This window comes from Streptomyces sp. NPDC006372, assembly GCF_040612515.1.
GTDB lineage: Bacteria > Actinomycetota > Actinomycetes > Streptomycetales > Streptomycetaceae > Streptomyces.
In genome coordinates this window covers 113,052-161,318 of record NZ_JBEXQJ010000019.1, presented here as the reverse complement: position 1 = coordinate 161,318, position 48,267 = coordinate 113,052, and the positions used below count along the sequence as shown (strand labels likewise).

Genomic DNA, 48,267 nt, shown 5'->3' with positions numbered 1-48,267 from the left:
AGGACGGACACCCCCCGGCGCGGCCCCGACCCACCGCACCCCGGAAGGCGCTACGCGCACCCCCACCGAAGCAGCCACAGGCCGCCGCAGGCATCCCGCCCGATCAGCCGACCGCCCCCGTGAAATGCTCCCCCACCAGCGCCCGCACCACATCCAGGTCCCGGGCGATCAACGCGTCCAGCAACGCCGTGTGTTCGTGCGCGTCCGCCACCAGGTCCGCCCGCCCCCGCGCGCCCGGACCGGCCCCGACCAGCGGCCACTGCGCCCGCCGGTGCAGGTCCTCCGCGATCTGCACCAGCTGCCCATTGCCCGCCAGGGACAGCACGGCCCGGTGGAACACCCGGTCGGAGTCCGCGTACGTCGCACGGCACCCGGAGGACGCCGCGCGGACCGTCGCCTCGGCGAGGGGACGCAGCTCGGCCCACCGCTCGGCCGGCACCGTACGGGCCAGTCTCAGCATCACCGGCACCTCGATCAGCGCCCGTACCTCGGCCAGCTCCGCCAGTTCCCGCGCCCCGCGCTCCACCACCCGGAACCCCCGGTTCGGCACGACCTCGACCGCACCCTCGAGAGCCAGCTGCTGCATGGCCTCCCGCACCGGCGTCGCCGAGACCCCGAACCGCTCGCCCAGCACCGGCGCGGAGTACACCTCCCCGGGCTTGAGGTCCCCCGCCACCAGTGCGGCCCGCAACGCGTCGACGATCTGCCCGCGGACCGAGGCCCGCTGCACGACGGGCCGGTGCACCGGAGGAGCGGGCTCACTGTGCGTGTGCTCCCCGCGCACGGCCCCGGCCTGCTGCGGCACCCGGGCCTGCCCGACCCGCCCGGCCTCCCCGGACCCGGAAGGCACCCCCGTACCCGCCCGTACCCGTGGTGCCCCCTCCCCGGTGGAGCCCTGCGCACCCTGCTTCACGGGTCCTCCTCCGGACGTATCGGTACTTGGGGTCATTACGGCGGGTTGTTACTCGTCCGTCAAGCACCATAAGCGCACCGGCCGCCAGTTCAAATCCCAGCGATCTCAGATAAGGTTAGGCTTACCTCTCAACCACCAGTTCGACGACGTGGATCGGTGATCGCATGCCCGTGCCCGGCTCGGCCGTCTCCGGCGCCTACGCCCGCCTGGCCGAGGTCCTCCCGGGACTCTCCGTCACCGAGCTGCGTCCCGAGGACGACACCCCGCACGGCGACGGCTGGATCACCGCCACCTCCCTCGCCGCCGCCGGCCCCGACCTCGACGCGTTCCTGGCCTGGGACGACACCCAGATCCGCCGGGACTACGGCCGGCAGGCCCGCCCGGACGTCATCGCCAGCTTCGGCCTGCACCGGTACGCCTGGCCCGCCTGTCTCCTGATCACCGTCCCCTGGTTCCTGAACCGCCGCGTCCCCCACTACCCCGTGACGCACGTCTCCTACGACCGCACCTCCCCCGACCACGTCATCGGCCGGATGGCCGTCCGCCCGGCCGGCTTCGCCTGTCTGCCCGGCGACGAGGCCGCCGCGCTGCCCGGTGCCCGGGTCGTCCCGGACGAGGAAGCGCTGCGGGCCGAGGTGCGGGCGGCGGTCGCCGAGCACATGGAACCGGTGCTGACCGGCTTCGGCCCCCGGATGCGGCGCCGCGGACGGGCCCTGTGGGGCATGGCGACGGACGAGATCGTCGAGGGCCTCTGGTATGTCGCCCAGCTGTTCGGCGAGATCGAGGAACGGCGCGCGATGCGCGAACTGGAACTGCTCCTGCCGGGCGCGACGAAGCCGTACGTGGGCACCGCGGCCTTCCGCGAGCTGTCCGGCCCCGGCGGCGAGCCCCTGCGCACCCGGGACCGGGCGAGCTGCTGCATGTTCTACACCCTGCGCCCCGACGACACCTGCGCCACCTGCCCGCGCACCTGCGACACGGACCGGGTCACCAAGCTGCTGGCGACGGCCGGTTGAGCCACGGACGGACCGAGCGGCACCTCTTCACCCCATAAGATCATCACCGCACCGGGCACCCACACGCCCGCAGCCGATTCACACCATCCTCACGGGTCACGGAAACTCCGGGGAACCACCCGTACGGGTACTCTTTCTCGAACTCAACTCCCGCCCTTCAAGCGGTAGTTCGAGCAGAACGCCGCCCTGGGCATTCCCTTGCACTTCCTTGGCGGCCTCTTGCCCCGAAACCCCCTGAGGGCCGATGGGATTGGGCCACTATGGCGGGCGTTACGCCCTATCCCACTGCAAGGGACCACCCAGATGAAACTGACCGACATATCGCTGAACTGGCTGCTTCCGGGCGCCGTGCTTTTCCTGGGCATGCTGGCGGCGGTGGCGGTGCTCGCGCGCGGCAAGCGCTCCTCGGTCAAGGACACGAGCGCGGACGATTCCTGGGAGCGCAGCGAGGAACGCCGCAGACGCAAGGAAGCCCTCTACGGCACCGTCTCCTATGTCCTGCTGTTCTGCTGCGCGGCCGTCGCCGCCGCGCTCTCCTTCCACGGCCTGGTCGGCTTCGGCGAACAGAACCTCGGCCTGTCCGGCGGCTGGCAGTACCTCGTGCCGTTCGGCCTGGACGGCGCGGCGATGTTCTGCTCCGTGCTCGCGGTGCGCGAGGCCAGCCACGGTGACGCGGCGCTCGGCTCCCGGATACTGGTCTGGACGTTCGCGCTCGCCGCGGCCTGGTTCAACTGGGTGCACGCGCCCCGGGGGCTCGGCCACGCGGGTGCGCCCCACTTCTTCGCGGGCATGTCGCTGTCGGCGGCGGTCCTCTTCGACCGCGCGCTGAAGCAGACCCGCCGCGCCGCCCTGCGGGAGCAGGGCCTGGTGCCGCGCCCGCTGCCGCAGATCCGTATCGTGCGCTGGCTGCGGGCCCCCCGGGAGACGTACAGGGCCTGGTCGCTGATGCTCCTGGAGGGTGTGCGCAGCCTCGACGAGGCGGTCGACGAGGTGCGCGACGACAAGCGCAAGAAGGACGAGGCCCGGCAGCGACGCCGGGACCAGCAGCGCGTGGAACGGGCCCAGCTGAAGGCGATCAGCCGGGGTCACCGCGGCTACCTCGGCCGCGGCGGCGGCAATGGCGGCAGCCGGCAGCTGGAGGTGCAGGTGGAGCGCGGCTCCTCGCAGGTCTCAGCGGAGCCTGCCATATCCGCACCGGAGCCCCTGCCCGTCCGCTCGCGTCCCTCCCTTCAGCCGGTCCGCAAAGGGACTGATCCCGTGACCGTCGACCTCACCGCGGAGGACGACACCATGGCGCTGCCCCGCCTGGATTCCCTGGAGCGCAAGCTCAAGGACCTGGAGCAGCAGTTCGGCTGACCGAGCGGCACACCGGACGGAAGGGGACGCGGCCCGCGGGCCGCGTCCCCTTCGCCGTTCACGCCGCCTCGGCCCCGAGTTCGAACCAGACGGCCTTTCCCACGCCATGTGCCCTGACCCCCCAGGCGTCCGCGAGGGACTGCACCAGGAACAGGCCCCGGCCGTTCGTACCGTCGTCGGCGACCGGTATGCGCAGCCGGGGTCTGCGGGCCACGAAGTCCCGTACCTCCACCCGCAGTCCACGGGGTCCGACGGTGGCCGTCAGGACCGCGTCATGGTCGGTGTGGACGATCGCGTTGGTGACGAGTTCGCTGGTGAGCAGTTCCGCCACGTCGGACTGTCCGTGCTTCCCCCACTGTCCCAGCAGGTCCCGCAGCGCCTTGCGGGCCTCCGGCACGGCCCGCAGGTCCGCCCGCCCGAGTCTCCGCTTCAACTGGGGCGCCTGCGGCTGCTCCGTGACGTCTTCGGTCTCGTCCTCCGCCGTCTTCGTCGAGAGGGTCCCGATGGTCGTGGGACCGCCTCCTCGTGCCTGCCTCTCCATGACCCCCGCCTGCGCGCCGATGTCGGTTCCCCCTGCTCGAACACGTTCACGGGGATCCATGCCCCATCGGGAACGCAGCAGTCATGTCGAATCGTCAACGACCGGGTGTTCGGCCACACGGACACGGCGGGCGGGCCGGGCGGAGCGGCTCCGAGCGGCACGGCGGAGGAGGGCAGGGGGACAAGAGGGTAGCCGGTGCGGGTACCGCGGTGGAGGCTGACCGCCGGAGATCGGACGAACGGCCGATGGCCGGCTGCCGATCCCTCCGTACGCGACCGGCGGTCGAGGCGGCCGGTCCCCGTGCGCGATGGTCCGGGGAAGTTGGCCGAAGTACGTCGGTCTCCCCTCCGGCGCCGGCCGGTGGGGGCCGTCCTCCCGACCCCCGTGGCGGGAGGACGGCCCCGGTCCTTCGCGGTCCGCCGCGTCGTCAGTAGAGCTTGTTGACGGCTGTGGTGGTCGTCTTCTTGAAGGCGGCCACCGGGGCGTCGTCGAAGTCGCCCATCTGGCCCCACGACACGACGGTGACGGTCCGGCCGTCCCGTCCGACGGACAGCAGCGAGATGTCCGTGGCTCCCCAGGAGGTCTCGGTGTGCAGGCCGCGGACGCGGGCGCCCTCCTCGACCGGCAGAGTGCCGTAGTCCCGGCCCTCGGCCTCGACGTCGGGGTCGTTCTGCTCGATGCGGTCGGCGCAGGTGCGGATCAGGTCGTCGTAGTGCTTCGCCAGGGCCTTGGCCAGGGTGGCTGTGTCCGCCACGACGGTCAGCTGCACGGCGCTGGTGTCCAGATCGGTCCGGAACTCCCGGTGCCGGTAGTCGTAGGAAGGCACGCCCTCCGTGCTCACGCAGGAGCCGAGTCCCTCCGGGAACCCCTCGGTGACCGGGCCGGCGGTCCAGGACGACGACGGGTGCGGGGGCAGCTCGGACGCCGACAGGAACTTGGGCGAGGCGGCTCGCGGCGCGGCGCCGGCCGGTGCGGTGAGAATCGTGCCGGCCGCGAGGGCGGCGACGGTGAGTGCGGTGAGCGCTCCGGCTCGAGTGCGCATGGACATGGGTGTCCCCCGTGGGTACGTACGTGGATGTCAGAGGTCGCCGCGGCGCGGGCTGGTCGGCCCGGGCCTGGTCGGTGCGACACCAAGAGCATCAGCGGTCACGGCGGGCGGACGCAACAGCTCTCGCCCGATCCGGCACGGTGGAACCATCCCAGGCCTTCTGACGTGCAGGTACATGGGTGCCTGGGATGCCGTCCCGGGCCCGCGTGGGACCAGACGAGGACGGGGGAACGGTGTCGGCACCAGAGGACGTCGACGACGTCGCGGAGTTCGCGGCGCTCTTGAGAGCACTGAAGGACCGCACGGACCGCAGTTACGGTTCGCTGGCCCGCCGGCTGGCGATGAACACCTCGACGCTGCACCGCTACTGCGCGGGGGAGGCGGTCCCCCTCGACTTCGCCCCGGTGGAACGCTTCGCGGCGCTGTGCGGAGCCTCCCCGGAGGAACGCCTGGACCTCCACCGCCGCTGGCTCCTGGCCGTGGCGGCACGTCAGCGGCCGCGAACGGGGAGGGCGGTGGCCGGCGCCGCCCCCGGCGACGGCGCGACGGACGGGGCAGCGCCCGGCGCGGAAAGCAGCCCTGGGGACGAACCGGACGTCATCGCCCCCTCGGCGGCCGTGTCGGAAACCGCGCACCACCCGGCGTCGGCACCACTCCCGGCCGCCGAAGACTCCCCGCTCCCCCACCGCCCCTGGTTCCGCCGCAGGCGACCCGTCGTCGGTCTGGCCGCCGCCTGTGCGGTGCTCGCGACGCTCGGGACCCTGTCCGCGCTGCCGGAAGGGCGGCGCACGTCCGGCGACCGTGCCCGTACGGCCGGACCCGCCGCCTCCGGCACGACGGAAGTCAGGGCGCCCGAACGGGACGGCCCCTCGCCCACCGCCCCGAGCGACTCCCCCACCGCGAAGAGGCCCAGCCCCTCCACCACCCCCCAGAAGAAGCGGAAGCCCTCCCCGGCACCCAGCACCCCGGAAACCACCCCGCCCACCGCCGGAAAGGCCCCCGCCACACCCCTCACCTGGTCCGTCAACTCCCAGGCCTGGAAGCTCGGCTGCGGTCACGACTACGTCATCGCGAAGCCGCCGGGCCAGGTCCCCCCTCCCCCGGCACCGCAGGACGCGGCGCCCTGGGCGGCGACGCAGGGCGCGGTGCACGGCGGCGAGACGCTCCTGCAGCTCTCCGTGCAGGGGCGCAGCGACACGGCCGTCGTGCTGGAGGCGCTGCGCGTGCGCGTGGTGGGCCGTACGGCACCGGCCGAGGGCAACGCCTACGCCATGGACCAGGGCTGCGGCGGCTCGATCACTCCCCGGTACTTCGACGTGGACCTGGACAAGGAGCGCCCCATCGCCCGCGCGGTCGCCGGGAGCGACACCGGCACGCCGATCCCGGCCGTGCGCATGCCCTACCGCGTCTCGGCGACGGACCCCGAGGTGCTGCTGGTCACGGCCGGGACCAGCACGTGCGACTGCCGTTGGTATCTGGAGCTGGACTGGTCCTCCCAGGGCCGCACGGGCACCGTGCGCATCGACGACGACGGCCGCCCGTTCCGCACCAGCGGCATCGCGGACCTGCCCCGCTACGTGTACGACACCCTCGGACGCAAGTGGAGGCCGTACAGCTAGAGCCGGGGCACGTTGCGGAGGTTGGAGCGGGCCATCTGGAGCATCCGGCCGACTCCGCCGTCCAGCACCATCTTGGAGGCGGACAGGGCGAAGCCGGTCACCATCTCGGCCTTGATCTTCGGTGGGATGGACAGCGCGTTGGGGTCGGTGACGACGTCGACGAGGGCCGGGCCCTTGTGCTTGAAGGCGTCCTTCAGGGCCCCGGCGAGGTCCTTGGGCTTCTCCACCCGCACGCCGTAGGCGCCGCAGGCGCGGGCCACGGCCGCGAAGTCGGGGTTCTTGTTGGCCGTGCCGTGCGACGGAAGCCCGGCGACCAGCATCTCCAACTCGACCATGCCGAGGGAGGAGTTGTTGAAGAGGACGACCTTGACGGGCAGGTCGTACTGCACCAGCGTCAGGAAGTCGCCCATCAGCATGGAGAACCCGCCGTCGCCGGACATCGACACGACCTGCCGCCCCCGGTCGGTGAACTGGGCGCCGATGGCCATGGGCAGCGCGTTCGCCATCGAGCCGTGGGAGAAGGAACCGATGGCGCGGCGGCGGCCGTTGGGTGAGATGTAGCGGGCGGCCCAGACGTTGCACATGCCGGTGTCGACGGTGAACACGGCGTCGTCGGCGGCGATGTCGTCGAGCACGGACGCCACGTACTCGGGATGGATCGGCACGTGTTTGTCGACCTTGCGGGTGTACGCCTTCACCACCCCCTCCAGCGCGTCCGCGTGATTCTTCAGCATGCGGTCGAGGAAGCGGTGGTTCTTCTTCTCCTTCACCCGTGGGATCAGACAGCGCAGCGTCTCCCGTACGTCGCCCCAGACCGCGAGGTCCAGCTTCGAGCGGCGGCCGAGGTGTTCGGGCCGGACGTCGACCTGGATGATCTTCACGTCGTCGGGGAGAAAGGCGTTGTACGGGAAGTCGGTGCCGAGCAGGATCAGCAGGTCGCACTCGTGGGTGGCCTCGTACGCGGCGCCGTAGCCGAGCAGCCCGCTCATCCCGACGTCGAACGGATTGTCGTACTGGATCCACTCCTTGCCACGCAGGGCGTGGCCCACCGGGGACTTGACCTTCCCGGCGAGTTCCATGACCTCGGCGTGGGCGCCGGCCGTGCCGCTGCCGCAGAAGAGGGTGATCTTGTCGGCCTCGTCGATCATCTCGACGAGCCGGTCGATCTCGGCGTCGCCGGGGCGGACGGTCGGCCGGGAGGTGACGAGGGCGGTCTCGGCGGCCTTCTCCGGGGCGGGCTGGTCGGCGATGTCGCCGGGCAGGGAGACGACGCTGACGCCACCGCGGCCGACGGCGTTCTGGATGGCTGTCTGGAGCAGCCGGGGCATCTGCTGCGGACTGGAGATCAGCTCGCTGTAGTGGCTGCACTCGGCGAACAGCCGGTCGGGGTGGGTCTCCTGGAAGTAGCCGAGGCCGATCTCGCTGGACGGGATGTGCGAGGCGAGGGCGAGGACGGGCGCCATGGAGCGGTGGGCGTCGTACAGGCCGTTGATGAGGTGGAGGTTGCCGGGCCCGCAGGAGCCGGCGCAGGCGGCGAGTTGTCCGGTGATCTGCGCCTCCGCGCCGGCGGCGAAGGCGGCGGTCTCCTCGTGCCGGACGTGGATCCAGTCGATGGCGGAGTTGCGGCGGACCGCGTCGACGACGGGGTTGAGGCTGTCGCCGACGACTCCGTAGAGGCGCTTGACTCCGGCGCGGGTCAGGATGTCGACGAACTGTTCCGCGACGTTCTGTTTGGCCATGACTCTCGTCTGCCCCTTCGGTCTCCTCGGATCCCTCCGGGTTCCATCAAGTCACACGCCTCGCTGTCACGCCTCCCAGACGGCGGCGGCCGTACGGTCGTCCGCGTAACCTTTGACCCGCACTTGGGAGTCGGCGAGGAACGCGGCCAGTCCGGGCGGCTCGGGGCGGGACCAACGGTCGGCCAGGTACTCGCCCAGTTCGGGTTCGCCGCGCAGGGGGTCGGCGAAGCCGCCGCTGCACATGAGCAGGGTGTCACCCGGGCGGGCGACGGAGGTGCGGAAGCGGAAGGGTTCGCGGGGCGGTTCCGGGGCGGGCTCGTACGGGCTGGGCGGGGTCGGGATGCCCAGGTCCATGGTGAGCCGGTCGCCCTCGGGCGTCTCGGGGGGCGGCGATCCGAACCCCAGGACGGGTTCGCCCTTGACCTCGGTGACCTGCGGTTCGATGTCCTGCCACTCGCCCTCCCGCAGCCGGAACAGGCCACCCGGCCCGACGCCGAAGAAGACACGCGTTCGGCACTCCGGGTCGGCGGACAGCAGGAGGCAGCGCAGGCTCGCCGCGTACTCGTCCGGGTCGACGCCCTGTTCGGCGGCGCTGGCGCGGAGCTTGCCGAGGCTGCGGTCGGTGAGGCGGTGCAGGCCGGACTTCAGGTCACCGCGTCGGCCGGCCCTTATGTCCGCGACGAGCCGCGCGTGGCTGCGCCCGACGGCCCGACCGATCCAGTGACAGGCCTCGGCGGCGGCCCGATGCGCCCCCGGCGTGGCCCGGGCCCCGGTCGCCATCGCCACCAGCAACAACGCCTGCTCCCCCGTCCCGAACCGCGCGGTGAGCAACGAGTCCCGCCGCGGCTCCCCCCGGTACCGCGCGGAGTCCCCCCGCACGGACACGGCCCGCAGGGTGCAGACCCCGTACCGTGCCCCGTCGAGGACGGTGTCCGCGACGAGGTCGTCGAGGTCGTCCGGGTCGGCGGGCGGGAGCGCGGTGGGTTCGGCGTCATAGGTCGGCGGCCGGGACCCCACGTGCCCCCGTACCCGCCCGGCGGGCGGCACGGGCGGCTCGATCCGGGGTTCGGGCCGGTCGAGCAGCGGAGCGTCGACGGGCCGCGGTGGTGCCGGTGGTGGATCGGTAGGTCGTGGGGGTGTGGGCGGTGGATCGGCCGGGGTGGTGGACGCGGACGTGCCGGATTCACCGTCGGGAAACGCGGAGCCCCTGGAGGAACCCTCCGTCTGGGCCGGTCGGTCTTCCGTGGTGGGCCAGGAGGGAGGGATCTCCGGCGGTGGCGGGACCTGCGGTGGTGCTGGGGCCTGTCCGGACTGCCCTGGGGGTGGCGTAGCGGGCGGGAAGGTCACCGGCCCGGGGGACCGGGCGGGCGGGGGTTCCCAGGGTGCGCGCTGTGCGGAGCCGTCGGCCGGGCGGTGGGCGTCCGGCGCACCGGCGGACCCCGTCCGGGGCGCAGGCACCACCGGCTCCGCTCCGGCGGAGCCGGACCGCCCGCCCCGCTTCCACGGGCGGAAGGCCCGGCGCTCATCCCCCCTCTCCCCGTCCGCCTCCTGATCCGCCCCGTCCCCCACCGCCCCCGCCGCCGAGGCGAAGCGGTCGTCCAGGGAGTCGGGTGCCGGTGCGGGCCCCGTGTCGTCGGTGGAGTCGTCGTACAACTGCCTCCACCAGTCGTCCTCGTGACCGCTGGGCCTTCCCCCCTGCTGACTCATGCCCTGATTGTCCACCGCACGAGCCGGATGGAAACGGGGCTTGTGGAAAAACCGGCCCGTCACGGCGACGGGAACGGCGCCGACGAGTGATCCGTAGAACGGTCATGCGATATGCGGGTGCCCTGGACACCGCGACCGGCTGACCTGCGGTCCTGACCGCTGTAACACTCCTGACCTGCGTATTCTCCCCGAATCCGGCAGTCTGGTCAGATGGGAGTGTGGGAACTCCTGATGGTCGGGCTGGTCATCCTGCTCGGTCTGTGCGGAGTGCTGCTGCCCGCGGTGCCCGGGTCGCTGCTGGTGTGGGCCGCGGTCATGTGGTGGGCGCTGAAGGACCCGCAGCCGGTCTCCTGGTGGGTCCTGGTGGGGGCCACGGTCCTGATGTTCGTCTCCCAGGGCGTCCGCTGGGCCCTGCCGCCCCGGAGGTTGCGGGCGAGCGGCACCAACCGCCGCATGCTGGCCTACGCCGGAGCCGGATCAACCCTGGGTTTCGTGGTGCTCCCCGTCCTCGGCGCGATCCCCGGCTTCCTGGCCGGCATCTACCTCTTCGAACGCCTCCGCCTGGGCCGCCACGCCGAGGCGGTCACCGCCCTGCGCACGGTCATGCGCTCGGGCGGCTCCAGCATCCTCACCGAACTGTTCACCTGCCAGCTGATCGCGGCGGCCTGGCTGGGCGCGGTCTTCTGGGGATGACCCCCGCTCCCCGCCCCTACGGCACACGCTCGCCCAGGACACCCTCGTGCGTCAGCAGCCGCACCTTCCGGTCCAGTCCGCCCGCGTACCCCGTCAGCGTGCCGTCCGCCCCGATCACCCGGTGGCACGGCCGGACTACCAGCAGCGGATTGGCCCCGATCGCCCCGCCGACGGCCCGTACGGCCGCCCTGGGCGCTCCGATCAGCGCCGCGATCTCCCCGTACGTGACGGTCGAGCCGTAGGGGATGCCGTCCAGCGCGGCCCAGACACGCTCCCGGAACGCGGTGCCCTCGGTGCGCCACGCCAGCCGGAACTCCTTCAGTTCCCCGGCGAAGTAGGCGGCGAGCTGCTCCCCGGCCTCGCGGAACGGCCCCTCGTCGCGCCGCCAGTCGTCCCGGACCACGCGTCCGCCCTTCTGCCCGGGCACGGACAGCGAGGTCAGCTCGCCGTCCGGGCCGGCGGTGAGGAGGAGCGGCCCGAGGGGTGAGGCCACGTTCGTCCAGTACGTCGGGGTCATCAGAACTCCCACTCCCCTGCTGCGCGCAGGTGGTTCAGGGCGTACGAGCGCCAGGGGCGCCAGCTGTCGGGGACGTCGGCCCCGGGCGGGGCCACGTCGGGGTCGCCTAGGGCGCGGGTGCGGATCTCGGCGATGGTGCGGGCGTCCAGGCCGGGCACGGCACGCAGGGCGTCCTGTGCGTCGTCCCGGTCGGCGCCCGGGTCGAGGCGTACGGCGTGGTCGGCGAGGGCGGCGGCGAGCGCCCCGAGGGTGCCGCCGGGCTCGGCCCCGGCGAGGACGGCCGGCTCGGGGAAGAGGTGGGTGAGGCTGCCGCAGGGCGCGTCGAGGGCCTTGCCGTACCGCCGCACGAGCCGTTCCGCCTCCGTCCGGCCGGCCAGTGCGCGGACCGCGAGTTCCTCCGGGTCGCTGGTGCCGGGCGAGCGCAGTCCGGGCCGGGCGGCGACCAGGGGCGCGAGCCGGGGGTCGGCGGCGAGGCGCTCGTCGACGGCGTAGGGGTCGGCGTCGAGGTCGAACAGCCGCCGCAGCCGTTGTACGGCGGTGGTGAGGTCGCGCGGGTCGGTGAGGTGCAGCCGGGCGTCGAGCCAGCCGCCCGGGTGGGCGCCGAGCCCGGTCCGCGCGGTGCCGGGCCGCTCGTCGACGGCGACGATGCCGGTCCCGTACGGGAGGCGGAGCGTACGCCGGTAGGTGCGGGCGCCGGGCGGGCCGCTCATGTCCTCGATGCCAGGTACGGCCTCCCGTTGCAGCAGGTCGAAGACGGGTCCGGCCTGGTACGGGCCGCGGTGGGCCAGCCGGAGCGGGATGCCGGCGGTCGGGGTGGCCGTACGGCGGCCCCGGCCGCTCCTCGGGGCGGCCAGGGCGCGCAGCTCGCTCGGTGTCGACGCGTACACGGCGCGGACCGTGTCGTTGAACTGCCGCACGCTGGCGAAGCCCGAGGCGAACGCGATCTCGGTGATCGGCAGCTCGGTCGTCTGCACCAGGACACGCGCGGTGTGGGCCCGCTGGGCCCGGGCGAGGGCGACCGGCCCGGCACCGAGCTCGGCGGTGAGCTGCCGCTGCACCTGCCGGGCGCTGTAGCCGAGCCGTCCGGCGAGGCCGGCGACGCCCTCCCGGTCGACCACGCCGTCGGCGATCAGCCGCATGGCCCGGCCCACCACGTCCGCGCGGACGTTCCACTCGGCGGAGCCGGGCACGGCGTCCGGGCGGCACCGCCGGCAGGCCCGGAAGCCCGAGCCCTGCGCGGCGGCGGCCGTGGTGAAGAACCGTACGTTGGCCCGCTTCGGGGTGACCGCTGGGCAGCTCGGACGGCAGTAGATGCCGGTCGTCTCGACGGCAAAGAAGAAGGCGCCGTCGAAACGCCCGTCCCGGCTGCGCACGGCCTCGTACCTGGGGTCTTCCCCCGTCTCCTCGTCCATCACGGTGTCCAGTCTCCGCCCCCGGCGGGGATGCCGCTGGCGGAAATCGGACACCGCGTTCCACGTCGTCCCCGGCTACGAACGCCAGTGGGGTCCGCGCTTGGCTTCCATCGCGGCTCGGCCGATCGCTCCCTTCCGCTTCCAGTCCTTGCGGATCTCCGCCCTGAGACGGGCGTCGGTCTTGGCGACGATGCGCTGGTTCTCCCGCAGGAGCTTGCGGTAGCTGTCCAGCCGGCGTTCCGGCAGTTCCCCGGTCTCGACGGCGGCCAGCACGGCGCATCCCGGTTCGGCCTCGTGGGCGCAGTCGTGGAAGCGGCACCGCTCGGCCAGGTCCTCGATCTCGGAGAAGACCTGCCCGACGCCGGTCTCGGCGTCCCAGAGGCCGACGCCCCGCAGTCCGGGGGTGTCGATCAGGACGCCCCCGCCGGGCAGGGCGAGGAGATTGCGGGTGGTCGTGGTGTGACGTCCCTTGCCGTCGACGTCCCGGGTGGCCTGGACGGCCATGACGTCCGCGCCGAGCAGCGCGTTGGCGAGGGTCGACTTGCCCGCGCCGGACTGCCCGAGCAGCACGGACGTCCCCCCGCCGGCGATCGCCGCCAGCACGTCGAGCCCGACCCCCTCCACGGAGCTGACGAGCACGACCGGCACGCCGGGCGCGCTCGTCTCCACGTCCTGGACGAGGTGGGCGCGGGTGACGGCGTCCGGGACGAGGTCGGCCTTGGTGAGGACGACGACGGGCTGCGCCCCGGACTCCCAGGCGAGCGCGAGGAACCGCTCGACGCGGCCGAGGTCGAGTTCGAGGGCGAGGGACACGGCGACGATGGCGTGGTCGACGTTGGCCGCGAGGATCTGCCCCTCGGACCGCTTGGAGGAGGTGGAGCGGACGAACGCGGTGCGGCGCGGCAGATACGCGCGGACGTAGCGCGGGTTCCCGCCGGGTTCGACGGCGACCCAGTCGCCGGTGCAGACGACCCGCATCGGGTCGTGCGGGGTGACGAAGGCGGTGTCGGCCCGGAGCACGCCGTCGGCGGTGACCACGTCGCACTGCCCGCGGTCGACCCGGACGACACGCCCGGGCAGCAGCCCGTCGGCCTCGTACGGGGTGAAGGCCTCGGCCCAGGAGTCGTCCCAGCCGTAGGGAGCGAGCGCGGTGGAAACGGATGCGGCGGAGCTGGAAGTCAAGGGTGACCCTTCCCAAGGTCGGCCCCGGCCCGACGTCGGTCGGGTCAGCCGGCGGCCAAGGAGGTGGAATTGATGAACTGGATGCGGGCAGCGCCCATCGCAATGACAGCCATCGGTCAACACCTCCTCGTTTCTCGACTCGCCTCGGAACCCTTCGTGGAACCGCCGTAACGCTATCCCGTCACGGCGGCGTCGCGTCAACCGCTTTTCGCGCAGTCGTGGCCGTTGAGGGTGAAGTCGTACGGCGGGGAGTTCTTGCCGCGCCAGGAGGCGATGAAGCCGAAGGCGAGGTCGGAGCCCGCGGGGACGGACTTGTTGTAGTCGGCAGCGGTGGCGGTGACGCGGGAGCCGTCCTGGGAGACGGAGGCGTCCCACATCTGGCCGACCCGCTGGCCGTCCCGGAAGGCCCAGGAGACGCGCCAGGAGTCGAGGGCCGCGCTGCTGGTGACGGTGACGGTGGCCTGGAAGCCGTCGGGCCACTGGTTGACGAGGTCGTACTCGACCCGGCAGGCGGGTTCCTCGCTCTCGTCGGGTTCGGTCCGGCCGGTGGGAGAGGAGGTGGTGGGAGAGGAGGTGCCCTGCGGTTCGGTCCGGCGTTCGTCGTTGCCGTCCTCCGGCTCGCCGGGCTTCCCGGTGCGCTTCTCGTCCTCGGAGGCGGTGGCGGCGGGCTTCGAGGTCGCGGGGGGCAGCGAGGGGACGGACGGCAGGGCCGGGTTGGGGTTGGGGTCGGCCACTGGCTGGCGGTCGGCGTCGCCGCGCGCACCGAGGTCGTCCCCGCCGCCGAACGGCATCATCGAGACGCCGAGTGCGAGCGCGGAGACCAGGACGGCGGCGACGAGGAGGCCGTTCCGGGCGACGCGCGCCTTCTGCGTCCCGTCCTCCGGTTCACCGGCCGCCTTGCCCGCCGGGCCGGGACGGCCGGCGCCGAGCCGCACCTCGGCGGCGCGACGGCGGCGCTCCAGGTAGGCGAGCCCGCCCCAGCCGATCACCCCGCCGGCCAGTGCCCCGGGGAGTCCGCCGCCGTGCAGGCGCAGACAGGCGGCGGCTTCGGCGCACTGCACGCAGGTGGCGAGGTGCCGGGAGAGGTCGCCCGGGGCGTCGGCGGCGGAGGAGCGGGTGACGGCGTCCAGCAGCCGGGCGTAGCTGCGGCACTGCGCGTCCATCGGCGTGTCGAGGTGGTTGCGGTGGCAGCGGTCCCGGAACAGGGTGCGCACCTGCTGGAGTTCCTCGGCGGCGGCGTCCGGGTCGAGTCCCAGCCTGCGGGCGACCACGGACAGCGGCAGGGCCTCGACCTCGACCAGCCACAGCAGTTCCGCGTCGGCCTGCTGGAGGTCGCGCAGGCCGCGCAGCGCCAGCGGGCGCCGCAACGGCGGTCCGGTGTAGCGGGCGGCCTTGTCGGAGTTGAGCCACAGGCGCAGGTCGGGGTCGAGCTTGTGGCCCTGGCCCTCCTCCTCCCAGGCCGCGGCCGTGGTGCGTACGGCGGTCAGCAGCAGGGGTATGCGGGGCAGCCGGGCGGGACGGCGGCCGGCGTTCCGGGCCGGGCCGGCTTCGGCCGCGCGGGCCTCACGTGTGCCGTGTGCGAACGCCTCGCGGCCGAGCTGTGCGGCGGCGGTGGAGCCGGACGTGCACAGATCGGCGTAGGCGAGGACCGCGTCCCAGCACTCGGAGAACAGCGCGGCCTCGGCGGCGTCCTGAGGGGTCGGCAGGTCGGGCATGAGTCTCCTGCATCCAAAGCGAGATCAACTCACCACAGCGGCAATGGAGTTGGGGGGAACCTCGCGGCAGGGCAAGAGCTTTTCACGCCTCCCACACAACTGACAAGCGCCCTGTTCAGATGTCAGGACAGGGCGGATGTGCCCCCACGACTCCGGCCTCGGTGTGTCGTACGGACCCGGCCGCCCTGTGACTCAACGCCGTGACGCAATGATGGACGATGTCATCAAAGCGTTATCAGACGGGGGTGTTCGCGTCCGCCGGCAGACTGTCCATGAAGGAGCTGACCGAGAAGACCGCGTTGCCGGCGCCGGGCGGACCGTAGCCGGGAGGCGAGGAGAGACCGAAGTCCTCCATCGTCTGCCGGTAGGCCTGGAGCAGACGGATGTGGTACTCCAGGGGCGCGCCCTGCGGGTTGGCCTTGCCGAGCGGGGTCGTGGGCTCCGGGCACCAGGTGGTGAAGCGGGGCGTGATGCCGTGCGACATGAAGAAGCGCAGGCCCTCGGTGGTGGAGTCGATGGCCTCGTCGACCGAGGTGAAGCCGAACGGCTCGGCCATCTCCACGCCCGCCACGAAGTTGGGGATGACGTTGCGCGCGCCGAAGACCTCGGTCGAGTCGAGGATGCGCTTGTGCCACTCGTCGCGGCCGACGTAGCGCTCCTTGCCGGGGCAGTACATCTTGAACAGGTACTCGTCCCACACCTCGTAGTTGGGGTGGTAGATCTGCACGCCGTAGTCCTTGAAGCGCTGCACGTCGTCCTTGGGCAGCGCCTGGGCGACGACCTTGCCGATCCAGCGGCCCGGGAAGTGCTCCTCGATGGCCTTGGCGTACCGCCCGTAGAAGTCCGCCTCGTCCAGGCCCTGGACCTTCGTGGTGATCGCGCCACCGGTGAGCGTGTACGCGGTGGACGCCTTCGCGGTGTCGTACCTGTCGATGATCTCGAGCGCCTCGAGGACTTCGTCGACGTCCTTCACGCCCGTGTACGGACGGCCCGCCGCCTTGTGCTGGCGCCAGTTGTGGTTGATGTCGCAGTACTGGCACTCCTCCTTGGCGCCGAAGTACTGGCAGACGCGGAACGCGGTCAGGTAGATCAGGTAGCCCCACTGGATGGTCGGGGCCACTTCCATGACCGACTTGCCGTTGGAGAGCTTGTGGCGGTAGTACTCCGGCATGGGGGGCACGCCCACGTCGGCGATGCGCCTGCCGTCGAGGTAGAGGCCGAGCATCCCGTCCTCGCCCGCCGCCACGCGGTACGGCGACGAGGGGTTCACGCGGACCGAGACGACGGTGCGGCGCAGGTCGTAGGGGCCGCCGGTGAGGACGATCTCCTCGGGCGGCCGGCGCAGCGCGGCCTCGCCGAGCTCGGGCAGGGTGCCGTGGTCGAAGGAGAAGATGAAGTACGACTTCGGCTTGACCTCACCGCCCTCGTTGTCGCTGAGGGCCGACGGGTCGAAGGCCACGCCGCCCCGGAGCAGGTCCTCCTTGAAGACGGCCTCCCGCGGAACGTGCGGGAATCGCTCCATCAGATCCTCGACCAGCGCGGTACGGCTGCCGCTGCCCATCCCGTCTCTCCTCCCGGTTCGGACGTACGACTCCTCACGGTATGCCTCCACGAGCACGGGAGCCGCACCGGGGTCCCCGATGCCCTGTTTGTCACCGGCCTGCGCGACCAGCAGCAGGCGAACCGGGCCAGCGCCTGGCCGGTGCCCACCAGTGGCTGCCCGGCCCCCCGGTGCCGTGCCGCGACCGCCCCTGCCGTGGCGGCCGCGAGCACGCCGTCGGTCGCCGCGTAGAAGGTGCCGTGGAGGACCCGGACGGTGGCCGCGGCGGGGAGACCGTGCCAGGGGCCGAGCACCAGGCCGTAACCGAGCAGCAGGAAGACGACGGCCGTGCCCAGCGGCAGCAGCGGGAACAGGTGGGCGGGCAGGCCCTCTTCGCTCTAGAGGAGCAGGTAGAGGCGTCGGGCCCGGTCCAGTGGTGGGCGGGGGTGCGGCACCTGCGGCAGTGATGTCGCCGGGCACGAAGAGCACCAGCACCAGCACGCCTCCGAGCCGCCCCGTCGGCCCGTCAGGCCACGCGTTCCAGGGAGGCCAGGTCGATCGCATGGGCCGGTGGTGCCCCCGCGCACAGGCGCGCGGCCTCCTCGGCGACCGTCAGCCCGAGCCGGGCCAGTTCGTTGCCCTGGGAGCCCGCGAGGTGCGGGGTGAGGAAGGCTCCGGGCAGGTCGTGGAGGGGCGAGTCGGCGGGGAGCGGCTCGGGGTCGGTGACGTCGAGGATCGCGGTCAGGCGCCCGGTGCGCAGTTCCGCCACGAGGGCGTCGTGGTCGACGAGCGCGCCGCGCGCGGTGTTGATCAGCACCGCCCCGTCGGGCATCAGGGTGAGCTCGCGACGGCCGATCAGGTGGTGGGTCTCGGGTGTCTCGGGGGCGTGGACGGTGACGATGTCGCTCGTGCGCAGCAGGTCGTCCAGCGGCAGCAGGGGGACGCCGAGCGCGGCGGCCTCCTGCTCGTCGACGTACGGGTCGGTGAGGGCGGGCCTCAGGTCGAAGGGGCGCAGCAGGTCGAGGACGCGGCGGCCGATGCGGGAGGCGCCGATGACGCCGACCCGGCGGCCGTAGTTGCCGATGCCCGGGAGGACACCCCAGCCGGAGGAGGCGCGGTCTGCGCGCATCCGCTCGCGGGCGGCGAGGATGTCCTTCCCGGCGAGCAGGATCATGGCGAGGGTGTACTCGGCGACCGGCAGCGCGTTGGCCGCGGCGGCCGTGGAGACGGCGATGCCGCGCCGCCAGATGCCGGGGGTGGCGAAGGACTTCACCGACCCGGCCGAGTGCAGCACGGCGCGCAGCCGGGGAGCCGCGTCGAGGACCGCCTCGTCGATCCGGGGGCAGCCCCAGCCGGTGATCAGGATCTCGGTCCGGGCCAGCGCGTCGCGCACGCCCGGGTCGGTGAAGTCCCGCACGACGAGGGCCGGGTCGATGTCCACGGACGCGCGCAGCCGGGCCAGCACCTCGGGCGGGAAGACCTGCGGCACGTTCTCGGGGTCCATGGCGAACAGTGCCTGGGGGCGCTGGCTCAAGGGGGGTGACCTTCCGGCTCGGCGGCACTTGGGGAGGCAGAGCGGGCAGAAACCGCTCTCTACAACATCTCCACGGTAGGCCGAGCCGGGCGGCGGGAGCAATGGACGACCGGCCGAGGTAGGTTCCGGCGGGGGCTCTCCCGGTCCCCGTTGCCTCGGGGAAGGACGACGCGATGAACGGGACCGTGACCAACTGGGCGGGCAACATCACCTACGCGGCCAAGGAGCTGCACCGGCCGGACTCGCTCGTCGCGTTGCGCACGCTCGTCTCGGACAGTGACCGGGTGCGGGTCCTGGGCAGCGGACACTCGTTCAACGAGATCGCCGAGCCGGGCGCCGAGGGGGTTCTGCTGTCGCTGGCAGGCCTGCCGCCCGAGGTGGACGTCGACACGGTGGCCCGGACGGTCCGGGTCGGTGGTGGCGTGCGCTACGCGGAGCTGGCCCGCCGGGTGCACGGCCAGGGTCTGGCATTGCACAACATGGCGTCCCTGCCGCACATCTCGGTGGCCGGGTCGGTCGCGACCGGCACCCATGGCTCGGGGGTGCTCAACGGGCCGCTCTCGGCGGCGGTGCGCGAGGTGGAACTGGTCACCGCCGACGGCTCGACGGTGACCATAGGCCGGGACGAGGAGCGGTTCGGCGGGGCCGTGGTCGCGCTGGGCGCGCTGGGCGTCGTCACCGCGCTCACCCTCGACCTGGAGCCGGCCTTCGAGGCCGAGCAGCACGTGTTCACCGAACTGCCGCTTCAGGGGCTGGACTCCGGGACGTTCGAGACGGTGGTGGCGACGGGCTACAGCGTCAGCCTTTTCACCGACTGGCGTGCGCCGGGCTTCCGGCAGGTGTGGCTCAAGCGCCGCACCGACCAGCCGCTGCCCGCCTTCCCCTGGGCCGCTCCCGCCACGGAGAAGATGCACCCCGTACCGGGCATGCCCGCGCTCAACTGCACCGAGCAGTTCGGCGTGCCGGGTCCCTGGCATGAGCGGCTGCCGCACTTCCGGGCGGAGTTCGTCCCGAGCAGCGGGGCGGAGTTGCAGTCGGAGTACCTGCTTCCGCGCGGGCACGCGATCGAGATGCTGCACGCGCTGGACGCGCTCCGCGGGACGGTCGCCCCCGTCCTCCAGACCTGCGAGATACGCACGGTCGCCGGCGACGACCAGTGGCTGAGCCCCTCCTACGGCCGGGACACCGTGGCGGCACACTTCACCTGGGTCGAGGACACCGAGGCGGTGCTGCCGGTGGTGCGCCGGGTCGAGGAGGCGCTGGCCCCCTACGGGGCGCGGCCGCACTGGGGGAAGGTGTTCACCGTGCCCGCGTCCGTCCTGCGCGGACTGTATCCGCGGCTGGGCGACTTCCGGTCCCTCAAGCGGGAGTTGGACCCCCGCGGGAAGTTCACGAACGCCTTCGTGCGGCAGGTGCTCGCGGAGGCGTAGCCGGACGGCCCGCGGGTCAGGAGACGCACAGCCAGGTCGTGGCGTGCGGTCCCGGGGGCGGGCCTCGACGTCTGGCCGGAGGGTCAGGCCGTGGCGTGCGGCAGGCCGCGGGGGCCGGGGGTCGTGACGCGGTCGACCTCGTCCTTGACGAGCAGCGACAGCAGCGACGCCACGGTCAGCCCGGCCTCGGCGGGGTGACGCAGCACCTTGCCGGGGTCGATCCGGTACGTGTTGGTGCGGCCCTCCCGGGTGTGGGAGAGATAGCCGTCCTGCTCCAGGTCGGCGATGATCTTCTGCACGGCGCGCTCGGTGAGCCGGCAGTGGGCCGCGATGTCCCTGATACGGGCGCTGTGGTTGTCGGCGATGGCCGCCAGCACCCGGGCATGGTTGGTGACGAACGTCCATCCGGTGTGTGGCTCGGGCACTCCATCCATACCCCAAACTCTACCGACCTCAGGTACACGCTTTCAAAAACACGTACTTCGTTTCATGTATCAGTTGACGGGTGTGGGGTACAGAAGCGAGGGTGGAAAGCGGAGGCAGGGCGAGCGGACGAGGGAGAACAGGGCCATGCCGGAGCCTGCGTACTCTGCGCGGTCTCACGCGCAGGAGGATGCCGCCCCCACGGCGGGCGACGACGCACCAGAGGCGCTTCCGCCGTGCATGGCGACCATGGACGTCGTACCGGACGGCGACCGGATGTCCGTGACCCTGTGGGGGGAACTGGACCTGGGAAGCCGACGCCTCCTGCCGGATCTGCACGACATCCTCACGCTGTCGGACAGCGGCGTCGACCTGCACCTCAACGCGGTCGGGTTCTGCGACTGCTCCGGGGTCAACATGCTGCTCGACCTGCGCATGCGCGCCCTGGACCAGGGCAAGTCGGTCACCGTCCGCTCCGCCGGCCGCGCGGTCGGGCGCGTCCTCGAACTGACCGGCATGACGGAGCTGTTCACGGCGCCCGTCCCGCAGACGCTCCCGGCGGTCCCCGCGCAGGCCGACGGCGACCGGGAGCTGCGTACCGAGGTGGCCCAGTTGCGACGGGCGATGGAGACGCGGCCGACCATCGACCTGGCCCGCGGCATCCTGATGGCGTCCTTCGGCCTGAGCCCCGAGGCGGCCTGGAGCGTGCTGGTCAGGACGTCCCAGAACACCAACACCAAGCTGCACCACCTGGCCCGCGACCTGGTCGGCACCGTGCGCGGCAGCACACTGCCGGAGCGGGTGCAGCAGCAGCTCGCGGCGGCCGTCGCCGGAGCGGGCACGCCCGACGACGACCCCGCGGGTCGCCCGTCCGGCTGAGCCTCCCTCCAGGGGGACTGACGCACCGGCCGTCACCCGACCCGGGCATCATGGTCAGGCCATGCCCGGCCACTCTCGCCCCTCACCAGGAGCGCACTTTATAAAGCCCCTTTCCAAACCCCTTGTCGAAAGTCCCCGGCAGCCCATAGCCTTGCGCCGCGCCGGTGCCGACCTCGACCCGGCCAGGGCCGGTCTGGGAAGGAATGGGGCACCCGGTGAAGCGCACATCACGTGACATCCGCACCGCCAACCGCTACGAGGTGCTGCGCCAGATCATCGCCGAGTCACCCACCTCCCGGCAGGAGCTGGCGGCCGCCACCGGCCTCAGTCTCGCCACGGTGGCCACACTCGTCGGCGAGCTGCTGGACCTGGGCATGATCACGGAGGTCGGCTTCGAGGACTCGGCCGGCGGACGCCCCCGGGGCCTGGTCGCGGTCAACACCTCGGGCGGTGCGCTGATCGGCGTCGACATCGCCGAGACCTACGTCCACGTCGAGCTCTTCGACCTGGGGCTGAACGTGCTGGCCCGCGCCGAGGAGGACGTCCGCGCGAGTGAGAGCCTGCCCGAGCAGGTGGTCGGCCATGTGGCCACCGCCGTCGGCTCGGTGGTCACCCAGGCCGGCATCGAGGGCGCCCGGGTGCTCGGGGTCGGCGTGAGCGTGCCGGGACAGGTGGACCGCGCCACCGGCGTCTCGGAGTACGCGCCCAACTGGGACTGGCACGCCGTACCGCTGCTGGACCTGCTCACCGAGCACATCGCCTACCCCCTGTACCTGGACAACCCGCTGCGTGCCGCCGCGGTCGCCGAGCTGTGGTTCGGGGCCGCACGCGGACGGAGCAACGCCGTGGTGGTCAACCTCGGGACCGGGGTGGGCGCCGGGCTCGTCCTGGGCGGCGGGCTGCACCGCGGCGTGAGCAACAGCGCGGGTGAGTGGGGCCACACCACGATGGTGCTGGACGGGCGGCTGTGCCGGTGCGGCAACCACGGCTGCGTGGAGGCCTACGTCGGCGCCCGCGGCATCATGATGAACCTGCGCGAACTCAGCCCCGACAGCGCGCTGCTGCACCCCGAGGACCAGACGGCGACCATCGACGCGCTGGCCCGCGGAGTCGCGGCGGGCGACCCGGTGGCGCGCCAGGTCGTCCACGAGACCGCCCGGTACCTGGGCGCCGGCGTCGCCGACCTGGTCAACCTGTTCAACCCCGAGATCGTCGTGCTGAGCAGCTGGGTCGGCATCGCCCTGGGTCAACCGCTGCTGCACGAGGTGCGCGAGGCCGTGACCCGGCACGCGCTGCCACGGCCGTTGGCCGCCACCGAGATCGTCCTCTCCCCGATCCCCACCGACCCCGTGTGCCTGGGCGCGGCGACGCTCGCGCTCGAAGGCGCACTGCAGGCCGTCGGGCAGAAGAACGGCAAACGCACCGCCCCCGTGAGGAGCCGAACCCGAACCACCGCCACGCCACCCTCGTAGCGGCGGAAGCACCTCCTCCACCACCCCCACTTGTTCGAAATCACGAACCGGACACAACGCTTCGAACAGACTTCGTCCAACCCCTTGCCGAAGCCTTAGCCGAAGCTCTAGCGTCCCGCACCGCACCCTCTCTTTGAGCCATCTGGCGCGAGCCCCCGGGCCGTGAGCCATCAGGCAGTGAGCCGCAGAGCCGCAGCCGCACTCGAGACAAGGACGTCAGCATGTCGGCATCGAGCAACATGAACTGGGACCGCCGAAACGTACTGCGGGCCGCGATGGGCCTGGCCGCCGCCGGCGGGCTGACCGCGTGCGGCAGCAACACCGGACGCAGCGGCGGAGGTTCGGGCGACGCCCTCGTCCAGTACTTCCACGCGTACGGCGAGGCCGGCGTCGAGCAGGCCGTGAAGCGGTACGCGAAGGCCTACAAGGACGCCAACGTGGCCACCCAGTGGATCACCGGCAACAACTACGAGCAGAAGCTCTTCGCCGCGCTGCTCACCAAGAACGCGCCGGACGTCTTCGAGTTCCACCCGCAGATCCAGATGGTCAAGAGCGGTCAGGTGGCCGACCTGAGCGACATCATCGATCCGGTCAAGGACGACTTCAACCCGGCCGACATCAAGTCGCACACGGTCGACGGCAAGATATACGGCGTCCGGATGATCGACGACCCGCAGTTCCTCTTCTACCGGCCCTCGCTGTTCAAGAAGGCCGGAGTCCAGGTTCCGACCACGCTGGAAGAGCTGATCGAGGCTGCCGACAAGCTGACCACGAGCAAGGTCAAGGGCCTCTTCCTCGGCAACGACCTGACGTCGATCGACCGCCCGCTGATCTGGTCGGCCGGTGCCGACACGCTCACCGCCGACAACAAGCCCGCCTTCAACACCGACGCCGTCGCCGACGGCCTCAAGCAGCTGCGCGGTCTCTTCACCAGCGGCAACCTGCTCCTCGACGCCCCCGCCGACTCGTGGGACCCGTCGGCCCTCATCCAGGGCCTCACCGCGATCCAGTGGTGCGGCATGTGGGCCATGCCGGCCATGCAGAAGGCGCTCGGCGACGACATCGGCATCTTCCCGTTCCCGAAGGTCGGCTCGGCCGGCAAGCAGTCGGTCTACAACGGCGGCTGGTCGATGTTCGTCAACGCCAAGGGCAAGAACGTCGAAGCGGCCAAGGAATACGTCAAGTGGCTGTGGATCGACCAGAAGAAGTACCAGGAGGACTTCGCCACCTCCTACGGCTTCCACATCCCGCCGCGCACCTCGCTCGCCGCGTCCGCGACCAAGCTGAAGTCCGGTCTGCCGGCCGAGGGCGTGAAGCTCTTCAACGAGTTCGGGCACTTCGACAACATCGGCTGGACGCAGGCCATGATCGCCGCGTTCTGGGACGTGATCGCCAACACCGTCCGCAAGAACGGCGACCCCAAGGCCGCGCTCGACGCCTGTGAGAAGAAGGTCAACGCCGAACTCAAGAAGCTCTTCGGTTAGGCCACCGGACGGATCTCGACATGTCGACCACCACCACACGCGGGGTCGCCCAGCCCGCCCCGGCCAAGGTCTCCAAGACCCGGCCGCGGCGGGGCCTCGGGGCGAGCAGCACCTTCAACTTCTGGCTCTTCACCGGGCCCTTCCTGATCGGCCTGGTGATCTTCGTCTTCGTGCCCATCGGCTGGAGCGTCTGGCTCAGCTTCTTCGAGGCACGCTTCACGGTCACGCCGAGCGAGTTCGTCGGCTTCGACAATTACAAGCAGATCCTGACGGACACGAACTTCCAGAACTCCCTCGTCACGTTCACCGTGTTCGCCGCGTTCATCGTGCCCGCCACCTGGGCCCTGTCCCTCGGTCTGGCGCTGCTGGTCAACCGGCTGCGCTTCATGCGGGCATTCTTCCGGTCGGTGTTCTTCCTGCCGACCGCGGTCAGCTATGTCGCCGCCGCGCTGATCTGGAAGATGTCCATCTTCAACGGCGTCCGCTTCGGCCTCGCCAACACCGTCCTGGGCTGGGTGGGCATCGACAACATCGCCTGGCTGGCCAACCCCGATCCGCCCTGGTACTGGCTGGTCATCGTCACCGTCCGTCTGTGGCTCCAGTCGGGCTTCTACATGATCCTCTTCATCGCGGCGCTGCAGAACATCCCGCAGGAGCTGTACGAGGCCGCCGCCATCGACGGCGCCAAGCCGGGCTGGCAGACCTTCCGGCACATCACCCTGCCGCAGCTCAGGGCCACCTCCACCGCGGTGATCCTGCTCCTGCTGATCGCCGCCTACCAAGCCTTCGACGAGTTCTTCAACCTGCTCGGCAAGGCCACCTGGGGCCAGCCCCCGCTGGTCGAGCTCTACAAGATGGCCCTCGGCCAGAACCAGAACTACGGCGTGGGCAGCGCGGGCGCCGTCGTCCTGACCCTGCTCATCTGCGCCGTGACCCTGCTCCAGGGCAAGTTCATGGGCTTCGGAAGGGGTGAGGAGTCCAAGTGACCACCACAGCACCCGACGTCAGGAAGGCGCCCAGGCCGGCCAAGGCCAAGCGTGGCGGCGTCATCGGCAACACCGGTCTGTACATCGCGACCGGCGTCGCGGCCCTCCTCTTCCTCGTCCCCTTCTACCTGATCATCCGCAACTCGCTGATGACAGACCCGGAGATCACGGGCGAGGAGTGGAAGTGGTTCCCCACCGCCATCCAGTGGGGCAACTTCAGCGAGCCCTTCGACGACGTCACCGTCGACTTCGCCCGGTCCCTGTGGAACTCCGTGGTCGTCGCCGTCCTGCACACCGCAGGCATTCTGCTGATCTGCTCGATGGCCGGATACGGTTTGGCCCGGATCCCCTACAAGCACGCCAACAAGGTGTTCTACGCCGTCCTGGCCACGCTGATGGTTCCCACGGCCGTCACCTTCGTGCCCAGCTTCGTTCTGGTCTCGTCCCTCGGCTGGGTGGACAGTTACCGGGGTCTCATCATCCCGGGCCTGTTCAGTGGTTTCACCTGCTTCCTGTTCCGGCAGTACTTCCTGGGGTTCCCGAAGGAGCTGGAGGAGGCGGCACGCGTGGACGGGCTCGGCTACTGGGGCGCGTACTGGCGGATCGTCGTACCCAACTCGCTGAACTTCTTCGCGGCCATGGCGACGATCACCTTCATCAACGGCTGGAACTCCTTCCTGTGGCCCCTGGTCATCGGACAGGATCCGAGTGCCTGGACCGTCCAGGTGGCCTTGTCGTCATATATGACGAACCAGACCGTCAACTACCACCTGATCTTCATGGCCACCGCCATCTCGATCCTGCCCCTGATCTTCGTCTTCCTCTTCCTCCAGCGCTGGCTGGTCCAGGGGATCGCGCAGACCGGTATCAAGGGCTGAGCTAGGAGACCGATGTCTTTCCGCACCACCCCGTCCGTCGACTACGTCGAGGACGTCTCCCCGGGCAGCGGGGCCCTGCCGCCCCGTGCCTGGTACGCCGCCTCGGACGCCACGTCCCTGTCGCTGAACGGCAGCTGGCGCTTCCGGCTGTCGGCGACGGTCGACGCCGAGGACGACTCGTTCGCCGGCGAGGGCTTCGACGCCGGGAACTGGGCCGAGGTCACGGTCCCCGGGCACTGGGTCCTCCAGGGCGACGGGGCGTTCGGGTCCCCGATCTACACCAACCACCTCTACCCCTTCCCGGTGGACCCGCCGTACGTCCCGACGGAGAACCCGACCGGTGACCACCTGCGCGTCTTCGACCTGCCGGCCGACTGGCCGGCGGACGGCGGCGCGGTGCTCCGGTTCGACGGGGTCGAGTCCTGCGCCCGGGTCTGGCTGAACGGCACGGAGCTCGGTGAGTTCAAGGGCTCCCGGCTGCCGCACGAGTTCACGGTCGGGCACCTGCTGAAGCCGGGCGGCAACGTCCTGGCGGTGCGTGTCCACCAGTGGTCGGCGGGGTCGTACCTGGAGGACCAGGACCAGTGGTGGCTGCCGGGCATCTTCCGTGACGTGACGTTGCTGCACCGCCCGGCGGGCAGCGCGGGCGACTTCTTCGTGCACGCCTCGTACGACCACACCACGGGTGAGGGCACCCTGCGCGTCGACTCCGACGTCGACGGGCGGGTGACCGTCCCGGCCCTGGACATCGATGTCGCGACCGGCGAGTCGGTGACGGTCGCGGTCGAGCCGTGGACCGCCGAGACGCCGAAGCTGTACGACGGTGTGCTGGCCACCGAGGGCGAGCGGGTGCCGCTGCGGATCGGTTTCCGTACGGTCGTCCTGGAGGACGGCCTGATCAAGGTCAACGGGAAGGCCGTCCTCTTCAAGGGCGTCAACCGGCACGAGTGGCACCCCGAGCGGGGCCGTGCGCTCGACCTGGAGACCATGCGCGAGGACGTGCTGCTGATGAAGCGGCACAACCTCAACGCCGTGCGCACCTCGCACTACCCGCCGCACCCGGCCTTCCTGGACCTGTGCGACGAGTACGGTCTGTGGGTCATCGACGAGTGCGACCTGGAGACCCACGGCTTCGTCGAGCAGGACTGGCGGGACAACCCGGTCGACGACGACCGCTGGACCCCGGCCCTGCTGGACCGGGCCGCACGCATGGTCGAGCGGGACAAGAACCACCCGTCCGTCGTGTTCTGGTCGCTGGGCAACGAGGCCGGCACCGGGCGCGGCCTCACCGCCATGGCCGAGTGGATCCACGAGCGGGACCCCGAGCGGCTGGTGCACTACGAGGGCGACTGGAACTGCCGCGACACGGACGTGTACTCGCGGATGTACGCCTTCCACGACGAGGTCGACAAGATCGGGCAGCGGCTCGACGGCGGTACGCGGGGGCGCCGGGAGCTGCCGTTCATCCAGTGCGAGTACGGGCACGCGATGGGCAACGGGCCGGGCGGTCTCGCCGACTACCAGGAGCTGTTCGAGAAGCACGAGCGGCTCCAGGGCGGGTTCATCTGGGAGTGGATCGACCACGGTGTCCGGCATGCCGAGCTGGGCTACGCCTACGGCGGTGACTTCGGCGAGGAGCTGCATGACGGCAACTTCGTGTGCGACGGGCTGGTCTTCCCGGACCGTGCGCCGTCGCCGGGCCTGATCGAGTACAAGAAGGTCATCGAGCCGGTCCGGATCGGGGGCGACGGCACGAGCGGCACTGTGAGGATCACCAACAAGCAGGACTTCGCGGACCTGTCCGCGCTGGCCTTCGAGTGGTCCTGCCAGGTGGACGGTGAGACCGTCGAGTCGGGTTCGCTGGCGGTGCCGGTCCTCGCCCCGGGCGAGAGCGCCGAGGTGAAGCTGCCGGAGCCGCCCGCGGACGGCCGGGGCGGCGAGCGGCAGTGGACGGTGCGGGCGCTGCTCGCGGCCGACACGGCCTGGGCCGCCAAGGACCACGTCGTGGCGTGGGGGCAGTTCGCCGTCGCGGCGCGGCCGCTGCCGGTCGTCCCCGCGACCGACCGGCCGGTGCGAGGCGACGACCGGATCACGCTCGGCCCGGCCGAGTTCGACGCGCGCACCGGTGCGCTGCGGTCGATCGGCGATGTGGCGGTGAGTGCGCCACGGCTGGACGTGTGGCGGGCGCCGACCGACAACGACGACGGCGCGGAGTGGCAGACCGACACCCGCTACGGGATGCTCTGGCGCACGCTCGGCCTGCACCGGATGCGGCACCGCCTGGTCTCGGTCGAGGCGGGCGAGGACGCGCTGACGGTCCGGACCCGGGTGGCGCCCGCCGCCCGTGAGGTCGGCCTGGACACGGTGTACCGCTGGACGTCCGACGGCGAGCGGCTGCGGCTGACCGTCTCGGTGACACCGGAGGGCGACTGGACCGTGCCGCTGCCCCGGCTGGGTGTGCGGTTCGGGCTGTCCGAGGCCGACTCGGTGGAGTGGTTCGGCGGCGGCCCCGGGGAGGCGTACCCGGACACCAGGACGGCGTCCATGGTGGGTCGCTGGCAGTCGACCGTGGACGGGCTGCAGACGCCGTACGTCCGCCCGCAGGAGAACGGCGCCCGCGCCGACGTCCGCTGGGTGGAGCTCGGCGGGCTGCGGATCGAGGGCGACCCGGAGTTCTGGTTCACCGCGCGTCGCTGGACGACCGAGCAGCTGGAGGCGGCGCGGCACCGCACCGACCTCACGCCCGGCGACACGGTGTGGGTCAACCTCGACCACGGGCAGCACGGCATCGGCTCGCAGTCCTGCGGCCCGGGCCCGCTGCCGCAGTACTTCCTGAAGGCGGAGCCGGCGGAGTTCTCGTTCGTGTTCTCGGCCGCCCGGTAAGAAGACCGCAAGGTAAGAAACCGATTAATCGATTGACCAATTGATCGACATTCCGACAGTGTCGGGACGTCATCCGCGGCCGGTCGGCCCTCGCAGCCGACCGGCCGCGACTGCTTTCACCACGAACCACAAGGAAGCCGGTGGGTCGGTTGAATGTCGCCATCGAGGTCCGCGGGTTGTCCCGGACCTTCCACACCACTGTCCGCCGCCCCGGTTTCCTGGGCGCCGTCCGCTCGCTCGTCAACCCCGAACGGGTGGCGAAGCACGCCGTCTCCGACATCACCTTCGACGTGGCGCCGGGCGAGCTCCTCGCCCTGCTCGGACCGAACGGGGCCGGCAAGTCCACCACCATCAAGATCCTGACCGGCATCCTCACCCCCACCTCCGGTGAGGCCCGGGTCGCGGGCGTCGTGCCGTATCAGGAGCGCGAGCGCAACGCCCGGAACATCGGCGCGGTGTTCGGGCAGCGCACCCAGTTGTGGTGGGACCTGCCGGTGCGCGAGTCGTTCGCGATCCTGCGGGACATCTACGAGGTGCCGAAGGCCGAACACGCGGCCCGGCTCGAGGAGTTCGACGACATCCTGGAGCTGTCGTCCTTCTGGGACACCCGGGTCCGCCACCTCTCTCTCGGGCAGCGGGTGCGCAGCGATCTGGCCGCCGCCCTGCTGCACGACCCGCCGGTGGTGTTCCTCGACGAGCCGACCATCGGCATGGACGTGGTGGTCAAGGAGCAGGTGCGGGAGTTCCTGCGGCACCAGGTGGAGCAGCGCGGCCGTACGGTCCTGCTGACCACTCACGACATGACGGAGGTCGAGCGGCTCGCCGAGCGGGTGGTGCTGGTCAACCACGGCCGGCTGATGCTGGACGGCACCCTCGACGAGATCCGCCGGAAGTTCGGCTCGACCTGGCAGGTGCGGGCCACCCTCGCCGACCCGCACACCGAGGTCGTTCCGCCGCCCGGGACCGCACTGCTGCGCCATGAGGGCGCGCAGGTCGTCTTCGGCCCCGACGGGCCCGGAGCGCCCACCGTCCACCAGGCGCTCAAGGCGGTCATCGAGCGGTACGAGGTGACGGACATAGCGCTGGACGAGGCGGACCTGGAAGACGTGATGCGGGCCGCGTACGTGCACGTCGGGGAGGCCTGAGGTGTCGGCGCCGTACGCCTGGCGCGCCGCCCGCGTCACCCCGCTCGGCGAGCTGAACGCCCCGCCCCGGATGACCGCCGTCGCCCTGCGGCTGGCCGTGCAGGTGGTGCTGGTCTGGTCGCTGTGGCGGGGCCTGTACGCGCAGTCCGGCACGACCGCCGGCCTGAGCCGCGACCAGGCGGTCACCTACGCCGTACTGGCGGTACTGGCTTCCCGGCTGCGGGAGCTGGACCAGTACGCGGGCCGGGACACCGTCCTGCAGCACATGCACTTCGGCACCATCGTCTACTGGTACCTGCGTCCGCTGCCCCCGCAGCGCTACTACGCCCTGCGGGCCGCCGGCGAGCAGCTGTACGGGCTCGCGTGGGCGCTGACCGGGTATGTGATCTGCCTGGCCGCGGGGATCGTCGAGCCGCCCCGGTCGGCCTCGGTGGCCGGGGTGTTCGTCCTCAGCATGCTGCTGGGCCAGTGGGTTCTGTACTACGTCATGCTCGTGCTCGACCAGTTGTGCTTCTGGACGGTCCGCAACACCGCGGCGATGCTCATCCTGCTGTTCGCGCAGAACCTGCTGTCCGGGGTGTACGCGCCGCTGTGGTTCTTCCCGGACTGGTTCGTGACGATGAGCGCCTTCCTGCCGTTCCAGGCCACGCTGAGCGTGCCGCTGTCGCTGTACGTGGGGCGGATCCCGCTGTCCGACGCGGCGTTCCAGCTCTCGGTCCAGGCCGCGTGGGTCGTGGTGCTGGCGTTGTTCACCCGGTTTCTGTGGCGGCGGGCCGCCCGGCGCGTGATCTCGCAGGGAGGCTGAGATGTCGCTGAAGGCTCTGCGGATCGTGTGGCGCGTCACCGCGCTCAACTTCCGTGCGCAGCTGGAGTACCGCACCGAGTTCCTGCTGATGATCGCGATCGGGGCGATCTGGCAGGTGTCGGTGATCGTGTTCGCCACGGTGCTGCTGTCCCGGTTCGCCGGGATGGGCGGCTGGGACAGCGCGGACGTGCTGCTGATCCCGGCGATGCGGATGCTGGCGCACGCTCTGTTCGTGCTGCTGCTGGGGCGGATGCACATGGCCGGCCGGCAGATCCAGGAAGGGCGGATCGACATCTACCTGATGCGCCCCATGCCGGTGCACCGCCAGATCCAGCTGGCGTTCTTCCCGACCAACGCCATCGGAGACCTGACGGTGGCCACGGGCCTGATGGTGGGCGCGGTCGCCCGCAGCGACATGGACTGGACGACGGGCCGCGTCACGTACCTGATCGCGGCCGTGCTCGGCGGCATGCTGCTGGAGGCGGCCCTGTTCACGGTCGTGGCCAGTGCGTCCCTGCGCTTCCCGGCCGCCGACATGTGGGGCCGCTGGCTGGAGGAACTCCTCGGCACGTTCGGCAGCTACCCGCTGAACGTCCTCCCGAAGGCGGTGGGCGGCTTCCTCACCTTCGGTCTGCCGCTGGCCTTCGTCGCGTACTTCCCGGCGGCGGTCCTGACCGGCCACGGCCACACCACCGGTGTGCCCTACTGGCTGGCGGCGGCCTCACCGCTGCTGGGTCTGCTGGCGTATCTGGGGGCGCGGCTGGTGTGGCGGTGGGGTCTGCGGCACTACAGCGGGATCAACGGGTGACGGTGGCCCGCGGTCAGTCGGGTACCACGAGCGTGGCGGTCTCCCCCGGTTCGACGCCGACCGCCCGGTCGGGCAGTTCGACGTCGATCGGGGGGAGGTCGGAGGGCGGCACGGTGATCTCCAGTTCGCCGCTGGTCAGGCGCAGCCTGATCCCCCAGTGGCCCTGGTAGGCGATGGAGAATCCGTACGACGACAGCTCCGGCAGCGGCACGGGGTCCAGCCACAGCGCTCCGGCGCGGGTCTCCAGGCCGGTCAGCCCCCGCTGGACCAGGTCGAGGGTGCCGGCCATGGCGCCCAGGTGGATGCCCTCGCCGGTGGTGCCGCCCTGGAGGTCGGCGATGTCGCCGCGCAGGGCCTCCTGGCAGAACTTCCACGCATCGGCGCGGCGGCACCGGGCCAGGACCCAGCCGTGCACCAGGCCGCTGAGGGTGGAGCCGTGGCTGGTGCGGGCCAGGTAGTAGTCGACGGTGCGCCGCCAGGCTCCCTCGTCCAGCCGGTGGCCCAGCCGCTGGAAGAGTCCCTGTAGTTCGGCCGGTGAGAACAGGTACCCGAGCATCAGTACGTCGGCCTGCTTGGAGGCCTTGTAGTGGTTGACGCTGTCGCCCTCGGCCTCCAGGATCCGGTCCAGGCGCCGGATGTCGCCGTACCGCTGGAGGTAGGCGTCCCAGTCGAGTTCGGCGAGGTCGCCGTAGCCCTCGAACTGGCTGATGATCCCGTCGTGGAAGGGGACGTGGAGGGTGCGGGAGACCTCCTCCCAGCGGTCGGGTTCTCCGTCGTTCAGGGCGGTGCGTTCGACGAGTTCGCGGCGGCGGGGCTCCGGCAGGTCGCGCAGCACGTCCAGCGTCCGGGCGAGCACCCAGGCGGCCATGACGTTGGTGTACGCGTTGTCGTCCAGGCCGGGCCGTTCGGCGCCCGGGTATGCCTCGTGGTACTCGTCGGGGCCGACCACGCCCCGGATGCGGTGCCGCCCCAGGGACGCGTCCCAGGTGGCCGAGTCGGCCCAGAAGCGCGCGATCTGCAGCAGCATCTCGGCGCCCTTGGTGTGGAGGAACTCGGCGTCGCCGCCGGCCTCGCAGTACTGCCACACGTTGTAGGCGACCGCGGAACCGACGTGGTGCTGGAGGTGGGTGTGGTCGGGCAGCCAGCGCCCGGAGCGGGGGTTGAGGTGCAGTTGCTGGGTCTCCTCCCGCCCGTCGCTGCCGCTCTGCCACGGGTACAGCGCCCCGCGTCTGCCGGTGGCCCGGGCGGCGGCTCTGGCCCGGTCCAGGCGCCGGTGACGGTAGTGGAGCAGGGCGCGGGACACCTCGGGGAAGTGCAGGTTCAGATAGGGCAGGACGAAGAGCTCGTCCCAGAAGACGTGCCCGCGGTAGGCCTCGCCGTGCAGCCCGCGGGCCGGCACGCCCACGTCCAGGTCGGCGGTGTGCGGGGAGAGCGTCTGGAGCACGTGGAACAGATGCAGGCGCAAAATGGCTCCCGCCTCCCCCGGGACGTTGAGTTCGGCGCGGCGCCACAGCTGGTTCCACGCGGTGCGGTGGGAGGCCGGCAGTTCGTCGAAGCCCGGTGCCGCGCTCACCCGCTCCACGGCCGCCCGCAGCGGATCGCTGATCGCCGCGTCGCGCGAGGTGTGGAGGGCGACCGTCTTGTCGACGGTGACGGTGCGGCCCGGGGCCAGGGACAGGGTGAGCCGCTGCACGGCACGGCCGGGTTCGTGCACGTCCGAGACCGGTGCCGGGGCCGTCAGCCGGGCGGCCATGCCGATCCCGATGTCCGAGGTGCGGGTGCGGCAGCCCAGCCACACCGTGCCGGGCGTGGCCGTTCCGGTGTGCACCTGGGTCAGGTGGCGGCCGTCGAGGTCGCGGTAGCGCGGCACTCCGGCGTTGGTGACTCCCCCGTCGATCGCCGCCTCGACCTCCAGCTCACCGGTGTGGCCCTCGGCGGTGAACTCGGTGCGCAGTGCCGCCAGGTGCGGGTCGGCCATGTGCACCAGTCGCCACTGCCGTACGGACAGCGCCCGTCCCGCGCCGAGGGCGTAGCGGGTACGGCGCTCCAGCAGTCCCGAGTCCAGGTGCAGGGCCTGACGGTGCTCCAGCACCGTCGCCGTGTCCGGCGTGAGCCACGGGCCGCCCGCCGGGCGGAAGCGCAGCGGCAGCCAGTTGGGGAGGTTGACCAGGTCCTCGTTCTCGACGGAGCGTCCCGCGACCTGCGAGGTGAGCCGGTCGTAGCAGCCGGCCGCGTAGGTGCCCGGGTAGTGCACGTCGTCCGCCGCGCACTCGGGCAGCGCCCCGCGGGTGGCGAAGCAGCCGTTGCCCAGGGTGCACAGCGACTCCCGCAGCCGCTCCTCCGCGGGGTGGTACCCGTCGTACTGCCAGATCCGTTCCGTCACAGGGCGGTCTCCTCCCAGGGGGGCTCAGACGCGCTGCGGCACGACGGCCACGGGGCACTGGGCGTGGTGCAGCAACGTGTGGGCCACCGTGCCGAGCTGGAGCCCGAAGTGGCCCTGGCGGCGCCGGGCTCCGACGATCACGAGGTCGGCCGCGGCCGAGCGGTGCACCAGCACCTCGCGGGCCGGGCCCTCGACCGTCGTGCGGCGCACGCGTACGCCGGGGTGGTCGGCCAGGGCGTCACGGAGGAGCTCGTCGAGTTCGGTACCGGCCTCCTTCTCGTGGTCCCGGGCGGGTACCCCGGCGAGCGTGTCCGGGCCGGCGGTCGGGTACGCCGGGCGGCGCCAGGTCCGGACCACGTCGAGGACGCATCCGCGGACCTCGGCCTCACGGAAGGCGAACCGGGCCGCCTCCTCACTGGTGTCGGGTTCCCCGGCGCCGAGCATGATCCGCTCGTGGGTGCCGGCCAGGCCGGCCCGGTCGCCGCGCACCACGATCACCGGGCAGTGCGCGCGGGCGGCGACGGCCAGCCCGACGGAGCCGAGCAGCAGTCCCGTCAGCGCGCCGCGTCCCCGCGACCCCGTGATCAGGGCGGTGGCGTTGTTGCCCTCGTGCAGGAGGGCGTCCGCCGCGTCGGCGGGGTGGACGTCGGTGGACACCTTCACGTCGGGGTTGCGCCGGCCGGCGCGCTCCGCCGCGGAGGCGACGATGTGGTCTGCCCTCACCTGCGAGGTGGGGCGGCCCGGTCCGACCTTCGGGGCGAGGCCCTCGTACCGCTCCCAGAGGGAGCCGTGGACCAGCCGCAGCGGGAGACCGTGCCGGGCGGCCTCGTCCACCGCCCAGTCGATCGCCGGCAGGCAGCCGCCCGACCCGTCGACGCCCACGACCAGGGGAAGTTCCATCATCATCGTTCCCACCGCCTCGTGCTCGGGCAGTCTGCAGATCCACTCTCACCGTCGCACCCTAGGCAGCCGGGCGCGAGGGGGCGGTCGGGCCCCTGACAGGGACCAACGGCCCTCGGCCGGGGCCGGGCGGCCCGTGGTGCGCCGCGCACGCCGGGCGGACGCTGAGGTCAGCGGCCCCGGCCTCGGCAGCGCCGAGACGCCGCGGACCCGCGCGACGGACCCGCCGTCCGGCTGCGGCGGGCGCTGAAGGGAGCCCGGGGATGACCTCCACCACCAACCTGTCCGCAGGCCTCACGGCCGAGCACCGGGAGCGGCTGATGCGCGTCGCCCACGAGGTGTCCTTCGAGGCCGGCACGCGCCTGTTCGAGGAAGGCCGCCGTGCCGACCGGTTCTGGATCGTGCGGACCGGGACGGTCGTGCTCGACCTGCGCGTCCCGGGCCGTCGGGCCGCTGTCGTCGAGTCCCTGGGCCACGGTGAACTGGTCGGCTGGTCGTGGCACTTCGCGCCGTACGTGTGGCACCTGGGCGCGGAGGCGATGAGCCCGGTGCGCGCCTACGAGTTCGACGCGGAGGCCGTGCGGGCCCTGTGCGCAGGGGACCCCGAGTTCGGCCGCGCGGTCGCGTGCTGGGTCGGCCGGGTGGTCGCCGACCGGCTGCACGCCTCGCGTGCCCGGCTGCTCGACCTGTACGCCCCCTACGGCGGCGGGAGCCCGATATGAGCGGTCCCCGTCCCCACCCGGCCATCGGAGGAGAACGGCCATGCAGGGCAGCCCGCACATCGTCAGCGACGTCATGACGCACACCGTCGTGGCCGTGGGCCGTGACGCCGCGTTCAAGGACATCGTCGAGGTCATGGAGCAGTGGAAGGTCAGCGCGCTGCCCGTCCTGGAGGGCGAGGGCCGGGTGATCGGGGTGGTCTCCGAGGCCGATCTGCTGTTCAAGGAGGAGTTCCGCGACAGCGATCCGGACCGGTTCACGCAGCTGAGCAGGCTGTCCGACCTGGTCAAGGCGGGCGGGATGACGGCGGAGGATCTGATGAGCTCCCCGGCCGTGACCGTCCGCACCGGTGCCACACTCGCCCAGGCCGCGCGCATCATGGCCCGGCGCAAGGTGAAGCGGCTGCCGGTGGTCGACGAGGAAGGCCTCCTCGAGGGCGTCGTCAGCCGGGCGGACCTGCTCAAGGTGTTCCTGCGGACCGACGAGGACCTGGCCGAGGAGGTCCGCCGCGAGGTCGTGAGCCTCCTCTTCCCCGCACCCGCCGGACCCGTCGACGTGGAGGTGCGGGACGGGGTCGTCACCCTCACCGGCCATGTCCGGGACACCTCCCTCGTGCCCGTCGCGGCCCGTCTGATCCGCGCGGTGGAGGGTGTGGTGGACGTCGACTTCCGCCTGGCCGGGGCCCCGGCCCGGAGCGAGCGGCGGTAGGCGGCGCGGCGACCGGGGTGTCGTTGAGGGGTGTCCGGGGGGTGTTCGAATCAGCCGGTCATCCGCTTCCTCCACTGCGGCCCGACCCGCTCCCACTCCGCGTCCCACGCGGCCAGCCGCCGCCGGTCCAGACGCGCGCGGGCGAGTCGTCCGCCGGCCCAGACGGCGACCGCGGTGCCGGATCCGGCCAGCAGACCGGTGGCGGCCGCCTGGAACATCGACTCCGTCGGGGAGAGGGGCGCGTCGACCAGCGCGCCGGTGCGGTCCGTCCACACCGTCACCCGGGTCCCGGCCGCGGCGGCCGGCTCGACCTCGGTCCGTCCGGTGTGCGCGCCACCCTCCGGACCGGTCCAGCGCACCGTGGCCCACACCGTGTCGCCGTCGGAGCCGTCCGTCGACACCTGCGGGGTCTTCGGCGCCTGCTGGGTCAGCACGGCCGGGACGGCATGCGCCTCGGCGCGCTGTGCGGCGAGGGCGCCGTCCGTGGCTCCGGCCGCGGCCAGCCCCACCAGCACCCCGCCCAGCACGGCGAGGACGCGGGCGACGAGGACGATCCAGGCCTCGATGCGGTCGCTGCGCCGGCGCAGCGGGTTCTTCCGCCACCGCCACAGCCGCACCGTGTTCGAGTTCCTCCGACGGGTCTCCGTCATCGCGTTTCACCCCCACGCCACGGGTGTACTTCCAGTCTGCGCCGCCACCACCCCGGCTCGCCTCCCGCAGCGGGGCAGCGCGCAACCCCGGACCCGGACGCGGCGATCACACCGTGATCCGGCGCCCGGTGACGGCCACGGGCTCGATGCTCAGCCACAGCTCGCGCCGGCCTCCCGCCCAGGGCGTGCTGTACGCCTCCCTGTCGAGCCGGGCGCTCTCGTCCGGATCCGTCACGGCCCTCGCCGGGCCGCGCGCCAGTACGCTCCAGCCCTCGCTGAACGCCTCGTCGATGCGGTCGACCTCGAAGGCCACCTGGCGGCCGGCCGCCTCCGCGGGTGTGCTGCCGGAGTCGGTACGGAAGACGACCGCGCCCTCGACGACGCTGTAGTTGACCGGCACGACGGCCGGCCCGGAGTCCGTGATCACGGCCAGCCGCCCCACGCCGTGCGTCGCGAGCAGGGAGCGGCACTCGGCTTCGGTCAGCTCCGTGAACCGGGGGGTGCGGGCGGCCCGTCCGAGACCGGTGGGCAGTTCGGTGTCGCCGCCGGTGAGGTGCCACACCGTGGTCTTCAGTGCCCCGGCCAGCTTGAGGAGGGAGCCGGCGCCCGGGGCCGCGGTCGGCTGCTCCTCCAGGTACTGGAGGTAGGCCGTCGCCATGCCCGCGCGCGCCGCGGTCTCCTTTCGGCTCAGGCCGAGTTCCGTACGCCGCTGGGTGATCCGGCGCCCCAGGTCACCCGCCGGGTTCCCCTCCACGGCGTGCGACGAGGCCTGTTCGGTCATGGCACGTCACCTCATCTCCTTCGTCAGGCCGCCCGGAAGGGGACGACCTCCTCGTGCCGCTCCCCGCCGAGCACGACCTTGAGCGCACCGGTGTCGGCGGCCCGCCCGAAGACGTCGTACGCCTCCTCCATGTCGGTCAGCGGGAAGGTGTGGGTGACCAGCCGCCCGGTGGGCAGGCGGCCCGTGGCCGCCATCCGGAGCAGGGTGGGGGTGGAGTAGGTGTCCACCAGGCCCGTGGTGATGGTGACGTTCTTGATCCACAGGTCTTCCAGGTGCAGGGTGGCCGGCCCGCCGTGCACGCCGATGTTGGCCACGTGCCCGCCGGGCCGCACCATGCGCGTACAGAGTTCGAAGGTCTCCGGGACGCCGACCGCCTCGACGACCACGTCCGCGCCGAGCCCGTCGGTGAGGTCCTCGATCAGCTGCTCGGGGGCCTCCCGCGCGTCCGCCACCGCGTCCGCGCCGAGTTCCCTGGCCGCGTCCAGCCGTGTCGGGGCGAGGTCCACGGCGACGATCCGCTCCGGTGCGAACAGCCGGGCGGTGGCGACGGCCGCGAGCCCGATGGGTCCGGCGCCGACGACGGCGACGGTGTCGCCGGGCCGTACGTGCCCGTTGAGCACTCCGACCTCGTAGGACGTCGGGAAGATGTCGGCCAGCAGCACGGCGTCCGCGCTGTCCAGGGCGCTGGGCAGCACGTGCACGGAGAGGTCGGCGTACGGCACGCGGACGTACTCGGCCTGGGTGCCGTCGATCAGATGGCCGAGGATCCAGCCCCCGCCGCCCCGGCACTGGCCGTACATGCCGTCGCGGCAGTAGCGGCAGCGGCCGCAGGCGGTGATGCAGGAGACCAGCACCCGGTCCCCCGGCCGCACCGTGTGCACGTCGCCGCCGACGTCGACGATCTCGCCGACCGCCTCGTGCCCCAGCACGGTGCCCGGGCGTACCTCGGGCACGTCGCCCTTGAGGATGTGCAGGTCCGTTCCGCAGATGGTGACGGCGTCGACCCGCACGATCGCGTCGGTCGCCTCCTTGGTGCCGGGGTCCGGGACGTCCTCCCAGGCGGACTGTCCCGGGCCGTGGAAGACGTAGCCCCTCATGGCGTTCCCACCTTCCTCGCGGGGGCGATGTGCCCGGTTTGCACTCCCGTTCCAGCTTGGCGCGGACCGGTGGCCCGCGCTTGGGCCGGTCGGCCCCATCCGCCCGCCGGACAGGGCCTCGCGCGGCCGGGCCGCCGCACTGGGGCCGTTCGGCCCTATCGCGCTCCCCATCCGCCGGGCTTTGCTCGGACCATGTACGACTCCCCCGGCGGGTCCCTCACGCGGCCTGCGGAGCGCACGGCACGCGTGGTGACGCTGCACGACGAGATCGACCTGCTCACGGCACCGGCCCTGCGGGAGCGCCTCGACCTGCTGACCGCCGGCCCCCGTCCCGACCTGGTGCTGGACCTGCGCCCGGTGTCCTTCATCGACTGCACCGGACTGGGCGTCCTGTGCCGGGCGCGCAACCGCGTGCTGGCCCGGCGCGGCCGGCTGCGGCTGGTCACCGACAGCGGTTTCCTCCGGCGCGTCCTGCGGCACGCCGGTCTGGCCGGGGTCTTCGAGGTGCTGCCCGGCATGCCGCCGCAGCCCAGGGAGGAGCGCGAGGAGGAGCACGGGAAGGGTGCGGCATCGGTATGACAGGGGCCGATCGGCCCTAGTGCTTCCGTTGACCGCACGTGATGATCGTTGTCACGGGCGGTGCGCCGTCCGTCCTTCCGGCGTTCCGGGAACGAGGGATCGAGATGACCGAGCCGCGCGCCTTCACCGAGGAGCACCCGATCCGGGTCTTCCTGCTCGACGACCACGAGGTGGTGCGCCGCGGTCTGGCCGATCTGCTGGACGCCGAGCCCGACATCTCGGTGGTCGGGGACGCCGAGAACGTCGAGCACGCGCTCGTCCGGGGCCCCGCGCTCCGTCCCGACGTCGCCGTGCTCGACGTACGCCTGCCGGACGGGGACGGGATCACCGTCTGCCGGGAACTGCGCAGCCGGATGCCCGGGCTGGCCTGTCTGATGCTGACCTCCTTCGACGACGAGGAGGCCCTGCTCGACGCGATCATGGCCGGGGCCTCGGGGTACGTACTCAAACAGATCAGGGGCTCCGACCTGGTCTCGGCGGTGCGCACCGTCGCCTCCGGGCGGTCGATGCTCGACCCGGACACCACGGCCCGGCTGATGCGCTCGCTGCGCGCCGACCCGGACGGGGAACCGGCGCTCGCCCCGGAGCTGGCGAGCCTGTCACCGCGCGAGCGGGAGATCCTCGCCCTGATCGGGGACGGGCTGACCAACCGCGAGATCGGCAAGAAGCTCTATCTGTCCGAGAAGACGGTCAAGAACCACATCTCGCGGCTGCTGGCCAAGCTCGGTGTGCAGCGGCGCGTCCAGGCGGCGGTCCTCGCGTCGCAGCTGGAGCAGCCCGTGACGGGTGAGCGCCCGGCGCGCTGACCCCGGCCGCCGGGAAGGCGGTGGTCAGTCCTTCGCCGGCCGCACGGGCACCCGCCACACCACCCGGGTGCCGCCGCCCTCGGGGCGCTCACCGACCCGGAGGTCACCGCCCAGGGCCACGGCCCGCTCCTCCATGTTCTTCAGCCCGCTGCGCGCGGTGCCCGCGGGGATCCCGCGTCCGTCATCGGTCACGGTCAGGGTCAACTCGCCGTGCGCGTACCGCAGGTACACGTCGACGGAGCGCGCCGCGGAGTGCCGGGCCGTGTTGCTCAGCGCCTCGCCGAGCACCGCGAGCGCGTGGTCGGCGACCTCGCCCGGCACCTCCGTGTCGACCAGCCCCTCGATCCGTACCGCGGGGGCGAAGCCCAGGGACGAGGTCGCCGCCGTGACCGTGTCCGACACCCGGGCGCGCAGGCCACCGCCCTCGCCCGCGCGGCCGCCCTGCACCCGCAGTCCGAAGATCGTGGAGCGGATGATCTTGATGGTCTCGTCCAGGTCGTCCACGGTCCGCGACAGCCTCTCCACGGCCTCCGGGTGGTCGACGAAACGCTGGGTGCTCTGCAGTGTCATGCCGGCGGCGAACAGCCGCTGGATGGCCAGGTCGTGCAGGTCGCGTGCGATCCGGTCGCGGTCCCGCAGCAGCGCGATCTGCTCGGCGTCCCGGCGCCGCTCGGCCAGCTCCAGCGCCAGGGCCGCCTGCCCGGCGAACCCGAGCAGGGGGCGGGTGTCGGAGTCCGTGAACGGCGTACGGCCCGCCGCGCGCCCCAGGAGCAGCACTCCGCCGGCCTTGCCGCCGGCCTCCAGCGGCACTCCCACGACGGGTCCGAGCCCGGCCCACTGCTCGGCGTCCCGGCTGGTCCGCGGGTCCTCCTGGATGTCGGTGCTCACCACCGGCTCCGCCGTCGTCAGCACGGCGTTGACGAACCCGTCCTGCCCGGACATCACCAGGCCGCTGCGCCGCTCCGCGTCCAGTCCGGCGGCGAGCAGCGGCCGCAGCGCGTTCTCCTCCGGCACCCGCTCGGCGATCATCCCGGCATCGGCGTCGGTGATCTGCCGCGCCCGCTCCACGATCAGTTCCAGGACGTCCGTGCCCGGTGCGCCCGACAGCAGGGCGCGCGTGACCTCGGAACTGGCCCCCAGCCACCGCTCGCGCAGCCGTGTCTCCTCGTACATGCGGGCGTTCTCGATCGCCACGCCAGCCGCCACCGCGAGGGTGGAGAGCACCGACTCGTCCTCGGCGTCGAACTCCGTCGCGCCGCGCTTCTCGGTGAGGTAGAGGTTGCCGAACACCCGGTCGCGGGCCCGGATGGGCACACCCAGGAACGAGTGCATCGGCGGGTGGTGGGCCGGGAAGCCGTACGAGGCCGAGTGCTCGGAGATCTCCGCCAGGCGCAGCGGCTCGGGGTGCCGGATCAGCTCGCCCAGGATGCCGTGCCCGCTGGGCAGGTCCCCGATCCGGGCCCGCTGCTCCGCGCTGACGCCGACGGTGTGGAACTCGGAGAGCATACGGTCGTTGCCGATGACGCCCAGGGCCCCGTACTCGGCGTCCACGAGCACCACGGCCGCCTCGACGATACGTCGCAGCACCTGGGCGAGGTCCAGCTCCCGTCCGACCGACAGCACCGCCTCCAGCAGGCTGTGCACCCGGCCCTGGGCGCCGCGCGCCGCGTCGATCCGCGACTGGAGTTCGTCCAGCAGCTCGTCCAGCCGCAACTTGGGCAGGTGCTGCTCGGACCGCCCGGGCCGTTCCCCGCTCATCGCAGCCTCCGACCGGTTCCCGCGGACGCACCGGATGGGCGCCTCCTCCACCTCACGATAATGGGTGATGGCCTGGTCAGGCCGGTTTCCGGCCGCGGCCCGACCCGCGGATCGGGGTGAACAGGGCGGTCACGGCGAGCAGCGCACAGGTCGCTCCGGCGGCCAGGGCGACGGGGGCCGTGCCCTGTTCCTCGGCGGCCCAGGTGAGCAGGGCCGCGCCGACGGGGGCGGCCGCGTACTGCAGGGTCCAGAAGGCGGAGGTGACGCGGCCCAGGAGATGTTCCGGGGTGACCTCCTGACGGAGCGACATGGAGCAGGTGCCCGCCACGCCGACGCAGGCGAGGAAGGCGGCGCTCAGGGCCGCGACGACCGGCACGTCACGGGCCCAGCCGAGACCGGCGAAGGCGAGTCCGCACACCGCGACCGCCCCGGTCCACGTCGGGCCGAAGCCTAGCCGGCGGCGGAGCCGGGCCACCAGCAGGGCACCGGTGATGGTGCCCAGCGCGCCGAGCGCCATGACGGTGCCTACCGTGCCGTCGTCGTGACCGAGGTCGTGCTTGAGGTGGTAGATGACCAGGTCGTTCAGGCCGAGCGTGAGGAAACTGAACACGAACAGCAGGACGGTCAGTGAGCGCAGCACCGGATGGCCGCGCAGGAAGGCGACACCGGTGCGCAGGTCCCGCCACAGTCCCTGGCGCGCGCCCGTCCGCTCGTCGCCCGCCGTACGCGTCCGGAACCGTACGAAGAGCAGGCAGGTGGCGGACACTCCGAAGCTGGCCGCGTCCACGCCCACGGCCGCGGCCGGGCCGGACCAGGCGGCGACCAGTCCCGCGCACAGCGGCCCGAGGACGCCCGCAGCGGCGGCCGTGGCATTGAGCCGCCCGTTGGCCTCGGTGAGCCGCTCGGTGCCGACCAGGCCGCGCACGACGGTGACGTAGCCCACCGCGAACAGCATGCCGACGGCCTCGCACAGCGGCAGCACCACATACAGCAGCCAGATCTGCGGGCCGAACAGCCACACCAGCGGGATCACCCCGTACAGGCCCATGCGTACCAGGTCGCAGGTGATGAGCAGCCGGCGCCGGTCCACCCGGTCCACCACCGCCCCGGCGAACACCGCCGCCACGACCGACGCCGCGCCGCCCACCGCCGTCAGCAGCCCCATCCGCGCGACCGAGCCGGTGGCCTCCAGGACCAGCAGGGGCAGGGCGATCAGCGCGAAGGAGTCGCCGAGAACGGAGAGCGTCTGCGCGGCCCAGAAGATCCCGAAGTCCCGCTGTCGCCACAGCGGCCGGGGGCCGCGTAAGCCGTCACCGGCCGCGTCCGCCGGGGTGCCGCCGCCGTCGCCGGCCGCGTCCGTCAGACGGTTTCCGCCGGGCTCGGCCGCGTCCCTCGGAGTGTTTCTGCCGGAGTCGGCCACGTCCGCCGGAGGGTTTCCGCCGGAGTCCTCCTCGCTCCGCGCCGCCTCGTACGTCATACCGCCCGCCCCGCCCGGCGACCCGCCATGCGCCCTGCCCGCCCCATACGCCCTCCCCCGCCTCCCGGCTCCCCGGCTCCCCGGCTCCCCGGCTCCCCGGCAACTTTACGGCTCGCGCGACGACCGGACACGGCGACCGGGGCAGGCCGGCAACTGGCGTGCGGTGCGCGGGAAAAGCGCTACCGAGGGGCGCGCGGAGGAGGTAGCGTCACTCGCGTGAGGTGATCTCTCTGCGCGGTGTCCCGGACGCCGCAGACGCGAAACGAACCCGCTTTCCGTGACGTTTCCGCAGGAGAGATCACCATGCACATCGTCCTGGGCGACACCCCCGACGACACTCTGGCCGCCTTCACCGCACGGGCGGCCGCGGACCCCGGCGTCGCCGGGCTGGTCCTCAGCGGCTCCCGGGTCCACGAGGGCATGCCGACCGTCCACTCCGACTACGACCTGCACGTGATCCTCCAGGACCGGCACGCCTCCGAACTCGCCGGACTCGACTGGTTCCGCTCCCCCCACCTCGACCTCGTGGTGATCCCCCTGGCGGAGTTCCGCACCCGCGGCATGCCCGGCCGCCCCGACAGCTTCGCGCGGTACTCCTACGTCCACGCCGAGGTGCTGCTCGACCGCCTCGACGGGACCGTCGCCCGGATCCTCGACGAGAAGCGGGCGCTCAGCGCCGAGGAAGCCAGAACCGCCGTCGACGGCTGGCTCGACGCCTACGTCAACCAGACCTACCGCTCTCTGAAGAGCTACCGCGACGGCCGCCCCGCCATGGGCCACCTGGACGCCGCCGAGTCCGTCCCGTACGCCCTGGAGGTGCTCTTCGCGCTGCACCGCCGCGTCCGGCCGTACAACAAGTACCTCCAGTGGGAGCTGGAGCGCAGCCCGCTGGGCGAGCCGCGGTGGGACGCGGAGCGGCTGCTGCCCGTCGTGCGCCGTCTGCTCGCCGACGGGGACCCGCACACTCAGCGCGCGCTCTTCACCGGCATCGAGAAGGCCGCGCGGGCGGCGGGGCACGACGCGGTCCTCGACTCCTGGGGCACGGACCTGAACCTGCTGCGTCACCCCTGACGTCGGCGCGTCTCCCACTGTTCTCCCGAACCCCCTTGCGGATCAAAGGCGTTGGCCCGAACCTGAGCACCGTTCACCTTTCATCCGTTCGCCTTTCCGTCCGCTCGCCTCCCGACCGGAAGACACCCCCCCCATGAAGAGACTGATCGGCACGCTCGTGGCCACCGCCCTCGCCTGCACGGGCCTCGCAGCCACCTCCGCCGCACCCGCCGCCGCGGCGGACTCCGGCTCCTTCAGCGTCCTCACCTACAACGTCGCGGGCCTGCCCGAGGGCCTGAGCTCCGGCCATCCGGAGAAGAACACCCCGCTGATCTCCCCGCGCCTCGGGGCGTACGACATCGTCAACGTGCAGGAGGACTTCAACTACCACGCCGCCCTGTACGCGGGCGACGACCACGCCCACCGCACCGCGACCAGCGGCGGCGTCCCCTTCGGCGACGGCCTCAACACCCTCTCGGACCATCCCTTCGAGGACTTCCAGCGGGTGAAGTGGAACAAGTGCACCGGCACCAACTGCCTCACCCCGAAGGGCTTCTCGCTGGCACGGGTACGGCTGGCCGAGGGCGTCTTCGTGGACCTCTACAACGTGCACACGAACGCCGACGACACGGACGACGCGCTCGCCGCCCGCCGGGCCAACGTCGAGCAGCTCTCCGACTTCATCCAGGCGAACTCGGCGGGCAACGCGGTCATCGTCATGGGTGACACCAACACGCGGTACACCCGCGCCGGCGACAACATCCGCACGCTGCTGAGCGAGAACGGCCTGACCGACGCATGGGTCCAGCGGGTGAAGGGCGGAACGCCGCCCGCCCAGGGCAGTGCCCCGCTCGTCTGCCCCACCACCGCCCCCACGGACGACTGCGAGGTCGTGGACAAGATCCTCTACCGGGGCAGCAAGCTGGTGCGCCTGAACGCCACGCGCTACCACAACGACTGGTCGTCCTTCCTGGACTCCGCGGGCGGCAACCTCTCCGACCACTTCCCGCACACGGTCGACTTCTCCTACACCCTCGACTCCTCGCTGCGGGCCAGCGACTTCTTCGGCGGCCCGCACGGCACGGCCTTCAACGACGCGGACGACCTGCCCGCGACGCCGGCTCCCCGCACTCTGACGCTGCGCGGCGGCGCCCGGCTGGACGGGGTGTCCCTCACCCACGACGGCGGTACGGCCCTCACCCATGGAGGCACCGGCGGCACGGCGGCGTCCCTGACGCTGTCCCCGGGTGAGCACCTGACCTCGGTGAAGCTGACGCAGGGCCAGAAGGACGGCCGGACACGGTTGTTCTCAGCGGCGTTCACCACGGACAAGGGGCGAACGCTGTCCACCGGTACGGCCACGTCCGACATGAAGACCTTCACGGCCCCGGCCGGTCTGCAGATCGCCGGGTTCACGGGCCGCGCGGGCGACGAGATCGACAAGCTGGGGGTGGTGTACGCGCCGATCCGCTGAGGTCCGTACTACGCTCTTTCCCTCTCCAACGCGCTGATGGACAACGGGGGAACGGCGATGGCGCGAGTCGTGGTGGTGCACGGGATCGGGCACGAGTGGTCGGGTTCGGCGCTGATGGGCCGGGACGTGGTACCGGCGCTGCGGGACGGCGTACGGCAGGGTTCGGGGCTGCGGCTCGACGATGACGACGTCGCCTGCGCGTTCTACGGCGACGTCTTCTTCGAGGAGGGCACCCGCGGTCTGGGCGTGCCGCCCTGGGACGAACACGACGTCGAGGAGGGCTTCGAAGCGGAGCTGCTCATGGTCTGGTGGGAAGCGGCGGCGCGCGCGGAACCGGGGGTGCCGGCACCGGACGAGCCCGGCACCCGGGCGTTCCCCGGCGCGGGATGGCTGCTGTCCCAGCGGATGCGTTCCGCGCTGGACGCGCTGTCAGGGTCCCGGTTCTTCGGCGCGTACTCGGACCGCATGATGGTGTTCGCCCTGAAGCAGGTGCGGCGGTACATGAACGAGCCGCCCGTCTGGCAGGCCGCGCGGGCCCGGGTGGCGGAGGAGATCGGCGACGACACCCGGGTGGTGGTGGCGCACTCGCTCGGGTCGGTCGTGGCGTACGAGGCGCTGTGCGAGCACCCGGAGTGGCCGGTCACCGACTTCGTGACGCTGGGGTCACCGCTCGGCCTTTCGCTGGTCTTCAACCGGCTGAGCCCGCTGCCCGAGGCGGGGAAGGGTGCCTGGCCCGGGAACGTCCGCCGGTGGACGAACATCACCGACCCGGGCGATGTGGTGGCCGTCGTCCACGAACTCGCCCCGCGCTTCGGCGCGGTGGTGGACGAGTCCCTCGACAACGGCCTCAAGCCGCACAGCCTGCCGCGCTACCTGACGGCGAAGAAGACGGGCCGGGCGATCGCCGAGGGGCTGATGTGACGGACTCGGCGGCGGGGAGGCGCTTCCTGATCTCGGTCGGGGTGGGCACCTACAAGGACTCCGGCATCCCGGGCCTGCCGGGCGCCGTCGCGGACGCGGACCGGGTGGCGGCACTGCTCGCCCCCATGGGCTACATTCGCGTTCTGGAGGAGCTGTCCCGCAACCCCTCTCGCAACGCGCTGGTCGAGGGTATGGACGAGTGGGCCTTCGAGACGCGGCTGGGCCCGGAGGACGTCGTGGTCGTCTACTTCGCGGGCCACGGCCAGAAGAACGGCCCGAAGCACCACCTCCTCTGCGCGAACCACCGCCCCGGCCTGTGGTCGTCGACGGCGGTCAAGAGCGACGACTTCGCCGAGCCCCTGGTGCAGAGCGACGTCGGGCACCTCCTGGTCGTCCTCGACACCTGCTTCGCGAGCGCCGGCACGGAGAGCGTCGCGACCCTCGCGGCCCAGCTCACGGACCGGCGGCGGGGCAGTGCCCAGCGCGCGGTGCTCGCGGCGGCCCGGGGCAAGGAACTGGCCAAGGAGAACAAGTTCGTCGACGCGCTGGAGCGGGTGCTCGCGAAGCCCCAGGCGGGGCCGTCGCAGCGGTACTTGAGCGTGCGTGAGGTGACCGCGCGCATCAACGAACTCCTCGACTCCCCGAACCAGCACGCAAGTCACTCGGTCATCGACAGCGCGGGTCACGACCCCTTCTTCGACAACCGGCTGTATGTACCGGAGGCGGTGCACAGCGGACTCGATCTGTCCGTCCTGGCCGAGTTGCGCAAGCGCCACGACGGGCACTACGGCCCACGCGGCAAGGGGCTGGAGCACGCGGGCGAACGGGGCAGCTACTTCACCGGCCGCATTCCCGCTCTGACGTCACTGGCCGCATGGCTCACCGGGCCGCACGACCGCAAGGCCCGAGTCGTCACAGGCGACCCGGGATCCGGCAAGTCGGCCGTTCTGGGCCGTTTCCTCGAACTGACCGACCCGGACCACGCGGCGCGCGGCGCGACGCCGGGCGCGGGCTGGCTGCCGCCGCTCGGCATGAACGTCATCCGCCTCTGGGCCCGCCGGGTCACCGGCACGGACCTGGTGCGTGACCTGGGGGCCGCCCTCTCGCTCCCGGACGCGGACCGGGACCAGCTCCTCAAGGCGCTCGGGGAACGCACGGACCCGGTCACCATCGTGATCGACTCCTTGGACGAGGCCGGCACGGCGGGCGACCAGTCCGAGGGCCGCAGAGTGGCCCGC

At 72.1% G+C, this 48,267-nt stretch carries 41 protein-coding genes and 1 pseudogene (1 of these 42 cut by a window edge); 22 read left to right on the top strand and 20 right to left on the bottom strand.

Going from position 1 to position 48,267, the window contains the following annotated elements:
* Positions 1-103: 103 nt before the first annotated feature.
* A complete protein-coding gene (locus tag ABZ016_RS26030; RefSeq protein ID WP_356919099.1) occupies positions 104-913 on the bottom strand; it encodes a GntR family transcriptional regulator in 810 nt (269 codons plus the stop codon).
* A 164-nt stretch (positions 914-1,077) separates the two neighbouring features.
* On the opposite strand from ABZ016_RS26030, the gene ABZ016_RS26025 reads away from it, so the two are divergent.
* Entirely contained in the window at positions 1,078-1,929 is an 852-nt protein-coding gene (locus ABZ016_RS26025; RefSeq protein ID WP_356919098.1) for a (2Fe-2S)-binding protein, read from the top strand.
* 303 nt (positions 1,930-2,232) lie between these two features.
* Positions 2,233-3,285: a DUF2637 domain-containing protein gene (locus ABZ016_RS26020; RefSeq protein ID WP_356919097.1), complete on the top strand. Its 1,053-nt coding sequence runs from the start codon at positions 2,233-2,235 to the stop codon at positions 3,283-3,285.
* 58 nt (positions 3,286-3,343) lie between these two features.
* On the opposite strand, the gene ABZ016_RS26015 is transcribed toward ABZ016_RS26020, so the two are convergent.
* Entirely contained in the window at positions 3,344-3,826 is a 483-nt protein-coding gene (locus ABZ016_RS26015; protein ID WP_356919096.1) for an ATP-binding protein, read from the bottom strand.
* A 427-nt stretch (positions 3,827-4,253) separates the two neighbouring features.
* The gene (locus ABZ016_RS26010; RefSeq protein WP_356919095.1) at positions 4,254-4,874 is read right to left on the bottom strand and encodes a hypothetical protein; all 621 of its coding nucleotides are present in this window, start codon (positions 4,872-4,874) and stop codon (positions 4,254-4,256) included.
* 233 nt (positions 4,875-5,107) lie between these two features.
* Here ABZ016_RS26010 and ABZ016_RS26005 point away from each other — a divergent pair, with 233 nt between their 5' ends.
* Positions 5,108-6,493 carry a helix-turn-helix domain-containing protein gene (locus ABZ016_RS26005; protein WP_356919094.1) on the top strand — a complete coding sequence of 462 codons (1,386 nt, stop codon included), beginning with the start codon at positions 5,108-5,110 and terminating at the stop codon, positions 6,491-6,493.
* On the opposite strand, the gene ABZ016_RS26000 is transcribed toward ABZ016_RS26005, so the two are convergent.
* Complete coding sequence (locus tag ABZ016_RS26000) at positions 6,490-8,232, bottom strand: pyruvate dehydrogenase (protein ID WP_356919093.1); 1,743 nt, start codon at positions 8,230-8,232, stop codon at positions 6,490-6,492. The genes ABZ016_RS26005 and ABZ016_RS26000 overlap by 4 nt on opposite strands.
* A gap of 66 nt (positions 8,233-8,298) precedes the next feature.
* Positions 8,299-9,939: a protein phosphatase 2C domain-containing protein gene (locus ABZ016_RS25995; protein ID WP_356919092.1), complete on the bottom strand. Its 1,641-nt coding sequence runs from the start codon at positions 9,937-9,939 to the stop codon at positions 8,299-8,301.
* Positions 9,940-10,149: 210 nt separating this feature from the next.
* On the opposite strand from ABZ016_RS25995, the gene ABZ016_RS25990 reads away from it, so the two are divergent.
* Positions 10,150-10,632 carry a DUF456 domain-containing protein gene (locus ABZ016_RS25990; protein ID WP_356919091.1) on the top strand — a complete coding sequence of 161 codons (483 nt, stop codon included), beginning with the start codon at positions 10,150-10,152 and terminating at the stop codon, positions 10,630-10,632.
* Between the two features lie 16 nt (positions 10,633-10,648).
* Here the strand turns inward: ABZ016_RS25990 and ABZ016_RS25985 are convergent, their stop codons facing one another.
* From ABZ016_RS25985 to ABZ016_RS25955, 7 genes and pseudogenes are all read right to left on the bottom strand, one after another.
* Positions 10,649-11,149 carry a methylated-DNA--[protein]-cysteine S-methyltransferase gene (locus ABZ016_RS25985; RefSeq protein ID WP_356919090.1) on the bottom strand — a complete coding sequence of 167 codons (501 nt, stop codon included), beginning with the start codon at positions 11,147-11,149 and terminating at the stop codon, positions 10,649-10,651.
* On the bottom strand, positions 11,149-12,561 hold the full coding sequence (locus tag ABZ016_RS25980) for an AlkA N-terminal domain-containing protein (RefSeq protein WP_356919089.1): 1,413 nt from the start codon (positions 12,559-12,561) through the stop codon (positions 11,149-11,151). Before ABZ016_RS25980 ends, ABZ016_RS25985 begins: the two co-directional genes overlap by 1 nt.
* Before the next feature lie 75 nt (positions 12,562-12,636).
* A complete protein-coding gene (gene rsgA / locus ABZ016_RS25975) occupies positions 12,637-13,743 on the bottom strand; it encodes a ribosome small subunit-dependent GTPase A (protein ID WP_356919088.1) in 1,107 nt (368 codons plus the stop codon).
* A 197-nt stretch (positions 13,744-13,940) separates the two neighbouring features.
* Positions 13,941-15,458, bottom strand: a complete 1,518-nt coding sequence (locus tag ABZ016_RS25970) for a cellulose-binding domain-containing protein (protein ID WP_356919087.1) — start codon at positions 15,456-15,458, stop codon at positions 13,941-13,943.
* Positions 15,459-15,693: 235 nt separating this feature from the next.
* A complete protein-coding gene (locus ABZ016_RS25965; protein ID WP_356919086.1) occupies positions 15,694-17,019 on the bottom strand; it encodes a radical SAM protein in 1,326 nt (441 codons plus the stop codon).
* A 113-nt stretch (positions 17,020-17,132) separates the two neighbouring features.
* Positions 17,133-17,414, bottom strand: a pseudogene (locus ABZ016_RS25960) (MFS transporter); the annotation flags it as partial.
* A 110-nt stretch (positions 17,415-17,524) separates the two neighbouring features.
* Complete coding sequence (locus tag ABZ016_RS25955; protein ID WP_356919085.1) at positions 17,525-18,532, bottom strand: hydroxyacid dehydrogenase; 1,008 nt, start codon at positions 18,530-18,532, stop codon at positions 17,525-17,527.
* A 173-nt stretch (positions 18,533-18,705) separates the two neighbouring features.
* Here ABZ016_RS25955 and ABZ016_RS25950 point away from each other — a divergent pair, with 173 nt between their 5' ends.
* Entirely contained in the window at positions 18,706-19,962 is a 1,257-nt protein-coding gene (locus tag ABZ016_RS25950; protein WP_356919084.1) for a D-arabinono-1,4-lactone oxidase, read from the top strand.
* Positions 19,963-20,045: 83 nt separating this feature from the next.
* On the opposite strand, the gene ABZ016_RS25945 is transcribed toward ABZ016_RS25950, so the two are convergent.
* Positions 20,046-20,396: a helix-turn-helix domain-containing protein gene (locus ABZ016_RS25945; protein ID WP_356919083.1), complete on the bottom strand. Its 351-nt coding sequence runs from the start codon at positions 20,394-20,396 to the stop codon at positions 20,046-20,048.
* 229 nt (positions 20,397-20,625) lie between these two features.
* Between ABZ016_RS25945 and ABZ016_RS25940 the strand changes: the two genes are divergently transcribed.
* The 9 genes from ABZ016_RS25940 (at position 20,626) to ABZ016_RS25900 (ending at position 31,725) form a co-directional block, all read left to right on the top strand.
* Entirely contained in the window at positions 20,626-21,264 is a 639-nt protein-coding gene (locus ABZ016_RS25940; RefSeq protein ID WP_356919082.1) for an ANTAR domain-containing protein, read from the top strand.
* A 215-nt stretch (positions 21,265-21,479) separates the two neighbouring features.
* Positions 21,480-22,736, top strand: a complete 1,257-nt coding sequence (locus ABZ016_RS25935) for an ROK family transcriptional regulator (protein WP_356919081.1) — start codon at positions 21,480-21,482, stop codon at positions 22,734-22,736.
* Positions 22,737-22,957: 221 nt separating this feature from the next.
* Positions 22,958-24,220, top strand: coding sequence for a sugar ABC transporter substrate-binding protein (locus ABZ016_RS25930; protein WP_356919080.1), 1,263 nt, complete (start codon positions 22,958-22,960; stop codon positions 24,218-24,220).
* 20 nt (positions 24,221-24,240) lie between these two features.
* Positions 24,241-25,206, top strand: coding sequence for a sugar ABC transporter permease (locus ABZ016_RS25925; protein ID WP_356919079.1), 966 nt, complete (start codon positions 24,241-24,243; stop codon positions 25,204-25,206).
* Positions 25,203-26,084, top strand: coding sequence for a carbohydrate ABC transporter permease (locus tag ABZ016_RS25920; protein WP_356919078.1), 882 nt, complete (start codon positions 25,203-25,205; stop codon positions 26,082-26,084). The genes ABZ016_RS25925 and ABZ016_RS25920 overlap by 4 nt, the downstream gene beginning before the upstream one ends.
* Positions 26,085-26,096: 12 nt before the next feature.
* Positions 26,097-28,967 carry a glycoside hydrolase family 2 TIM barrel-domain containing protein gene (locus ABZ016_RS25915; protein ID WP_356919077.1) on the top strand — a complete coding sequence of 957 codons (2,871 nt, stop codon included), beginning with the start codon at positions 26,097-26,099 and terminating at the stop codon, positions 28,965-28,967.
* Between the two features lie 149 nt (positions 28,968-29,116).
* Positions 29,117-30,112 (top strand): ATP-binding cassette domain-containing protein, encoded by a 996-nt coding sequence (locus ABZ016_RS25910; protein ID WP_356919107.1) that lies wholly within the window; start codon positions 29,117-29,119, stop codon positions 30,110-30,112.
* Between the two features lies 1 nt (position 30,113).
* Entirely contained in the window at positions 30,114-30,917 is an 804-nt protein-coding gene (locus ABZ016_RS25905) for an ABC-2 family transporter protein (RefSeq protein WP_356919076.1), read from the top strand.
* 1 nt (position 30,918) lies between these two features.
* Positions 30,919-31,725, top strand: a complete 807-nt coding sequence (locus ABZ016_RS25900) for an ABC-2 family transporter protein (protein ID WP_356919075.1) — start codon at positions 30,919-30,921, stop codon at positions 31,723-31,725.
* A 13-nt stretch (positions 31,726-31,738) separates the two neighbouring features.
* On the opposite strand, the gene ABZ016_RS25895 is transcribed toward ABZ016_RS25900, so the two are convergent.
* Both ABZ016_RS25895 and ABZ016_RS25890 read right to left on the bottom strand, forming a co-directional pair.
* Entirely contained in the window at positions 31,739-34,108 is a 2,370-nt protein-coding gene (locus ABZ016_RS25895) for a glycosyl hydrolase family 65 protein (protein WP_356919074.1), read from the bottom strand.
* Positions 34,109-34,132: 24 nt separating this feature from the next.
* A complete protein-coding gene (locus ABZ016_RS25890) occupies positions 34,133-35,008 on the bottom strand; it encodes a universal stress protein (protein WP_356919106.1) in 876 nt (291 codons plus the stop codon).
* A gap of 263 nt (positions 35,009-35,271) precedes the next feature.
* On the opposite strand from ABZ016_RS25890, the gene ABZ016_RS25885 reads away from it, so the two are divergent.
* Complete coding sequence (locus ABZ016_RS25885) at positions 35,272-35,730, top strand: cyclic nucleotide-binding domain-containing protein (RefSeq protein ID WP_356919073.1); 459 nt, start codon at positions 35,272-35,274, stop codon at positions 35,728-35,730.
* A gap of 40 nt (positions 35,731-35,770) precedes the next feature.
* Positions 35,771-36,436, top strand: a complete 666-nt coding sequence (locus tag ABZ016_RS25880; RefSeq protein WP_356919072.1) for a CBS domain-containing protein — start codon at positions 35,771-35,773, stop codon at positions 36,434-36,436.
* A gap of 50 nt (positions 36,437-36,486) precedes the next feature.
* On the opposite strand, the gene ABZ016_RS25875 is transcribed toward ABZ016_RS25880, so the two are convergent.
* From ABZ016_RS25875 to ABZ016_RS25865, 3 genes are all read right to left on the bottom strand, one after another.
* Positions 36,487-37,086, bottom strand: a complete 600-nt coding sequence (locus ABZ016_RS25875; protein WP_356919071.1) for a hypothetical protein — start codon at positions 37,084-37,086, stop codon at positions 36,487-36,489.
* A 106-nt stretch (positions 37,087-37,192) separates the two neighbouring features.
* The gene (locus ABZ016_RS25870; RefSeq protein ID WP_356919070.1) at positions 37,193-37,867 is read right to left on the bottom strand and encodes a pyridoxamine 5'-phosphate oxidase family protein; all 675 of its coding nucleotides are present in this window, start codon (positions 37,865-37,867) and stop codon (positions 37,193-37,195) included.
* Positions 37,868-37,890: 23 nt separating this feature from the next.
* Positions 37,891-38,964 carry a zinc-dependent alcohol dehydrogenase family protein gene (locus ABZ016_RS25865; protein ID WP_356919069.1) on the bottom strand — a complete coding sequence of 358 codons (1,074 nt, stop codon included), beginning with the start codon at positions 38,962-38,964 and terminating at the stop codon, positions 37,891-37,893.
* A gap of 192 nt (positions 38,965-39,156) precedes the next feature.
* Between ABZ016_RS25865 and ABZ016_RS25860 the strand changes: the two genes are divergently transcribed.
* Positions 39,157-39,543, top strand: coding sequence for an STAS domain-containing protein (locus ABZ016_RS25860; RefSeq protein WP_356919068.1), 387 nt, complete (start codon positions 39,157-39,159; stop codon positions 39,541-39,543).
* 104 nt (positions 39,544-39,647) lie between these two features.
* Positions 39,648-40,349 carry a response regulator transcription factor gene (locus ABZ016_RS25855; protein ID WP_356919067.1) on the top strand — a complete coding sequence of 234 codons (702 nt, stop codon included), beginning with the start codon at positions 39,648-39,650 and terminating at the stop codon, positions 40,347-40,349.
* A 24-nt stretch (positions 40,350-40,373) separates the two neighbouring features.
* On the opposite strand, the gene ABZ016_RS25850 is transcribed toward ABZ016_RS25855, so the two are convergent.
* Together ABZ016_RS25850 and ABZ016_RS25845 are read right to left on the bottom strand one after the other, a co-directional pair.
* A complete protein-coding gene (locus ABZ016_RS25850; protein ID WP_356919066.1) occupies positions 40,374-42,107 on the bottom strand; it encodes a GAF domain-containing protein in 1,734 nt (577 codons plus the stop codon).
* Between the two features lie 76 nt (positions 42,108-42,183).
* On the bottom strand, positions 42,184-43,470 hold the full coding sequence (locus ABZ016_RS25845; protein WP_356919105.1) for an MFS transporter: 1,287 nt from the start codon (positions 43,468-43,470) through the stop codon (positions 42,184-42,186).
* Positions 43,471-43,887: 417 nt separating this feature from the next.
* Between ABZ016_RS25845 and ABZ016_RS25840 the strand changes: the two genes are divergently transcribed.
* The 4 genes from ABZ016_RS25840 to ABZ016_RS25825 form a co-directional block, all read left to right on the top strand.
* Positions 43,888-44,655, top strand: coding sequence for a hypothetical protein (locus ABZ016_RS25840; protein WP_356919065.1), 768 nt, complete (start codon positions 43,888-43,890; stop codon positions 44,653-44,655).
* Positions 44,656-44,788: 133 nt separating this feature from the next.
* Positions 44,789-46,108 carry a jacalin-like lectin gene (locus ABZ016_RS25835; protein WP_356919064.1) on the top strand — a complete coding sequence of 440 codons (1,320 nt, stop codon included), beginning with the start codon at positions 44,789-44,791 and terminating at the stop codon, positions 46,106-46,108.
* A gap of 57 nt (positions 46,109-46,165) precedes the next feature.
* Positions 46,166-47,029 carry an antibiotic ABC transporter ATP-binding protein gene (locus ABZ016_RS25830; RefSeq protein ID WP_356919063.1) on the top strand — a complete coding sequence of 288 codons (864 nt, stop codon included), beginning with the start codon at positions 46,166-46,168 and terminating at the stop codon, positions 47,027-47,029.
* A protein-coding gene (locus tag ABZ016_RS25825; RefSeq protein ID WP_356919062.1) for a caspase family protein crosses the window boundary here: on the top strand, positions 47,026-48,267 show its 5' portion. The gene runs 2,859 nt beyond the window's last position; 1,242 of the gene's 4,101 nt are visible here — the first part of the coding sequence; it begins with the start codon at positions 47,026-47,028; the stop codon falls past the right edge of the window. Before ABZ016_RS25830 ends, ABZ016_RS25825 begins: the two co-directional genes overlap by 4 nt.

Coding starts and splice junctions, on each gene's coding strand:
- ABZ016_RS25870 (WP_356919070.1), bottom strand. CDS start 37,867: ATGACCGAACAGGCCTCGTCGCACGCCGTGGAGGGGAACCCGGCGGGT.
- ABZ016_RS25925 (WP_356919079.1), top strand. CDS start 24,241: ATGTCGACCACCACCACACGCGGGGTCGCCCAGCCCGCCCCGGCCAAG.
- ABZ016_RS25840 (WP_356919065.1), top strand. CDS start 43,888: ATGCACATCGTCCTGGGCGACACCCCCGACGACACTCTGGCCGCCTTC.
- ABZ016_RS25980 (WP_356919089.1), bottom strand. CDS start 12,561: ATGGACGAGGAGACGGGGGAAGACCCCAGGTACGAGGCCGTGCGCAGC.
- ABZ016_RS25875 (WP_356919071.1), bottom strand. CDS start 37,086: ATGACGGAGACCCGTCGGAGGAACTCGAACACGGTGCGGCTGTGGCGG.
- ABZ016_RS26000 (WP_356919093.1), bottom strand. CDS start 8,232: ATGGCCAAACAGAACGTCGCGGAACAGTTCGTCGACATCCTGACCCGC.
- ABZ016_RS25855 (WP_356919067.1), top strand. CDS start 39,648: ATGACCGAGCCGCGCGCCTTCACCGAGGAGCACCCGATCCGGGTCTTC.
- ABZ016_RS25835 (WP_356919064.1), top strand. CDS start 44,789: ATGAAGAGACTGATCGGCACGCTCGTGGCCACCGCCCTCGCCTGCACG.
- ABZ016_RS26020 (WP_356919097.1), top strand. CDS start 2,233: ATGAAACTGACCGACATATCGCTGAACTGGCTGCTTCCGGGCGCCGTG.
- ABZ016_RS25915 (WP_356919077.1), top strand. CDS start 26,097: ATGTCTTTCCGCACCACCCCGTCCGTCGACTACGTCGAGGACGTCTCC.
- ABZ016_RS26010 (WP_356919095.1), bottom strand. CDS start 4,874: ATGTCCATGCGCACTCGAGCCGGAGCGCTCACCGCACTCACCGTCGCC.
- ABZ016_RS25940 (WP_356919082.1), top strand. CDS start 20,626: ATGGCGACCATGGACGTCGTACCGGACGGCGACCGGATGTCCGTGACC.
- ABZ016_RS25900 (WP_356919075.1), top strand. CDS start 30,919: ATGTCGCTGAAGGCTCTGCGGATCGTGTGGCGCGTCACCGCGCTCAAC.
- ABZ016_RS25950 (WP_356919084.1), top strand. CDS start 18,706: ATGAACGGGACCGTGACCAACTGGGCGGGCAACATCACCTACGCGGCC.
- ABZ016_RS25885 (WP_356919073.1), top strand. CDS start 35,272: ATGACCTCCACCACCAACCTGTCCGCAGGCCTCACGGCCGAGCACCGG.
- ABZ016_RS25965 (WP_356919086.1), bottom strand. CDS start 17,019: ATGGGCAGCGGCAGCCGTACCGCGCTGGTCGAGGATCTGATGGAGCGA.
- ABZ016_RS25990 (WP_356919091.1), top strand. CDS start 10,150: ATGGGAGTGTGGGAACTCCTGATGGTCGGGCTGGTCATCCTGCTCGGT.
- ABZ016_RS26025 (WP_356919098.1), top strand. CDS start 1,078: ATGCCCGTGCCCGGCTCGGCCGTCTCCGGCGCCTACGCCCGCCTGGCC.
- ABZ016_RS25865 (WP_356919069.1), bottom strand. CDS start 38,964: ATGAGGGGCTACGTCTTCCACGGCCCGGGACAGTCCGCCTGGGAGGAC.
- ABZ016_RS25995 (WP_356919092.1), bottom strand. CDS start 9,939: ATGAGTCAGCAGGGGGGAAGGCCCAGCGGTCACGAGGACGACTGGTGG.
- ABZ016_RS25890 (WP_356919106.1), bottom strand. CDS start 35,008: ATGGAACTTCCCCTGGTCGTGGGCGTCGACGGGTCGGGCGGCTGCCTG.
- ABZ016_RS25985 (WP_356919090.1), bottom strand. CDS start 11,149: ATGACCCCGACGTACTGGACGAACGTGGCCTCACCCCTCGGGCCGCTC.
- ABZ016_RS25860 (WP_356919068.1), top strand. CDS start 39,157: ATGTACGACTCCCCCGGCGGGTCCCTCACGCGGCCTGCGGAGCGCACG.
- ABZ016_RS25930 (WP_356919080.1), top strand. CDS start 22,958: ATGTCGGCATCGAGCAACATGAACTGGGACCGCCGAAACGTACTGCGG.
- ABZ016_RS25970 (WP_356919087.1), bottom strand. CDS start 15,458: ATGCCCGACCTGCCGACCCCTCAGGACGCCGCCGAGGCCGCGCTGTTC.
- ABZ016_RS25850 (WP_356919066.1), bottom strand. CDS start 42,107: ATGAGCGGGGAACGGCCCGGGCGGTCCGAGCAGCACCTGCCCAAGTTG.
- ABZ016_RS25880 (WP_356919072.1), top strand. CDS start 35,771: ATGCAGGGCAGCCCGCACATCGTCAGCGACGTCATGACGCACACCGTC.
- ABZ016_RS25945 (WP_356919083.1), bottom strand. CDS start 20,396: ATGGATGGAGTGCCCGAGCCACACACCGGATGGACGTTCGTCACCAAC.
- ABZ016_RS25830 (WP_356919063.1), top strand. CDS start 46,166: ATGGCGCGAGTCGTGGTGGTGCACGGGATCGGGCACGAGTGGTCGGGT.
- ABZ016_RS26015 (WP_356919096.1), bottom strand. CDS start 3,826: ATGGAGAGGCAGGCACGAGGAGGCGGTCCCACGACCATCGGGACCCTC.